The sequence below is a fragment of the Halomonas maura genome (genome assembly GCF_030409305.1).
Classification (GTDB): domain Bacteria; phylum Pseudomonadota; class Gammaproteobacteria; order Pseudomonadales; family Halomonadaceae; genus Halomonas; species Halomonas maura.
This window is the reverse complement of the sequence record NZ_JAUFPQ010000018.1, coordinates 223493-278476: the sequence shown is the minus strand read 5'-3', so window position 1 is coordinate 278476 and position 54984 is coordinate 223493. Positions and strand designations below refer to the sequence as shown.

General features: G+C 68.6%; 59 protein-coding genes and 1 pseudogene (1 of these 60 running past the window's edge). 36 read left to right on the top strand and 24 right to left on the bottom strand.

The window, feature by feature from the left end:
- Positions 1–182 precede the first annotated feature (182 nt).
- Complete coding sequence (locus QWY76_RS13405) at positions 183–662, top strand: phosphate-starvation-inducible PsiE family protein (RefSeq protein WP_290311777.1); 480 nt, start codon at positions 183–185, stop codon at positions 660–662.
- A 24-nt stretch (positions 663–686) separates the two neighbouring features.
- On the opposite strand, the gene QWY76_RS13400 is transcribed toward QWY76_RS13405, so the two are convergent.
- The 9 genes from QWY76_RS13400 to QWY76_RS13360 all read right to left on the bottom strand — a co-directional run bounded on the left by QWY76_RS13400 (position 687) and on the right by QWY76_RS13360 (position 9161).
- Positions 687–1655, bottom strand: a complete 969-nt coding sequence (locus tag QWY76_RS13400; protein WP_290311776.1) for a branched-chain amino acid transaminase — start codon at positions 1653–1655, stop codon at positions 687–689.
- Entirely contained in the window at positions 1652–2776 is a 1125-nt protein-coding gene (locus QWY76_RS13395) for a class II histone deacetylase (RefSeq protein ID WP_290311810.1), read from the bottom strand. The genes QWY76_RS13400 and QWY76_RS13395 overlap by 4 nt, the downstream gene beginning before the upstream one ends.
- Before the next feature lie 83 nt (positions 2777–2859).
- A complete protein-coding gene (lhpI, locus tag QWY76_RS13390) occupies positions 2860–3801 on the bottom strand; it encodes a bifunctional Delta(1)-pyrroline-2-carboxylate/Delta(1)-piperideine-2-carboxylate reductase (protein ID WP_290311775.1) in 942 nt (313 codons plus the stop codon).
- A 1-nt stretch (position 3802) separates the two neighbouring features.
- A complete protein-coding gene (locus QWY76_RS13385; protein WP_290311774.1) occupies positions 3803–4159 on the bottom strand; it encodes a RidA family protein in 357 nt (118 codons plus the stop codon).
- A 27-nt stretch (positions 4160–4186) separates the two neighbouring features.
- The gene (locus QWY76_RS13380; protein WP_290311773.1) at positions 4187–5221 is read right to left on the bottom strand and encodes a histone deacetylase family protein; all 1035 of its coding nucleotides are present in this window, start codon (positions 5219–5221) and stop codon (positions 4187–4189) included.
- Positions 5222–5246: 25 nt separating this feature from the next.
- Positions 5247–6524 carry a TRAP transporter large permease gene (locus QWY76_RS13375; protein ID WP_290311772.1) on the bottom strand — a complete coding sequence of 426 codons (1278 nt, stop codon included), beginning with the start codon at positions 6522–6524 and terminating at the stop codon, positions 5247–5249.
- Entirely contained in the window at positions 6521–7066 is a 546-nt protein-coding gene (locus tag QWY76_RS13370) for a TRAP transporter small permease (protein WP_290311771.1), read from the bottom strand. The genes QWY76_RS13375 and QWY76_RS13370 overlap by 4 nt, the downstream gene beginning before the upstream one ends.
- 92 nt (positions 7067–7158) lie before the next feature.
- The gene (locus QWY76_RS13365) at positions 7159–8235 is read right to left on the bottom strand and encodes a TRAP transporter substrate-binding protein (RefSeq protein ID WP_290311770.1); all 1077 of its coding nucleotides are present in this window, start codon (positions 8233–8235) and stop codon (positions 7159–7161) included.
- Positions 8236–8384: 149 nt separating this feature from the next.
- Entirely contained in the window at positions 8385–9161 is a 777-nt protein-coding gene (locus QWY76_RS13360) for an AraC family transcriptional regulator (RefSeq protein WP_290311769.1), read from the bottom strand.
- 202 nt (positions 9162–9363) lie between these two features.
- On the opposite strand from QWY76_RS13360, the gene QWY76_RS13355 reads away from it, so the two are divergent.
- Positions 9364–10470, top strand: coding sequence for an aminotransferase class I/II-fold pyridoxal phosphate-dependent enzyme (locus QWY76_RS13355; RefSeq protein WP_290311768.1), 1107 nt, complete (start codon positions 9364–9366; stop codon positions 10468–10470).
- A gap of 77 nt (positions 10471–10547) precedes the next feature.
- Here QWY76_RS13355 and QWY76_RS13350 read toward each other — a convergent pair whose 3' ends face one another.
- From QWY76_RS13350 to QWY76_RS13340, 3 genes are read right to left on the bottom strand one after another with little or no spacing between them, the layout of a single operon-like run.
- Entirely contained in the window at positions 10548–10733 is a 186-nt protein-coding gene (locus QWY76_RS13350) for a hypothetical protein (RefSeq protein WP_290311767.1), read from the bottom strand.
- A 37-nt stretch (positions 10734–10770) separates the two neighbouring features.
- Positions 10771–11061: a hypothetical protein gene (locus QWY76_RS13345; RefSeq protein WP_290311766.1), complete on the bottom strand. Its 291-nt coding sequence runs from the start codon at positions 11059–11061 to the stop codon at positions 10771–10773.
- 39 nt (positions 11062–11100) lie between these two features.
- Positions 11101–11295 (bottom strand): hypothetical protein, encoded by a 195-nt coding sequence (locus tag QWY76_RS13340; protein WP_290311765.1) that lies wholly within the window; start codon positions 11293–11295, stop codon positions 11101–11103.
- Positions 11296–11615: 320 nt separating this feature from the next.
- Between QWY76_RS13340 and QWY76_RS13335 the strand changes: the two genes are divergently transcribed.
- Positions 11616–12206, top strand: coding sequence for a VOC family protein (locus QWY76_RS13335; RefSeq protein WP_290311763.1), 591 nt, complete (start codon positions 11616–11618; stop codon positions 12204–12206).
- An 80-nt stretch (positions 12207–12286) separates the two neighbouring features.
- Here the strand turns inward: QWY76_RS13335 and QWY76_RS13330 are convergent, their stop codons facing one another.
- Positions 12287–12916 (bottom strand): hypothetical protein, encoded by a 630-nt coding sequence (locus tag QWY76_RS13330; protein WP_290311762.1) that lies wholly within the window; start codon positions 12914–12916, stop codon positions 12287–12289.
- 270 nt (positions 12917–13186) lie between these two features.
- Between QWY76_RS13330 and QWY76_RS13325 the strand changes: the two genes are divergently transcribed.
- From QWY76_RS13325 to QWY76_RS13265, 14 genes are all read left to right on the top strand, one after another.
- Positions 13187–14167, top strand: a complete 981-nt coding sequence (locus tag QWY76_RS13325) for a 2-hydroxyacid dehydrogenase (protein WP_290311761.1) — start codon at positions 13187–13189, stop codon at positions 14165–14167.
- Between the two features lie 32 nt (positions 14168–14199).
- Complete coding sequence (locus tag QWY76_RS13320; RefSeq protein WP_290311759.1) at positions 14200–14865, top strand: YoaK family protein; 666 nt, start codon at positions 14200–14202, stop codon at positions 14863–14865.
- A 199-nt stretch (positions 14866–15064) separates the two neighbouring features.
- Positions 15065–16240, top strand: a complete 1176-nt coding sequence (locus tag QWY76_RS13315) for a zinc-binding dehydrogenase (protein WP_290311758.1) — start codon at positions 15065–15067, stop codon at positions 16238–16240.
- Positions 16237–17292 carry a proline racemase family protein gene (locus QWY76_RS13310; protein ID WP_290311757.1) on the top strand — a complete coding sequence of 352 codons (1056 nt, stop codon included), beginning with the start codon at positions 16237–16239 and terminating at the stop codon, positions 17290–17292. The genes QWY76_RS13315 and QWY76_RS13310 overlap by 4 nt, the downstream gene beginning before the upstream one ends.
- A 134-nt stretch (positions 17293–17426) precedes the next feature.
- Entirely contained in the window at positions 17427–17915 is a 489-nt protein-coding gene (locus QWY76_RS13305; protein WP_290311756.1) for a LabA-like NYN domain-containing protein, read from the top strand.
- Positions 17916–18012: 97 nt separating this feature from the next.
- Positions 18013–18402, top strand: coding sequence for a VOC family protein (locus QWY76_RS13300; RefSeq protein WP_290311755.1), 390 nt, complete (start codon positions 18013–18015; stop codon positions 18400–18402).
- A gap of 90 nt (positions 18403–18492) precedes the next feature.
- A complete protein-coding gene (locus QWY76_RS13295; protein ID WP_290311754.1) occupies positions 18493–19557 on the top strand; it encodes a patatin-like phospholipase family protein in 1065 nt (354 codons plus the stop codon).
- Between the two features lie 61 nt (positions 19558–19618).
- Positions 19619–20242, top strand: a complete 624-nt coding sequence (locus QWY76_RS13290; protein WP_290311752.1) for a class I SAM-dependent methyltransferase — start codon at positions 19619–19621, stop codon at positions 20240–20242.
- A 529-nt stretch (positions 20243–20771) separates the two neighbouring features.
- Positions 20772–22088, top strand: a complete 1317-nt coding sequence (locus tag QWY76_RS13285; RefSeq protein WP_290311751.1) for a diguanylate cyclase — start codon at positions 20772–20774, stop codon at positions 22086–22088.
- 103 nt (positions 22089–22191) lie between these two features.
- Positions 22192–22305 (top strand): DUF1294 domain-containing protein, encoded by a 114-nt coding sequence (locus QWY76_RS20185; protein ID WP_494337409.1) that lies wholly within the window; start codon positions 22192–22194, stop codon positions 22303–22305.
- 104 nt (positions 22306–22409) lie between these two features.
- Positions 22410–23261 (top strand): GNAT family N-acetyltransferase, encoded by an 852-nt coding sequence (locus tag QWY76_RS13280; RefSeq protein WP_290311750.1) that lies wholly within the window; start codon positions 22410–22412, stop codon positions 23259–23261.
- Between the two features lie 246 nt (positions 23262–23507).
- A complete protein-coding gene (locus tag QWY76_RS13275; RefSeq protein WP_290311749.1) occupies positions 23508–24032 on the top strand; it encodes a (2Fe-2S)-binding protein in 525 nt (174 codons plus the stop codon).
- Positions 24029–25027 carry an FAD binding domain-containing protein gene (locus QWY76_RS13270; protein WP_290311748.1) on the top strand — a complete coding sequence of 333 codons (999 nt, stop codon included), beginning with the start codon at positions 24029–24031 and terminating at the stop codon, positions 25025–25027. The genes QWY76_RS13275 and QWY76_RS13270 overlap by 4 nt, the downstream gene beginning before the upstream one ends.
- Entirely contained in the window at positions 25024–27228 is a 2205-nt protein-coding gene (locus QWY76_RS13265) for a xanthine dehydrogenase family protein molybdopterin-binding subunit (RefSeq protein WP_290311747.1), read from the top strand. Before QWY76_RS13270 ends, QWY76_RS13265 begins: the two co-directional genes overlap by 4 nt.
- A 136-nt stretch (positions 27229–27364) precedes the next feature.
- Here the strand turns inward: QWY76_RS13265 and QWY76_RS13260 are convergent, their stop codons facing one another.
- Positions 27365–28033, bottom strand: coding sequence for a GNAT family N-acetyltransferase (locus QWY76_RS13260; protein ID WP_290311746.1), 669 nt, complete (start codon positions 28031–28033; stop codon positions 27365–27367).
- 358 nt (positions 28034–28391) lie between these two features.
- On the opposite strand from QWY76_RS13260, the gene QWY76_RS13255 reads away from it, so the two are divergent.
- Entirely contained in the window at positions 28392–30200 is a 1809-nt protein-coding gene (locus QWY76_RS13255; RefSeq protein WP_290311745.1) for a tetratricopeptide repeat protein, read from the top strand.
- Positions 30201–30353: 153 nt separating this feature from the next.
- Here the strand turns inward: QWY76_RS13255 and QWY76_RS13250 are convergent, their stop codons facing one another.
- From QWY76_RS13250 to QWY76_RS13240, 3 genes are all read right to left on the bottom strand, one after another.
- Complete coding sequence (locus tag QWY76_RS13250; protein ID WP_290311743.1) at positions 30354–31295, bottom strand: homocysteine S-methyltransferase family protein; 942 nt, start codon at positions 31293–31295, stop codon at positions 30354–30356.
- A 281-nt stretch (positions 31296–31576) separates the two neighbouring features.
- Positions 31577–31897, bottom strand: coding sequence for a TfoX/Sxy family protein (locus QWY76_RS13245; protein ID WP_290311742.1), 321 nt, complete (start codon positions 31895–31897; stop codon positions 31577–31579).
- A gap of 54 nt (positions 31898–31951) precedes the next feature.
- Positions 31952–32332: a hypothetical protein gene (locus QWY76_RS13240; protein ID WP_290311741.1), complete on the bottom strand. Its 381-nt coding sequence runs from the start codon at positions 32330–32332 to the stop codon at positions 31952–31954.
- Between QWY76_RS13240 and QWY76_RS20170 the strand changes: the two genes are divergently transcribed.
- Positions 32331–33272: a hypothetical protein gene (locus tag QWY76_RS20170; RefSeq protein WP_290311740.1), complete on the top strand. Its 942-nt coding sequence runs from the start codon at positions 32331–32333 to the stop codon at positions 33270–33272. The two genes, QWY76_RS13240 and QWY76_RS20170, sit on opposite strands and share 2 nt — an antisense overlap.
- 216 nt (positions 33273–33488) lie before the next feature.
- Here QWY76_RS20170 and QWY76_RS20165 read toward each other — a convergent pair.
- A pseudogene (locus QWY76_RS20165) lies at positions 33489–33602 on the bottom strand (winged helix-turn-helix domain-containing protein); the annotation flags it as partial.
- A gap of 306 nt (positions 33603–33908) precedes the next feature.
- Between QWY76_RS20165 and QWY76_RS13225 the strand changes: the two are divergent.
- Together QWY76_RS13225 and QWY76_RS13220 are read left to right on the top strand one after the other, a co-directional pair.
- Entirely contained in the window at positions 33909–34226 is a 318-nt protein-coding gene (locus QWY76_RS13225; protein WP_290311738.1) for a nickel-binding protein, read from the top strand.
- Positions 34227–34366: 140 nt separating this feature from the next.
- Positions 34367–34648: a hypothetical protein gene (locus tag QWY76_RS13220; RefSeq protein ID WP_290311737.1), complete on the top strand. Its 282-nt coding sequence runs from the start codon at positions 34367–34369 to the stop codon at positions 34646–34648.
- Positions 34649–34727: 79 nt separating this feature from the next.
- Here the strand turns inward: QWY76_RS13220 and QWY76_RS13215 are convergent, their stop codons facing one another.
- Positions 34728–35627 (bottom strand): AraC family transcriptional regulator, encoded by a 900-nt coding sequence (locus QWY76_RS13215; RefSeq protein ID WP_290311736.1) that lies wholly within the window; start codon positions 35625–35627, stop codon positions 34728–34730.
- Positions 35628–35864: 237 nt separating this feature from the next.
- Between QWY76_RS13215 and QWY76_RS13210 the strand changes: the two genes are divergently transcribed.
- The 13 genes from QWY76_RS13210 to QWY76_RS13150 all read left to right on the top strand — a co-directional run bounded on the left by QWY76_RS13210 (position 35865) and on the right by QWY76_RS13150 (position 49500).
- The gene (locus QWY76_RS13210; RefSeq protein WP_290311734.1) at positions 35865–36146 is read left to right on the top strand and encodes a hypothetical protein; all 282 of its coding nucleotides are present in this window, start codon (positions 35865–35867) and stop codon (positions 36144–36146) included.
- 225 nt (positions 36147–36371) lie between these two features.
- On the top strand, positions 36372–37424 hold the full coding sequence (locus QWY76_RS13205) for an NAD(P)-dependent alcohol dehydrogenase (RefSeq protein ID WP_290311732.1): 1053 nt from the start codon (positions 36372–36374) through the stop codon (positions 37422–37424).
- 132 nt (positions 37425–37556) lie between these two features.
- Entirely contained in the window at positions 37557–38555 is a 999-nt protein-coding gene (locus QWY76_RS13200; protein ID WP_290311731.1) for an NADP-dependent oxidoreductase, read from the top strand.
- Positions 38552–39280, top strand: a complete 729-nt coding sequence (locus QWY76_RS13195; RefSeq protein WP_290311730.1) for a nucleotidyltransferase family protein — start codon at positions 38552–38554, stop codon at positions 39278–39280. The genes QWY76_RS13200 and QWY76_RS13195 overlap by 4 nt, the downstream gene beginning before the upstream one ends.
- On the top strand, positions 39277–39747 hold the full coding sequence (locus QWY76_RS13190) for a (2Fe-2S)-binding protein (RefSeq protein WP_290311729.1): 471 nt from the start codon (positions 39277–39279) through the stop codon (positions 39745–39747). The genes QWY76_RS13195 and QWY76_RS13190 overlap by 4 nt, the downstream gene beginning before the upstream one ends.
- Positions 39747–42005 (top strand): xanthine dehydrogenase family protein molybdopterin-binding subunit, encoded by a 2259-nt coding sequence (locus QWY76_RS13185; RefSeq protein WP_290311728.1) that lies wholly within the window; start codon positions 39747–39749, stop codon positions 42003–42005. Before QWY76_RS13190 ends, QWY76_RS13185 begins: the two co-directional genes overlap by 1 nt.
- Positions 42006–42007: 2 nt before the next feature.
- Entirely contained in the window at positions 42008–42970 is a 963-nt protein-coding gene (locus QWY76_RS13180) for an XdhC family protein (protein WP_290311727.1), read from the top strand.
- 136 nt (positions 42971–43106) lie between these two features.
- Positions 43107–44372 (top strand): cystathionine gamma-synthase family protein, encoded by a 1266-nt coding sequence (locus tag QWY76_RS13175; RefSeq protein ID WP_290311726.1) that lies wholly within the window; start codon positions 43107–43109, stop codon positions 44370–44372.
- Between the two features lie 254 nt (positions 44373–44626).
- Positions 44627–45052 (top strand): DUF2784 domain-containing protein, encoded by a 426-nt coding sequence (locus tag QWY76_RS13170; RefSeq protein WP_290311725.1) that lies wholly within the window; start codon positions 44627–44629, stop codon positions 45050–45052.
- A 120-nt stretch (positions 45053–45172) separates the two neighbouring features.
- The gene (locus QWY76_RS13165; RefSeq protein WP_290311724.1) at positions 45173–46009 is read left to right on the top strand and encodes a class I SAM-dependent methyltransferase; all 837 of its coding nucleotides are present in this window, start codon (positions 45173–45175) and stop codon (positions 46007–46009) included.
- A gap of 100 nt (positions 46010–46109) precedes the next feature.
- Positions 46110–46391 (top strand): DUF503 domain-containing protein, encoded by a 282-nt coding sequence (locus tag QWY76_RS13160; RefSeq protein ID WP_290311723.1) that lies wholly within the window; start codon positions 46110–46112, stop codon positions 46389–46391.
- 148 nt (positions 46392–46539) lie between these two features.
- Complete coding sequence (locus QWY76_RS13155) at positions 46540–47841, top strand: glycerophosphodiester phosphodiesterase family protein (RefSeq protein ID WP_435388983.1); 1302 nt, start codon at positions 46540–46542, stop codon at positions 47839–47841.
- Between the two features lie 333 nt (positions 47842–48174).
- A complete protein-coding gene (locus QWY76_RS13150) occupies positions 48175–49500 on the top strand; it encodes an FAD-binding oxidoreductase (protein ID WP_290311722.1) in 1326 nt (441 codons plus the stop codon).
- Between the two features lie 109 nt (positions 49501–49609).
- Here QWY76_RS13150 and QWY76_RS13145 read toward each other — a convergent pair whose 3' ends face one another.
- Complete coding sequence (locus QWY76_RS13145; protein ID WP_290311721.1) at positions 49610–50635, bottom strand: GlxA family transcriptional regulator; 1026 nt, start codon at positions 50633–50635, stop codon at positions 49610–49612.
- A gap of 139 nt (positions 50636–50774) precedes the next feature.
- The gene (locus tag QWY76_RS13140) at positions 50775–51641 is read right to left on the bottom strand and encodes an AraC family transcriptional regulator (protein ID WP_290311720.1); all 867 of its coding nucleotides are present in this window, start codon (positions 51639–51641) and stop codon (positions 50775–50777) included.
- A 294-nt stretch (positions 51642–51935) separates the two neighbouring features.
- Between QWY76_RS13140 and QWY76_RS13135 the strand changes: the two genes are divergently transcribed.
- Positions 51936–52175 carry a DUF3955 domain-containing protein gene (locus QWY76_RS13135; protein ID WP_290311719.1) on the top strand — a complete coding sequence of 80 codons (240 nt, stop codon included), beginning with the start codon at positions 51936–51938 and terminating at the stop codon, positions 52173–52175.
- 238 nt (positions 52176–52413) lie between these two features.
- Entirely contained in the window at positions 52414–52821 is a 408-nt protein-coding gene (locus QWY76_RS13130; protein WP_290311718.1) for a VOC family protein, read from the top strand.
- Positions 52822–52893: 72 nt separating this feature from the next.
- On the opposite strand, the gene QWY76_RS13125 is transcribed toward QWY76_RS13130, so the two are convergent.
- The 3 genes from QWY76_RS13125 to QWY76_RS13115 all read right to left on the bottom strand — a co-directional run.
- Positions 52894–53646, bottom strand: a complete 753-nt coding sequence (locus tag QWY76_RS13125) for an intradiol ring-cleavage dioxygenase (protein ID WP_290311717.1) — start codon at positions 53644–53646, stop codon at positions 52894–52896.
- Positions 53647–53922: 276 nt separating this feature from the next.
- A complete protein-coding gene (locus QWY76_RS13120) occupies positions 53923–54654 on the bottom strand; it encodes a lipoyl protein ligase domain-containing protein (RefSeq protein WP_290311716.1) in 732 nt (243 codons plus the stop codon).
- 12 nt (positions 54655–54666) lie between these two features.
- Positions 54667–54984: the end of a 2-oxo acid dehydrogenase subunit E2 gene (locus QWY76_RS13115; RefSeq protein ID WP_290311715.1), read on the bottom strand. 453 nt of this gene lie beyond the right edge of the window; only the last 318 of its 771 coding nucleotides appear in the window; its start codon lies beyond the right edge, outside the window; its stop codon occupies positions 54667–54669.

Genomic DNA, 54984 nt, shown 5'->3' with positions numbered 1-54984 from the left:
TGCCACTCGCATTGCCAGGGACGCACGGGGGCAGGACGCCCCCCAGGGAGGCCTATCGCGGCATCGGGACGATGCCCAGGGAGGATGGAGATATCGCCACGGCGTCCCGCGTCGTGGCGTTTTTCTTGGCGGGCACGGCCGAGGGTGGCAAAGTGATCCTCGAGGCGACCAGGAGAGACGACATGCCCCCGGAGACCGAGGCACCCAAGCCGAAACGCCTGCAACTGTTCCACGACGAACTCCCCAAGGAACACGAGGACCCGCTGATCGGCGTCCTGCACCGCATCATTCGCGTCGGCGTCAAGGTACTGGCCGTGCTGATGGTCTTCGTGATCCTCTGGGGGATCTTCGACGTCATCTACGTGCTCTACCAGCAGCTCATCTCGCCGCCGTTCCTGCTGCTGGAAGTCGGCGATATCTTCCGCCTGTTCGGGGCCTTCATGGTGGTGCTGATCGCCATCGAGATCTTCATCAACATCCGTCTCTACCTCGGCACCGATGTGCTGCCGATCCAGCTGGTGATCGCCACCGCGCTGATGGCTATCGCCCGGAAAGTCATCGTCCTGGACATCGAGACCGTCTCGGCCGAGTACGTCTTCGCCATCGCCGCCGTGGTCCTGGCACTGGGGGTCACCCACTGGCTGGTCGCCCGCAAGCACTAGTCCGGACAGCGCCCCGGCGGGTCGTCACGCCGGAGTCAGCCAGTCACCGAAGGCCGCCAGGTCGTCGCCCAGCTCGCCGCGGGTCACCCGCCGATAGAGGCCCTGCAGGCGTGCCGTCACCGAGTCCCCGGCGATCGGCCGGTCCGGGGGCGGCGTCCCCGCCCGGGCGCCGATATGGCGTCCGTCCAGCTCGCGAAGGGGCAGGATCTCGGCCGCGGTGCCGGTGACGAAGGCCTCGTCGGCGATGTACAGCTCGTCCCGGGTGATGCGCCGCTCCTGCACCTCGATGCCCATGACCTCCCGGGCCAGGCGAATGACGCTGTCCCGGGTGATGCCCTGCAGGCAGGAGGTGATCTCCGGCGTGTGCAGGACCCCGTCGCGCAGCAGGAAGACATTGGCCGCCGAGGCCTCGGCCACATAGCCTTCCGGGTCGAGCATCAGCGCCTCGTCGAAGCCCGCCTTCACCGCGGTGTTCAGCGCCAGCATGGCGTTCACGTAGTGGCCGTTGGTCTTGGCCCGGCACAGGCTGATATTGACGTGGTGCCGCGCCCAGGACGAGGTCAGCGCCCGCAGGCCGATCGCCGCCGCCTCGGGCGAGATATAGTCGCCCAGGTCCCAGGCGGCGATCATCACGTGGCTGGTCAGCCCCCTGGCCCGCAGGCCGAGGCCCTCGGCGCCCAGGTAGACGGTGGGCTTGAGGTAGGCATTGTCCAGGCCGTTTCGCGTCAGGCACTGGCGCTGGGCCGTGATCAGCGTCTCGGCGTCGTAAGATAACGGTATATCCAGGGCATGCGCACTATCCAGCAGGCGCCGGGTATGCTCGGCGACCCGGAACAGCTGGGGGCCGTGCGGGCCCCGGTAGGCCCGCACCCCCTCGAAGCAGCCCATGCCATAGTGCAGGGTGTGGGTCAGCAGGTGGGTCCTGGCCTCGCGCCAGGGCAGCCAGTCGCCGTCCTGCCACAGCCAGCCGTCACGATCATACAGGGGCGTCATGGGCATCTCTCGTCGGGGGAAGCGTGGTCGAACCAGCGCTCGCGCCAGTCGTCGATCAGCGCACGCTGGTGGGGCTGCAGGGCCTGGTAGCCCCAGGCGGCGATCTCGTCGTTCTGCGGGTCGGGTACGGCGGTCTCGCTGCCGGCGAGGGCCTGGATCACCGCATGGCCACAGAAGGGCACATAGCCTTCCGAATAGCCGCCCTCGTGGACCATCACCAGCCGGCCTGCGCAGACGCGCTCGGCCAGTGCCATGAGCTGGCGGGTCATGTCGCCGAAGGCCCGGCTGTTGAGCAGCATCTTGCCCAGCGGGTCCTTGGCGCAGGCATCATAGCCGCAGGCGACGACGATCATCTCCGGCCGGAAGGCCTCGAGGGCCGGCAGCACCAGGGTCGCCATGGCATGGGCATAGGCCCCGAGGCCGCAGCCCGGCGGCAGCGGCAGGTTCAGGGTGGTGCCCTGCCCCGCCCCCTCGCCCTGCTCGGCGAAGGTGCCGGTGTCCAGCGGATAGTTGCCGGCCTGGTGGACCGACACGGTGAAGACCTCGGGATCGGCGTAGAAGGCCGACTGCTGGCCGTTGCCGTGGTGGACGTCCCAGTCGAGGATGGCCACCCGTCCCACCTGGCCGAGCGCCCGGGCACGCATCACCGCCACGGGGATATTGCCCAGCAGGCAGAAGCCGCGCCCCTGGTCGGCCTCGGCATGGTGGCCGGGCGGCCGGCACAGGGCATAGGCATTGGCGAGCTCGCCGGTGGCCACCGCCTCCACCGCGGCGATGGCCAGGCCGGTCGACTGTCGGGCGGCGGCCAGGCTGCCCGGCTGGAAGGGGGCGCAGTCACCCGCGTCGCCGCCGTGGGCGCGGTCTCCGACGGCGAGGGCCTCGAGGTAGCGCGCGGTATGGAAGCGCGCCAGGTCGGCATCCTCGGCCGGGGGCGCCTTGCGCACGGCGAGCTCGTCGATGAGCCCGGAGACCTCGAGCAGGTTCTTCAGCCGCCGCTTGCTCTCGGCACTCTCCGAGGCGGGCTGGGGCTGGCGGAACGCCCCCGGCGAGGCGAACACGCCGATGGCGCCGGGGTCGTGCCAGAAGCAGCGCTCGTGCCAGAAGAACCCGGTGGCCGGCATTCCGGTGGCCGGCATTCCGGTGGCCGGCACTCCGGTGGCCGGCACTCCGGTGGCCGGCACTCCGGTGGCCGGCGACGCGATACTCATTCGCCTGCCTCCTGGCGCTCCCACACCTCGATCGCCGCCGCCAGGTCCTCCAGCGAGGCGCCCACCGACTTGAACACCGTGATGGCGTCCTCGCCGCTGCGGCCGGGTTGCTGTCCCTGCAACAGCTCGGCCAGCTCGCCGCGGATGTCGTCGAAGGCGAAGCCGCCCTCGTCGATGGCCTGGAGGATGTCGCCGGCCTCCCCCCTGGCCCCGGCATAGGTATCGACGAACACCTCGCCGCGGCGCAGGCACTCGGCGTCGGTCTCGCGCATGCTCGGCCGGAAGGCGCCGATCAGGTCGAGGTGGGTGCCCGGCGCCAGCCAGTCGCCGCGGATCAGCGGCTCGCTGGACAGGGTCACGCAGCTGATCAGGTCGGCGTCGGGCGTTGCCGCCGCCAGGTCGGTCACCGCCGCCGTGTCGAAGCGATCCGCATAGTCCGCGGCCAGCCGCTCGGCCTTCTCGGGGTGCCGGCCCCAGATCCGCACGCGGCGGATGGGCCGCACCGCGGCATGGGCCTCGATGACCATGGGCGCCAGCTTGCCGGTGCCCACCACCAGCAGGGTCTCGGCATCCGCCCGGGCGAGCTCCCGGGCCGCCAGGGCCGAGGCCGCGGCGGTGCGCCGCCGGGTCAGCTCGCTGCCGTCGAGGCAGGCCAGCGGCCGGCCATGGTCGCCCTCGCTGAGCAGGTAGACCCCGGCGATCGCCGGCAGGCCGTGGGCGGCGTTCTGGGGAAAGACGTTGACCATCTTCACCCCGATGTAGCCGTCGCGCTCCCAGGCCGGCATCAGCAGCAGGGTGGCCTCGCCGTCGGGGCGATGCATGGCGTGGTGGTGACGGGGCGGTGACTCCACCCCCTCGCGGAAGGTGGTGGCCAGCCGCTCGACGAGCGCCTGCCAGTCGAGTGCCGCCGCCACCTGCCCGGCGTCGATGATACGCATCTCAGGCCTCCGGCAGCGCGGCCACGACCATGATCTCGACCTTCCACTCGGGCTTGGCCAGCCGAGCCTCGACGGCGGCGCGCACCGGCGGGCGGCCGGGCACCACCCAGGCATCCCAGGCGGCGTTCATCTCGGCGAACTCGCCCATGCTGGTCACCCAGACCTGCGCGGCGATCAGGTGCTCCTTGGAGGTCCCGGCCCTGGCCAGCAATTCGTCGATGCGCGCCAGCACCTGCTCGGTCTGGCCGCGCATGCCGGCGCTGGCGTCGCTGGGCACCTGGCCGGCCAGGTAGACGGTGCCGTTGAGGACGGCGATCTGGCTCATGCGGGCGTTGCTGTCGTGATGGGTCAGGCTCATGGGGTGATCCCTCTCGGTCGGGCGCGCTCAGGCACCGGTGAAGCCCGCCATGAAGGCGGCCAGGTTGTGGCTCAGATGCTCGGTGGGATAGCCGCCTTCCTGGACCAGTACCGTGGGCAGATCCAAGGCGTCCAGCAGCCGTCCCACGGCGGCGAAGTCGGCGGTCTCCAGGGACAGGCCGGCCAGCGGGTCGTCCTTGTGGGCATCCAGGCCGAGGGCCACCACCACCGCCTGGGGGGCGAAGGCCCGCAGCCGCTCGAGCAGGGTCTCGAGGGCGGACAGGAAGGCCACTCCGTCGCTGCCCAGCGGCAGCGGCAGGTTGACATTGGCCCCCGCGCCAGCGCCCTCCCCGGTCTCGTCGGCCCCGCCCCAGAAGAACGGGTAGAAGTCGCCGGGGTCGGCATGCAGCGAGCCGGTCCAGACGTCGCCGCTCTGGTAGAAGATGTCCTGGGTGCCGTTGCCGTGGTGCAGGTCCACGTCGATGATCGCCACCCGGGGAAAGCTCTCGCGCAGCACCGTGGCGGCCAGCGCCGCGTTATTGAGATAGCAGAAGCCGCCGGCGCGGTCCGGCCCCGCATGGTGGCCGGGGGGCCGGCACAGGGCATAGGCGCTGTGCTCGCCACCGGCCACCGCCTCGGCGGCGGCCTGGGCGGTGGCGGCACTGGCCAGGATCCCGGCGAAGCTGTCCGCGGTGATCGGGCAGGCCATGTCGTGGAGGTGCCAGCCGGCCTGGCCCACCGGGTGGCGGGGATAGTGGTGGCCCCCGCCGCAGGGATGGACGTTGGGGGCGACGATCTCGGCGGCCTCCGGCAGCGCCATCCAGCGGGCATGGATGGTCTCCAGGAAGGCCAGATAGCGAGGGGTATGGATGCGCCCCAGCCGCTCGCGCAGGCCGTCGCCGTCGGAGTCCCCGGGCGGGGTCAGCGAGAGTCCCGCCTCGGCGAGCCCCTGGGTCAGCAGTTCGGCGCGCACCGGTCCCTCCGGGGACGGCGCCGGCCGGCCGCGCAGCAGGAAGGTCGGCGGAGCGTGGCGTTCCTGGTCGGGGTGGTAGAAGAGTTTCATGCGGCGTCATCCTTGCAGCGGACCCTCAGTCGAGCAGCGAGGGGATCCAGGTGGAGAGCGTGGGGAACGCCGCCAGCATCACCACCACCGCGATGAAGGCGCAGTAGAACGGCAGCGAGGCGACGATGGCCCGCTCGTAGGGCACCTCGGCGATGCGCGCCGCCGTCATCAGCGTCATGCCCACCGGCGGCGTCACGTTGGCGATGTTCAGGGTCACGATCATCACGATGGCGAAGTGCAGCGGGTCGAAGCCCAGGGAGACCATGGCCGGGACCACCACCGGCCCGATCACCACCAGCGCGGGCAGCACGTCCATCACGGTCCCCAGCACGATCAGCAGCAGGCACACCAGCATGATCTGGATGAAGGGCACGTCGCTGATCGTGGTGATCATCTCGGCCGCCTCCCGGGCGATCCCCGAGCGCGTCACGAACCAGCCCAGCACCGCCGAGGTGGCCAGCAGGAAGAACACCACGCCGGAGAACTTCACGGTGGTGACCAGGGCCAGCCAGATCCGGTGCGGCGTCAGGTTCCGGTAGAACACCATGCCGATGAAGATGGCATAGACCGCGGCGAAGCCGGAGGCCTCGGTGATGGTGGTCATCCCCGAGAGGATGCCGCCGAGGATGATCAGCGGGACCAGCATGGCCGGCAGCGCCGAGAGGAAGGCGAGGATCGCCACGCGGATCGGCGTGCCGCCCTGCTTGGGATAGCCGCGCAGCCAGGCCAGCACGATGCTGGTCAGCAGCAGCGCCAGGGTCATCAGCACCCCGGGGAGGATCCCCCCGGCGAAGAGGTCGATCACCGAGATGTCGCGCAGCAGGGTGGCGTAGACCACCATCACCACGCTCGGCGGGATGATCGGCCCGATGATCGACGAGCAGGCGGTGATGGCCGCCGCGTACTCGGCATCGTAGCCCTGCTTCTTCATCTCGGGGATCATGATCTTGCCGATCGCCACGGTGTCGGTGATGGCCGCGCCGGTCAGCCCGGCGAAGAACAGCGACACCGTCACGTTGACGTGGGACAGGGCCCCGCGGATGCGCCCGAACAGCGCATTGTTGAAGGCGATGAGCTTCTGGGTCAGGCCGCCCTGGTTCATCAGCTCGGCGGTGAAGATGAAGTACGGCACGGCGATCAGCATGTAGCCGGAGACCCCGGAGAACATGCGGTCGGCGATGATGCCGACCAGGCGCTCGCCGCCCAGCGAGTAGACGCCGGCGACCCCGGAGATGGCCATGACCACGGCCACGGGGGCCCCGATCAGCAACACGACGACGAAGGCGACGATGGCGGGGGTCATGAGCGGGATTCCTCCTCGTGGCTGCCCAGCACCTCCTCGATCAACGCCGACTCGTCGGTGAAGTGCTCCAGCAGGCTGAAGCCGTGGACCAGGTGCAGCAGGAAGATCACGCCGGAGAGGGGCACGGCGGCCGCCGTCCACTTGCGCGAGATCTGGATGTTGTCGGACACCATGTAGACCTGGGTGGCGTTCTGGAAGAAGTCCCAGCCGTACCAGATGATCAGCAGGGCGAAGCCGGCCATGACCACCAGGGTGAGGCCGGCGCACAGCTTGACCAGGGACTCGGGCAGCAGCCGCACCAGCAGGGTCATGGCCACGTGCTCGCCGGAATGCAGGGCGATGGTGGAGGACAGCAGCCCGATCCACGGCAGGAAGAGCCGGGCCAGGGAGTAGGTCCAGCTCAGCGCATCGCCGGTGAACAGGGTGTAGAGAAAGCCCGTGAAGGAGATCGCCAGCATGCCGAGGATGCAGGCCACGCAGAACACGATGGCGACCTGGTTGACGACATCACTGAGGCGGCGGGCCGGAGTCAGTAGGCGCATGGGCGGTATCCGGGCAAGGCGTCAGGCGAACGGTGAGGCGCGGCGCCGGAGCCGCCCACGGGCGGCCCCGGCCACCGGGACGGAGCGCGGGCTCACTGGCCGTAGCGCTGGTAGGTTTGCTGGGGCAGCGTCTCGCGCAGCGACTGCACCTCGGCGAGCAGGTCCTCGACCAGCTGGGCGTCGGCCCCGAAGTCCTCGACGATCCAGGTCTTCCAGGCCGGCCGGGCGATCTCGGCCATGCGCTGGCGCTCGTCGGTCGGCATGATGTAGCACTCCTCGAACAGCTCGCAGGACTTCTGCCAGCTGGCGGTGGCCAGCATCGCCGAGGCGCCGTGACTCAGTTGCACCGCCTCGCGGGCCGCCGTGGTGACGATCCGCTGGTAGTCCTCGGGCAGTTCCTGGTACCAGGCCTCGCTCACCATCCAGGAGGCGCTGTTGTAGACGTGCCCGGTCAGGGTGGTGTAGTCGGTCACCTCGTCGAGGCCGTAGGTGGTGTTGATCACCGGGGCGTTGAACTGGCCATCGGCGAGGCCGGTCTCCAGGGCGGTGATCAGCTCGCCCCAGGGCAGCGGCGTGGCCGAGGCCCCCAGGGCCTTCATGGTGGCCACGTGGGCCGGGTTCTCCTCGGTGCGGATGTTCAGGCCCTCGAGGTCATCGACGGTCTTGATCGGGCGCTCGTTGTTGGTGAAGGCCACGAAGCCGCCGCCGTCGTCGAAGGTGCCCAGGTAGCGCATGTCGGCGGCCTCGACGGTGCCGGACATGAAGTCCGCGAACCACTCGCCGTCGAAGAAGGCCCAGGCCTGGCGCCAGTTGTCGAACAGGAAGGGCGCGGTGACGACCTGGTAGTCCGAGTAGAAGGACGACATGGCCCCGGAGGTCAGGATGCTCGACTGCAGCGCCCGACCGCCGGCCTGCACCTGGGAGCCGGTTTCCACCTCGGAGCCCATCTGGCCGCCGCCGAAGATGGTCACGGCGAGGTCGCCCTCGGTGCGGGACTCCACCTGCTCCTTGAAGTGCACCAGGGCGGGATAGATGCTGTTGTTGGTCAGGTTCTCGGGGATCAGGGTGGCGATGGCCATCTCGTAGGACTGGGCCTGCACCTGGGTGCTGGCGATGGCCAGCGGCAGCGCGGCCAATGCCGCCAGGCGGGGAAGCGATGTGGCAGTCATGGGTTCGACCTCGTTGTGGTTATTATCGACCGGCCGCCGGCGCCCGAAGGGCCGCCGGCGACGCAAGGTACTGAACCTCAAGGTAGGATGCCTGGACGGGTGCTGCTTGCCCGGGACTGCGGGGCCCTTGCCCCAGACTCATGGCGGGATCAGTCCCGGCGGCGTTCCCGGGAGGGGGCGATGGCGAACTGGCGCCGGTAGGCCCGGGAGAAGCTGCCCTGGTCGCGGAAGCCGACCAGCGAGGCGATATGCCCTAGGCTCAGGCCACTGTGGTTGACCAGGGTGCGGGCGTGCTCGAGGCGGCGCCGCTGGACATAGGCCAGCGGCGTCATGCCGGTGCGCTCGCGGAAGCGGGCATGGAAGTGGCCGACACTCAGGGCGCACAGCGCGGCCAGGCGGTCGACACGAATCTCGTCGGCCAGGTGGCGGTCGATCCAGGCATCCAGGCGCGACATGTCGAGCCGCCCATCGAGGCCGGTCGGGCCGGCGAGGCCCGTCGCGTCCAACGGACGGGACTGCAGGTGCAGGTAGAGGGCGCGCAGCAACAGGGCAGCGATCTCGTTGTGCAGGGCCGGGCACAGCTCGAGTTGCTGCATCAGGCTGTCGGCCAGGCGATTGAGGCGGGCCGGCACGCCGAAGAACCGCGGACCCTCGAAGAGCCGCTGGATCTCGCCGCCGTCGCGCAAGGTGGGCAGGGTCGCGGCGGGAATATCGAGGACGAAGGTGCGGTTGCGACCGTCGCCCTGGTACTCGTGATGGCGAGCGCAGGGAATCAGGCAGCCACGACTGCCGGTGATGCGTTCGCCGTGGCCCTCGATGGACAGCTCGGTGGCCCCGCTGGTGGCCAGGATCAACTGATGGTGGTCGTGGGCATGGGCCACGTGCTCGCGTGCGAGGGTGGTGGCGCGCAGGTCGAGAGTGGGCATGCAACCCTGCCATGGCAAGCGAAAAAGACGCCTTCACACCATGGGCCGAGCCGGTGAAGAAAGCAAACCGGCGAGGCGAAGGAGCGTTGCACCAGGCGCCTTGCCGGGCCCGGACATCCCGCGCACCCGACTGGCCGACCCGGCGGCTCTACCTGTAGCCTTCGGGTGAGCCCCACCCACCCTCGCCTGGAGAGAGACATTCATGCCGCGTTTTCCGGATCACCTCACCTCGCCCGGCCCCGACAACCCCTTTCCCGGCCTCTGGGTGCTGCAGCGGCGCCTGGGACACGAGATCGCCCACCGCCTGGGCTCCAACGAGGGGCTCGACATGCCTCATGCCGCCCTGCGCGAGCACTTCGGCGACGCCATGACGGAGCACGTCTATTGCTATGGCGACGCCGAGGCCCTGGGCGTGCGCGAGCGCCTGGCCAGCCGCCACGGCTTCGCGGTGGACACCCTGCTGGTGGACGCCGGCTGCGACAGCCTGTTGGCGCTGGCCCTGCGCACCGTCGCCCCGACCGGCACCACCGTGGTCAGCTCCGCCGGCACCTACCCCACCTTCGGCTATTTCGCCAGGGGCCAGGGCTGTCGCCTGGTGGAGGTCGACTACCGGGAGGACGCCGAGCGGCTCGCCCCGGACATCGACGCCCTGGTACGCGCCGCCCACCAGCAGGACGCACGCCTGGTGTACCTGGCCAACCCGGACAACCCCACCGGCCATGTCCACGACGAGGCCAGCGTCGCACGATTGCGCGCGGAACTGCCCGAGGACTGCTGGCTGCTGCTGGACGAGGCCTACCATGACTTCCGCGACGACGCCGCGGCCCCGGGCTTCACCCGGGCCCTGCCCGGGGTGATCCGTTGCCGCACGCTGTCCAAGGCACTGGGACTCGCGGGGCTGCGGGTCGGTTATGCGATCGCCGAGCCCGACACCCTGGCCATGATGATGAAGGTGCGGATCCATTACGCCGTCTCTACCCTCAGCCTCGCGGCCGCCGAGGTGGTGCTGGATCATCCCGAGGAGATCGACGGGCACATCCGCGACGTCATCGCCCGCCGGGAGCGGCTGGCCGGGCATTTCCGCGAGCTCGGCGCCGATGTGCTGCCGAGTGCCACCAACTTCATCGGCATTCGCCTGGCCAGTGCGGACCTGGCCAGGCGCGTGCATGCCGACATGCTGCAGCAAGGCAAGCTGATCGCCCGCCCCGCCCATCCGTCGTTGGGCCACGTGCTGCGCATCACCGCGGTGGAGGACGCCCTGGTGCCGGGCCGGCTGAAGGAACTGGAAGCGGCCCTGCAGGCTCCCTAGGGCCGGGTGGGGTTGGCCGCGGGGCGGAGCATCGGGAAGCGGAGGTGGAATCGGGGCCGTGTCGGGGCAACGCCGGGTCACTGGGCGTTGTCGTTCTCCCCCTGGTCGTTCTGCCCGCGGTGTCGGGAGTGGCCACCCTGATGGCCGTCGATCTCGATCAACGGCTCGGGCCGGACATGCGCCGGCGCGTAGCTGCAACCCGCCAGGACCAGCCCCATGACGACGACCAGTGCCCCCGGCCGCCACTTTCCGGACGCCGTCACCGTGCCGGCGCCTGTCCGCTCATCCCGCTGGGCCCCCTCAGCAACGCCCATGCTTGGCCTGGCCGGGCGGACAGAAGCGGGAACGGTGCCGGTCGCGGTAGTGGTCCCGATCGCGGTAGCGCCGATCGTAGTGACGGTCGTGGTCATGGCCGTAGTGTTCCCAGTAATCGTCATCATGGTGATCATGGCGGCGATGATGCCCACCATGGTAGCCATCGATCTCGATCAACGGCTCGCTCACGACCCGCGCCGGGGTATAGCTGCAGCCCGCCAGGGTCAGGGCGGCCGCCAGCAGCATGGTGGGCCCTACGCCTCTGGAGATGTTCATGACGCCCCTCCTCGTTCATTGACGATCAGGCCTGCCGGATCAGCAACGCCCCTTCTTCGCCTGACCGGGGGGACAGAAGCCACCACCGTGGCGATGACGGTCATGGTCATGGTCGTGACCGTCGCCGAAATCGATCAACGGTTCGGAGCTGATCCTCGCCGGCGTGTAGCTGCAGCCCGCCAGGAAGGTGGCGGCGATCAGCAGAGTCGAGAGCAGCAGGGTTCGACAACTCATAAGAACTCCAGATAGAGGATGGTTGATCGCCATTCTAGCGAACCGATGCCCGTCGCCCCATGTGGCACGGCGGCGACACCGCCGTCTCCACAATACGACACATTCCGACACCCTTGGGTAACAACCTGCGACACCTGTCACATGTCATGTGTAACGACGCCGCCCCGGGCAGTGTCCCTGCAGCGCGTAAGCCGATCGATTCTTCCTTACAGAACAGCTAGTTGTCACCATAAGAAAGCCTCGCGCATGGCTGGCACGGTGATTGCCATCTCCTGGACGGTGACGCGGATCACCCTCGACAACAACACAGGAGACACACCATGGCGCCACTCGCCAAGCGTACCCTCGCCGCCCTGCTGTTCACGGCCACCAGTCCGGCCGCCCTCGCCGAGCTGCCCGGCATGCGCGGCCCCCAGCACTTCGGCTTCACCGTCCCGGACCGTCAGGCCGCCGTGGACTTCTTCGTCGAGGTGATCGGCTGCCGGGCCTTCTTCACGATCGGGCCCTTCGGCCCCTTCGAGGACGACTGGATGGCGGGGAACCTGGACGTCCACCCGGAGGCCTCCATCCCCGCCGCCCACCTGGTGCGCTGCGGGGATGGCACCAACCTGGAGATCTTCGAGTACACCGCGCCGGACCAGCGCACCGAGCAACCCCGCAACAGCGATATCGGCGGCCACCATATCGCCTTCTATGTCGACGACATGGACCGGGCCGTGGCCTATCTGAAGGAGCAGGACGTGAAAGTGCTCGGTGAGCCCAAGACCTTCAGCGAGGGGCCCATGGAAGGCCTGAGCTGGGTCTACTTCATGGCGCCCTGGGGCATGCAGCTCGAACTGGTCAGCGTGCCCTACGGCACCATGGGCTACGAGGAGGAGCATCGCGGGCGTCTGTGGGACCCGCGTCACTGAGTGGCAGGGCCCTTCCCTGCCGGCGGCACCCGACGGTGCCGCCGCCCCGCTCTCCCACCTGGCCGCATCGAACCATGCCCTCACCGCTCGCGCCCCGTCGGGGCGGCATGGGCGCGGGTCACGATCCACACGATCTGCAGCAGCGAGGCGATCACCAGCCCCCCGTCGAGGGCGACCTCGAGGTACAGCGCCCCGAACAGGCCGTAGAACAGGCCCAGCCCGCTCACCCCACCGGACCACAGCCGGGAGCCGAGACCGTCCAGCAGCAGCGTGACGCCGATGACGATCGCCAGGGTCGGACAGGGCACCAGACCGGTGGGCGCCGCATACAGATAGGCCAGGGGCGCGGCCGTCTCCAGGAAATGTGGATAGCCCCAGCCGAAGGCGACGGCCAGCAGGCCGGCCACCCGCGCCCAGGGCGGCCCAGGACTCACCGGGTCCCGCGGCAGACGCCAGGCGCACGCGGCCAGGACCACCGCCCCGACCAGGAAGACCGCGCCATTGAAGGGATTGGCCTCCCGCCAGGCCAGGACGCCGACGCTGAGCAGGGGCACGACCAGCAGGCCGGCAACATGGCGTCGGGCCGGCCACCGGGCGCCACAAAGCGCCAGCAGCAGCAGCGCGAAGTAGCCATGCCAGGCGATCGCCAGCAGGGTCCAGCGATTGGCGATCGCGTGCAGACCCTCGAGGATCAGCTCCGGTGTCGGCATTACCGCCCTCCCCGTGCCTCCCATGCCCGGCCCCTTTCAGGTGCCGCCGTTAGCGCACGTCGTCATTTCCGGCCGTGCTTCACGGCATCCGAGATGTGCAGCGATAGCCGTCCATTTCCGATAGCCTGTCTCCTAGCAGACGACACGCAGGCGGTCCGAGGCCCTGTGTCGGGGGTGGCCGACCGCCCCTCGGCTCGATGAAGCACTCGACTTTGTCATACATCATATGATAATGCAGTGGAGCATCCACCACCACGAGGAACCCGCCACATGAAGAAATGCATCCTGGCCTATGGGCGCCTGAGCGATGACCAACTGGCCCAGCTCGCCAGGGAGTTCGAGGTTCGCGACTTCACCGGCCTGGCCTCCTCCGAGGATCCGGCCTTCCGGGCCGCCCTCCCCGAGGCCCATGGCCTGATCGGCTCGAACCTGACCATCACCCCGGAGCTGCTGGACATGGCGCCAAAGCTGGAGGCCATCGCCACCATCTCGGTGGGCTACGACAACTACCCCGTCGAGGCACTGACCCGCCGCGGCATCCTGCTGTGCAACACGCCGGACGTGCTCACCGAGACCACCGCCGACACCGGCTTCCTGCTGATCATGGCCACCGCCCGCCGTGCCGTGGAGCTGGCGGACTTGGTGCGTCGCGGCGACTGGCAGCAGAGCATCGGCCCGGAGCACTTCGGCAGCGACGTCCACGGCAAGACGCTCGGCATGGTGGGCTTCGGTCGCATCGGCGCGGCGATCGCACGACGCGGTGCCCTGGGCTTCGGCATGAAGGTGCTCTACTCCAATGCCTCACCGAAGCCCGAACTCGAGGCGGAACTCGGCGCCGAACGCCGCGAACTCGACGCCCTGCTGGGCGACGCCGACATCGTCTGCGTCACGGTGCCCCTGACCGCCGAGACCGATCACATGATCGGCGCCCGGGAGTTCGGCCTGATGAAGCCATCGGCCATCCTGGTCAACATCGCCCGCGGCAGGGTGATCCAGGAGGCGGCGCTGATCAACGCCCTGGAGACCGGACAGATCCATGCGGCAGGCCTCGATGTCTTCGAGCATGAGCCGCTGTCCCCCGAATCGCCGCTGCCCCACATGACCAACGTGGTGGCCCTCCCCCACATCGGCTCGGCGACCCACGAGACGCGAAGTGCCATGGCCCAGAGAGCCGTGGACAACCTGCGCCTGGCGCTGAAGGGGCAGCGCCCCGTCAGCCTGGTCAACGAGGCGGCCTGGCGGACCGCCTGAGCGGCGCCCCGTTCCAGGCGTAAGGAATTCCCGTGATCTCCAAGCTGCCAAGATGGGTCGAATATGGCGCCTTCGTGCTGGCCTTCACGGCGGGATGCGTCAATGCCGTCGGCCTGCTGGGCTTCGAGCACCAGGCGATCTCCCACCTCTCCGGCACGGCCACCCTGCTGGGATCGGGACTCTCCCTCGGCCAGCTGGCCACCTCCTTTCACCTGGCGGCGATCCTGGTCAGCTTCCTGCTCGGGGCGGCCCTGTCGGGCCTGCTGCTGCCGGGCAGCTCCCTGAAGCTGGGGCGTCACTACGAGACCCTGCTGGCCATCGAGGGCACCCTGCTGCTCGCCGCGACATACTTCCTGGAGGGGGGCGCCTACCTCGGCCATTACATCGCCTCGATGGCCTGCGGCGTGCAGAATGCCCTGGCCACCACCTACAGCGGCGCGGTGGTCCGCACCACCCACCTCACCGGCATCATCACCGACCTCGGCCTCATCCTGGGCCACGCCCTGCGGGGGCGCCCCTTCGATCGGCGCCGGGCCGCGCTGTTCCTGACCATCGTCGCGGGCTTCCTGGGCGGCGGGGCCTTCGGGGCCCTCCTGTTCGCCTGGCTCCACTTCCTGGCGCTGACGATTCCCGCCGGTATCTGCTTCAGCCTGGCCCTCGGCTATCGTCTCTACAGCCGGCGCCGCACCCGCGACTGACGGGCCCGGGGAGCCCGTGTCTCACCGGCCCGGTCTGCCTGCGGATAAGCCCCGACACGATGCCACGGGCAGCGGGAGTCGAATGCCGAAAAAACCCCCAGCCAGCCGCGGCCAAATCGGAAAAAAACACCGATGGTGTGCCTCCGCGAGTTTGGTATCGTCAGCGCTCGAACCCACCGCCAATGCCAGGAGGTAGCCAATGGGCGCCGAGTCCCTGCCGGAAACAATTCCCGCCACCATGTCCGCCATGCTGCTGACCGGCCATGGCGACGTGGACAAGCTGGTCCATGACACCCATGTCCCCACCCCGCGCCCCGCCGCCGGCGAGGTGCTGGTCAGGGTCACGGCCACGGCGAAGAACAACACCGACCGCAAGGCGCGCGAGGGCCTCTACCCGACCAAGGACAAGGGCGAGATGACCTCCTTCGCCATGGGCGGGTCGCCGACGCTGACCTTCCCGCGCATCCAGGGCGCCGACGTGGTCGGCCGCGTGGTGGCCGTGGGCGAGGGTGTCGCGAGCTCGCGGATCGGCGACCGCGGCCTGCTCGACTTCAACCTCTACGCGGATGAGCGCCGCGACATCAACCTGACGCCGGACTACTACGGCCATGGCGCCGATGGCGGCTATGCCGAGTACATCGCCGTGCCGTCGGACCAGTTCCACAGCGTGGCCAATCCCGACCTGGCCGATGCCGAGCTGGCGGCCATGGGCATGTGCTCCTACCAGACCGCCTATCATATGATGACGGCTGCTGGCGTGAAGTCGGGAGAACGTATCCTCGTCACCGGCGCCAGCGGCGGCGTGGGGACGGCGCTGATCCAGCTATGCCGCATCGTCGGGGCGGTGCCCTATGCGCTCAGCCAGCCGGACAAGGCCGACGCCCTGCTCGCGCTGGGCGCCGAGGCGGTACTCGACCGCAACGACATGACGGACTTCACCGAGCAGGTCAAGGCCGTTACCGGTGGCGCGCCCATCGACGCGGTGATGGACCTGGTCGGCGGCGAGATGACCGACCGCTTCATCGACACCATGATCTTCGACATGAACAGCCGCCACAGCTACCCGCGGCTGTCGATCGCCGGCGCCAGCGGCGGCAACCTCAGCGAGATCATGTGGACCCGCATCTACCTCTACCAGGTGCAGATCTTTGGCGTCTCCCACGGCACCCGGGAAGAGGCCGAGCAGCTGGTCCACTGGATTCGCGACGGCCGGCTCAAGCCGGTGCTGCACGCGGCCTTCAAGCTCTCCGAGCTGCACGAGGCCGAGCGTTACTTCGTCAATCGCGGCAGCAACTACCTGGGCAAGATCGTGCTTGTCCCGGATGCCCAGTGGCAGGAACACGGCGCACCCTTTGCGCTCGAGGGGACGAAATGAGCAAGGAAGAACTGACGATCCGGCTGATGGACACCCATGCCGGCGGCGACGTCAGCCGCATCGTGCTCGGCGGCATCGACCCGCTGCCCGGCGCCACGGTACGCGACCAGATGCACTACCTGCGCGACGACGCCGACGGCCTGCGCCGGCTGCTGCTCGACGAGCCCTACGGCATTCCCGAGATGTCGGTGGACCTGATCGTGCCGGCCACCAACCCCGAGGCCGAAGTCGGCTACATCATCATGGAGGTGATGGGCTACCCCATCTATTCCGGCTCCAACACCATCTGCACCGCCACGGCGGTGCTGGAGGCCGGCCTGGTGCCCAAGCAGGAGGGACGGCAGCGCTTCATCCTGGAATCACCGGCGGGCCAGGTGCACATCGAGGCCAAGGTGGTCGACGGCGTGGTCGAGGCCATCACCTGCGAGGGGCTGCCCAGCTACATCGACACCTACCGGGCCAGCATCCATGTGCCCACCATCGGCGACGTCACCTACAGCGTCGCCTACAGCGGCGGCTTCTATGCCCTGGTGGACGCCGCCCAGCTGGGCTTCACCCTGATTCGCGAGGAGGAGCGGGCGCTTTCCGACTGCGCGCACAAGATCGTCGAGGCGCTGCAGGCCGAGCGCGGCTTCTCCCACTACGCCCTGGGCGACGTGGGCCCCTTGCCCTTCCTGCACTTCATGGGCCCGGTGGAACAGGTGGCCGACGACTTCTACCGCTCACGCTCGACCACCTACGTGCATCCCGGGGTGATCTGCCGCAGCACCACCGGCACCGGCACCTCGGCACGCCTGGCACTGATGAACCACGAGGGCAGCATCAAGCCCGGCGACAAGCTCGAGACCGTCTCGCTGCGCGAGACCGGCTTCATCGGCGAGTTCACCGGCACCCGCCAGGAAGGCCCCCACCAAGTGGTGGAGAACACCATCACCGGCAAGGCCTATGTGCTGGCCCACTCCGATATCGTCATCAACCCCGAGGACCCGCTGGTGGAAGACGGCGGCCTGCACCATATCCTCAGCGACGGCCATCGCGGCCCCGGCGACTGACCCTCGCCGCCTCGATGGCCCGGCCGGCCCGGGCCATCGTGCGACGCCGCCGGGCGGCGCCGATTCGCCTCGGGCCCCCGCCTCCGGCAAGATGGGGTATCGCAGACTGCTCCATGTCTCGTCAGGACCCCGCCATGCCCAACGTCCTCATCCTGCTGGATGTCCAGAACCTCTACTACACCAGTCGCCAGGCCTATCGGCGCAACGTCGACTATAACGCCCTGTGGGCGCGGGCGAGCGCCGGCCGGCGGGTGGTCAAGGCCATCGCCTACGCCATCGACCGCGGCGACGAGAAGCAGCGCCAGTTCCAGAACATCCTCCGGGCCATCGGCTTCGAGGTGAAGCTCAAGCCGTTCATCCAGCGTGCCGACGGCTCGGCCAAGGGCGACTGGGACGTGGGCATCACCCTGGATGCCATGGAGTACGCGGGCGACGTGGACGTGGTGGTGCTGGCCTCGGGGGACGGCGACTTCGCTTTGCTGGCCGATCGCCTGCGCGAGAAGTTCGGCGTGGCGGTGGAAGTCTACGGGGTGCCGACCCTCACCGCCGGCGCCCTGATGCAGTCGGCCAGCCGCTTCGTACCCATCGAGGGCAACCTGCTGCTGGGCCGGCCGGAGCACTAGAGTCAGCGGTTGCGACCATGCCAGGACGATGGCGCCACTTCCCGGGAGGCAGGCGGTCAAAGGGTATGCGGGGACTCAGGGGCACGGGAGAACGAAGATGCGTGTACAGCCATTGATCGCCGTGGAGGACATCGCCCGCAGCCGCCACTGGTACGAGGCGCTGCTCGGCTGCGTGGGCGTCCATGACGGCGACGACTACGAGCAGCTGATGATGCCGGGAGACGACACCTTCTTCCTGCAACTGCATCTCTGGGAGGTGCATGGCCACCCCAACCTCGAGCCCTCCTTCGTGCGCCCGGGACACGGCGTGCTGCTCTGGTTCGAGGTCAAGGACTTCCATGACGCCGTGGACCGGGCCCGCGAGATGGAGGCCTGGATCCTCCGCGAGCCCCATGTGAACCCCCAGGCCAACCATCGCGAATGCTGGCTGCACGACCCCGACGGCTATACCGTGGTGCTGGCCAGCCCCTATGGCGAAGTGGATTGACCCTTCGCCCCAGGCATGCGTCCACCGCGCCATCTACACTGCACTGCAACAGGGGCCGGCAAGGGAACCCACCTGGCAAGAGGGACAGGCATGACGGAAAGGAAGCGCATCGACCTGGCGCTGCAAGGCGGCGGCTCCCACGGGGCCCTGACCTGGGGCGTCCTGGATCGCCTGCTGGAGGACGACCGGCTGGAGATCGACGCCATCAGCGGTACCAGCGCCGGCGCCATGAACGCCGTGATCCTGGCCGACGGGCTCTACAAGGGCGGCCGCGACGGCGCGCGGGAGGCGTTGCTCGCCTTCTGGCGTTCGGTGAGCGAGATGGCCCGCTTCTCGCCCCTGCAGCGCACCTTCTGGGACCGGCTGATGGGCGACGACAGCCTGGATCACTCCCCGGGCTACCTGTTCTTCGAGGGCCTCACCCGGCTGGTCACCCCGGCCCAGCTCAACCCCCTGGGCATCAACCCGCTGCGCGACCTCATCGAGAAGCGCATCGATTTCGACTGCGTCAACGCCTGCGACAAGATCAAGGTCTTCGTCACCGCCACCAACGTGCGCACCGGCCGCGCGACGATCTTCCGCCAGCCCGCGCTGACCGTCGACACCCTCATGGCCTCGGCCTGCCTGCCCAATCTCTATCCCGCCGTGGAGATCGATGGCGAGGCCTACTGGGACGGCGGCTACAGCGGCAACCCGGCGCTCTTCCCGCTGGTCGACGAGCGCGGCTGCAGCGACCTGGTGGTCGTCCAGGTCAACCCCCTGGTGCGCCGCAAGCTGCCCGACTCCGCCCGGGAGATCCTCAACCGCATCAACGAGATCACCTTCAACTCGAGCCTGATCAAGGAGCTGCGCAGCATCCAGCTGCTGCAACGGCTGATCGAGGCCGAGGACCTGGAACTCGAACGCTTCCGGGCCATGCGCCTGCACCTGATCCACGCCGAGCACGACATCGAGGAGCTCAGCGCCTCCAGCAAGATGAACGCCGAATGGTCCTTCGTCTCGCGGCTGCACGACCTCGGCCGCGCCTGGGCCGACCGCTGGCTCGCCGACCACTTCGAGGCCATCGGCCGGCACTCCACATTAGACCTGGACAGGGTGTTCGACGACACCTTCCAGCCACTTGCCAGCAGCGAGGGTGTCACGCCCGGTCCATGAGTTCACGCCGAGGGGCCAGGTGCTCGCCCTCGGCAAGTCCAGCGATTCGGGGAGCATAGCGGTGACGAGTCAGACCCACTGGGACGCGATCTACCGGAACAAGGCCCCGGACCGGCTCAGCTGGTACCAGCCTCACCTGACGACCTCGCTATGGCTGATCGAGGCGGCGGCACCGTCGCGGGAGACGGCCATCATCGACATCGGCGGCGGGCAAGCCACCCTGGTCGACGACCTGCTCGCCCGGGGCTATCGCGACCTCACCGTGCTGGACCTCTCGCCCGAGGCGCTCAAGGTGGCCAAGTGCCGCCTCGGCGACGCGGCCGAGCGGGTCACCTGGCGGGTGGCCGACATCACCCGGGGCGCCCTGCCGGCGGGACGCTACGGTCTCTGGCATGACCGGGCAGTGTTCCACTTCCTGGTCACCCCCGAGCAACGCACCGCCTATGTCCGACAGTTGCGGCACAGCCTGGTCCCCGGCGGGCACCTGGTGATCGCCACCTTCGGCCCGGAAGGCCCCACCCGCTGCAGCGGCCTCGATGTGGTCCGCTACGACGCCGACACGCTGGCCGCTCGGTTCGACCCCGATTTCGAGCGGATGAGCCACCAATTCGAGACCCACCACACCCCGGACGGCAAGCCCCAATCCTTCCTGTTCGCCCACTTCCGGCGTCGCGTCGACAGCTGAGTCCGCGCCCATCCGCGCCGGCTCTTCAATCCCGACCATGCTGTCGAGGCCAGACGCGATCACGCCCTGCCTTCCCCTGCGTTGAAGGCCGTTCCCTCATCGACACCGAACACCCACTATAGTGGGGCCAAGGGTAATTCGGGACTCCGCCAGGATGCCCCGCATGGACAAGCAGGTCTCTTGCGACATGGAAGGATGGCTCCGACCCGAAGGGAACCTCCCGGCAAGGGCGGCAGGCTCGTTCATTCGGATCAGGTAGCCGGCACGGCTATCGGCGCCAGGCTGCCGAGCCGTGCTTCACCTCTCAGGATGGTAGTGGATCGGGCCGTGAACGGCGTGCGGTTTGACCCGAATAAGGGGCGGGCACGTCAACCCAATGACAAGACAGGCGACCTATCCCCCGTTAGGCGAATCAACCTGACTGCCACCGACGACTCGAGGCACCGAAGAGCTTCCACTTCATGCTCCAGGATCGAAACCGACCTCACCAAAGAATCTCGATAGCCCATGCAAGCGTTGCGGAGGGTGCATGAGCAGGATAAACAAGATACCGGCATTCTGGCGGCGTCGCTCGCTGAAGTTCTGGCTAGCGACCGGCATGCTGATGAGCCTTGCCCCGATCTTCATTTCCGCAATGGCAGGTTACGTTCTCTATCATGGCGCGATCATCCAGCCGCTGGTCGAGGTCGCCTCGAAACAGCGACAAATCCTGCAACCGTTGCAGAGTGTGCAGCTGTCTCTCTGGGACATATCGGAATCGGTCATCGACTTCGCGATTGACGGCGAGGAACGACGCAAGATCGCATACCAGAACAAGGCCGATCAGATCGACAGGGACCTGGAAAAGCTTACCGCCGCCATGCAGGAGCAAGGGTTCGATATATCCACCATCAACCAGACTCAGGACGAATGGCGTGAGCTATCGACCCTGTCAGGCACCATCCTGTCGGGCGAGTCACTGCGTGCCAATGCCATCGTTGGCGAGGAGATCGAGGAATTCGAAGCGCTTATCAATCGCCTTGCCCATCACCTTGAAACCGTTCATGACGCGGTGCGCATCAGAAACGAGAATACGCACCAGCAGGCATTGGCCAGCCTGACACTCTCGGAGTACTTGGCCGCGACTGGATTGGCCCTCTCGATCCTGGGCGCGCTCCTGGGCGTCGTTGTGATCAACCGCTCACTCGTTAGCAGCATGGATCAGTTGGCGGCCGGCTCGATGCGATTTTCTGGCGGGGACCGCGACCATCGGATCGAGGTGCAGATTCCCCGTGAACTTGCCAATGTAGCCGATGCCTTCAACCAGATGACGAAGCAGATTCGTGAACAGGAAGACACCCTGGAGCGCATGGCGAGCACCGATGGCTTGACCGGCCTGTACAATCGGCGAGAGTTCGATCGGCTGCTTGCCGAGGAAATTCGGCGAGCGGAGAGATACGGAAAGCCTGTCAGCCTGATACTCGGCGACATCGATCATTTCAAGAGCTACAACGATACCCATGGCCACCAGGCGGGGGACGAAGCCTTGCGAACGGTCGGCCAGACACTGGCGGAAAACCTGCGCGAAACGGACAAGGCGTGTCGGTTTGGTGGCGAAGAATTTGTCATCGTACTGCCGGAATGTGACGCGCAAGCCGCGCGGCAGGCGGCGGAACGCGTGAGGGGCGCTGTTCAGGCCAGGGTCTTCCACATCGATGGAGAGCGGACGGCGCAGGTGACGATCAGCCTGGGGGTTGCCACCTCGACAGGCAATGGCGACACGCCCGACACCTTGCTGAAAAGCGCCGACCTGGCCTTGTATCGCGCGAAGGATCATGGCCGCAACCGGGTGATAGCATCCGTGTGAGTGGTGGACGAGAGATTCTACTCCGCAAGAGGGTATGAGCGTCGAGCGACACCTCCTTTCAGTCGTCGCGTTGGTAGGCTTTCCGGAACTTTGGTGAGTAACAATGAGCAAGTTCGTGTTGCAGCTCCATGCATTGCCAGGCGGCTTGCCTCGTGCATTTCAGGTGCAACAGATGTTTCGCCACAAGACCAGCAAGGGCGCTTTCCAAACCCACTGATGGTGTAGGGTGGTGATTCACTGCGGTGTGCATGGGTTCGTGGGAGCAACCACAGGCGTAGCCGTTTATCCACCAAGGGGTTGTCAACGACTGGAGAGGAGACCATGAAACACAACCGCTACAGTGTCGAGGTGATGAGTCGAGAAGAAGTAGATCTCGCGATTGAATGGGCCGAAAAGGAAGGATGGAATCCAGGCCTCCACGATGCTGATTGCTATTATGCAGCCGACCCGAATGGTTTTCTCATCGGTTTGCTTGACGACGAACCCATAGCCACCATCTCCGTGATCAAATACGATGATGCTTTTGGCTTTCTCGGCTTCTACATTGTCAAGCCTGAATACCGTGGAAAGGGGTATGGCATCCAGATATGGAACGAAGGGCTTCAATATCTTCAAGGACTGAACATAGGCCTTGACGGCGTCATTGACCAGCAGGAAAACTACAAGAAATCCGGTTTCAAGCTGGCCTATCGCAACATCCGCTACGAGGGGCTGGGTGGTGGAGTACCACCCCACGGCCCGGAGATTACAGCACTCTCCACTTTGCCTTTCGAAACGATTGAGACCTATGACCAACCCTTTTTCCCTGCCAGCAGGCCGCAGTTCACCAGGGCCTGGATCAGCCAGCCCGATTGTCATGCGCTAGGCATCATGCAGAATGGCAACCTGGCCGGTTATGGTGTCATGCGAAAATGCCGAAACGGTTACAAGATAGCCCCCCTCCTGGCGGACACTCCGGACCTGGCAGAATCCCTGTTTCTGGCCTTAGCATCCAACGCCAGTGCGTCAGAACCGATTTTCCTGGATGTGCCGGACATCAATGCATCGGCTGTTGCATTGGCGGAGAAGCATGAGATGAAGGTGTCATTTGAAACCGCCAGGATGTATACGGGGGATGCTCCCGATATCCCGTTACATCGCCTTTTCGGTGTGGCGTCGTTTGAAATCGGCTGACCGAGGCACAGCCGTGATCGATCAGACCATGCACGAGGAGCACGATGTCTCACTGACGCCGGTGACACGCCGTGCCCAGCCTTCCTCCCCCGGGCCAGCCTGCCCAAGGGTCAGCCAGGAGGCGCCCTGTCGCCTTGTCGCTCCCGAGGACCTCACCTAGCTTGAAAGACATTCGCCTTGCCCGGCGGCAAGGTGTGCCGGTGTCGTCACGGAGTCCGACGTGCCGATACCCGACAAGGAGCCGGCATGCAGGAGACTACCGCGCATCCCCCAGAGGCGGCCGTGACCGTCCGCCTGACCCTGAACGGCGACCCGATCACCATCGAGGTCTCCCCCAGCGCCATCCTGCTCGACGTGCTGCGCGAGCAGCTCGGGCTGACCGGGACCAAGAAGGGCTGCGATCACGGCCAGTGCGGCGCCTGCACGGTGCATGTCGATGGCCGGGCGATGAACGCCTGCCTGCGCCTGGCCGTGATGTGCGAGGGCCAGGCCGTCACCACCATCGAGGGGCTGGCCGAGGCGGGTCACCTGCACCCGATCCAGCAGGCCTTCCTCGACCACGACGCCTTCCAGTGCGGCTACTGCAGCCCGGGGCAGATCATGTCCGCCGTGGCGCTGCTCGAGGATCACCGGATCGCCGGCGATGTCGCCACGGTCCGTGAGGCGATGAGCGGCAACCTCTGTCGCTGCGGCGCCTACCAGAACATCCTTGCGGCGATCCAGGACGTCCGCCTGCGCCGGCACGCGCAGGAAGGAGGGGGCGACGCATGAGGACCTTCGCCTTCGCCCGGGCCGACAGCGTCGCCCGCGCGGTGGAGCACCGGCAGGCCGAGCCGGGAAGCGCCTTCGTGGCCGGCGGCACCACCCTGCTCGACCTGGTCAAGCTCGACGTCATGCAGCCCTCCCGGGTCATCGACATCAATGCCCTGCCGCTGACCACGGTCGAACGCCTGCCCGATGACCGCCTGCGCATCGGCGCCCTGGTGACCAATACCGACCTCGCCTACCACCCGGACGTGCTCGCGGATCACCCCCTGCTGTCCCAGGCGATCCTGGCCGGTGCCTCGACCCAGGTGCGCAACATGGCCACCACCGGTGGCAACCTCATGCAGCGCACCCGCTGTCCCTACTTCCGCGACGCCGCGGCGGCGTGCAACAAGCGCGAGCCGGGCAGTGGCTGCGACGCCCGGCACGGCGTCAACCGCATGCATGCCGTGCTCGGCGGCAGCCGCGAGTGCGTGGCGGTGCATCCCTCCGACATGTGCGTGGCCCTGGCCGCCATCGGCGCCACCCTCACCCTGCACGGCCCCCACGGCGAGCGCGAGATCGATTTCGCCCACTTCCACCGCCTGCCCGGCACGACACCCCATCTCGAGCACGACCTCGACGACGAGCTGATCGTCGCCGTCACCCTCGCGCCGCCGCTCATGCCGCTGGGCACGGCCTACGTCAAGCTGCGCGATCGCGCTTCCTTCGAGTTCGCCCTGGCCTCTGCCGGGGCCATGCTGTCGCTGGACGAGGACCTGATCGGCGAGGCGCGCCTGGCACTGGGCGGCGTGGCCACCAAGCCCTGGCGCTGCCGCGAGGCCGAGGCGCTGCTGGCGGGCAAGCGGGCCGACACCGCCGCCTTCGCGGCGGCGGCGGACGTCGCCCTGGCCGATGCCCAGCCGCTCGCCCACAACGCCTTCAAGATTCCGCTGGCGCGCCAGGCCATCGTGCGGGCTCTGCGCGAGGCCGCCCGGCGCGCCGGGGAGGACGCCACATGAGCGACATCACCGAGCCCCATGTCGTCGGCCGGCGCACGCCGCGCGTCGACGGCGTCGACAAGCTGACCGGCCGCGCCGACTATACCGTCGACCATCGCCTCGAGGGCATGCTCTACGGCTATCCGGTACCGGCGAGCATCGCCCATGGCACGCTCGAGTCACTGACACTCGACGCCGCCCGCGCCATGCCCGGTGTGGTGGACATCCTCCACCACGGGCACTTTCCGGACCTGCATCGCTCGCCCAACAGCATTCGCCAGGGCGATGCGGTCAGCGAGGTACGCCTGCCCTTCGAGGACGACCGGATTCATTATCACGGCCAGTACATCGCCCTGGTGGTCGCGGAGACCTTCGCGCAGGCGCGGGCCGCGGCCTTCCGGGTGGAGGCGCGCTACCACCAGGAAGCGGGAGTCATGACCGGGCTGGCGGCCAGCGACGACGAGGGCGAAGAGGTTCGCCACTATACGCGCGGCGAGCCCGAACTCGCCTTCGGCATCGCCCCGGTGATCCTCGACGAGACCTACACCATGGCGGCCGAGAGCCACCTGCCGCTGGAACCCCACGCCACCCTGGCCGAGTGGCGCGAGGCCAACCAACGCCTGGTCGTCCACGAATCGACCCAGGGCGTCTTCTACCAGCGCAACGCCCTGGCGCGCATCTTCGACCTGCCGCCGGAGCGGGTCGAGGTGATCTCGCACTACATCGGCTCGGGCTTCGGCAACAAGCTGTTCATGTGGCCGCACGCCGTCGCCACCGTCGCGGCCGCGCGGATGCTGGGCCGCCCGGTCAAGACGGTGCTGCCCCGCCAGCAGGACATGATGACCACCGGCCACCGCCCCGCCTCGCGCCAGCGCATCCGCCTCGGTGCCGAGCTCGACGGCACCCTGGCCTCGATCCAGCACGACAGCCTCACCGAGACCTCCTCCGTCGACCGCTATGTCGATGCCTGCGGGGGCGCCACGCCCAGCGCCTATGCCTGCGACAGTGTCGCGACCCGCCAGCGCATCCTGTCGGTCCATCACGGCACCCCCTGCCCGATGCGCGCCCCGGGCGAGGCGTCCGGCGTGTTCGCGCTGGAGAGTGCCATCGACGAGCTGGCCGTGGCCCTCGACATGGACCCGCTGGCCCTGCGCCTGAAGAACTACGCGCACCGGGACCCGCAGCGCGGCCTGCAGTGGTCGAGCAAGCACCTCGACCGCTGCCTGGAAAGCGCGGCCGAGCGGTTCGGCTGGGCCTCGCGGGACCCGGCGATCGGCAGCATGGGCGACGGCGACGAGATCATCGGCCAGGGCATGGCCTCGGCCACCTGGTTCGCCGGGCGCCAACCCTGTGCGGCCGAGGTGACGCTGCGCGCCGATGGCTCGGTAGTCGCGGCCTGCGGCACCCAGGACATCGGCACCGGTACCTACACCATCGTCGCCCAGACCGTGGCCGAACTCACCGGCGTGCCGGTCGAACGCGTCGAGGTCCGGCTGGGCGAGACCCGCCTCCCTGCCGGCCCGCTCTCCGGCGGATCGATGACCACCGCCTCCGCGCTGCCGGCCGTCGCCGCCGCCACGCGTGAGGCCCTGGCAGCCCTCAAGGAGGTCGCCACCGGGCCGGGGGGCCACTTCGCGGGGCTCGCTCCCGCGGCGCTGGACGTCGAGGCCGGCACCCTCCAGGCCGACGGCCGGCAGGCCGACTTCGCCGAGATCCTCGCGCGCCACCGCCTCTCCGGCGTCACCGGCGAGGGCAGCGCCGCGCCGGGGGACGAGCGCCGGGAGTTCAGCTTCCGCTCCTTCGGCGCCCACTTCGTCGAGGTACGCTGGGACCCGGGCATCTCCCGGCTGCGGGTAGCCCGCGTGGTCAGCAGCATCGATATTGGCCGGGCCATCAACCCCGTCGCGGCGCGCAACCAGGTGGAAGGCGCAATCGTGATGGGCATCGGCATGGGGCTGCTCGAGGGGCTCGACTACGACCCGCGGGACGCCCGGCTGATCAACGCCAACGCCTCCGACTACCGGATCCCGGTGCATGCCGACATGCCCGAGATCGACGTCGAGCTGCTCGACTATCCCGACTACCGCTTCAACGAGTTCGGCGCCCGCGGCATCGGCGAGATCGGCCTGACCGGGATCGCGGCGGCCATCGCCAACGCCGTCCACCACGCCACCGGCAAGCGCGTCCGCGACCTCCCGATCACCCTGGAGACCCTGCTCTAGCCCGCAGCCATGGCCAGCTCGGCGCGAGGTCGCGCTTCCGGCACCCCCCTTCCCAGGGGGGGACGAGGTCCCGGGTGGTGGCCATGCTGTCGCTTGCGTCGGTTGTCGGGATGGCCCGGAGCCGGATTCCCCATGGTCAGGATCGAAGCCCTCCGTAGTGTGCATCCCCATCGGGCCGGGCCGTGCGGGACGCGGCCGCCCGGGCGCCTGCTGGGCAGACCATGAGCAGCGCGTCGCCGTCTCGGCAGTGCAGCGCAGGATGCGGAACGATCCGGCGCCGGTCGACGACCCGAAAGCCACGACGGGCATAGAAGGCCCGGGCGGTGGCGTTCCGCTCGAAGCAGATGAGCGAAAGGCGGGGCAGCGCCCGGCGGAGTGCCAGCGCATGCGCGCCTTCCAGAAGCCCCTCGCCGACGCCATGCCGCCGGTAAGGGGCATGGACGGCAAGGCTCGAGATATACAGCGACCCCGGATCCTCGAGTTCGGCGTAGGGCCGCAACACCGGATCGGTCTCGACGTCGCCCGGCGCTCGTTCGGGCATCGGAAAGGCATGGATCATGCCCAGAATCTCCTGGTCACGGGTGGCGAGCAGGCAGTTCTGGTAGGAGAAGGCCACGCCCTGGCGGGCGTAGCGCCCGGCGCCGATCTCCTCGAGCGACTGACCGGCGTCCGCCTGGTCCCCCCAGATGTAGGCGGCGAGACCATCGGACGAGATCAGAAACAGCCGCGCGATCTCGATCGCATCTCCGCGCTCCGCCCGGCGGATGCCGACGCCGGGGACGAGCGATTTGCTCAGGTACGCCATTGCCGACCTCCTCCGGTGCCGTTGCAGTCGTCCCGACCCACGCCCCGGCCGGCCGCGATTCGCCACAGGCCGCCGTGGAGCCGCGGCAGCGGGTATCGGTATCTTGCCATGACATCGTCCTCTTGCAGGGCTTGCGAAGCCGACTGGAGGCGCCGGGCGCGCTAGACTCTGGGTACCCGACGCTTGCCGCCGTCTTTCATCCTGGAAGGCGTGAGCCGGGGCCTCACGATGTGAGGCAGAGGAATCGCTTTCGCAACCCCGAGGCTCGTGGGCGACGCCAGTGATCGCCGTCCTGACGTTCGCCATCGGCTCTGAGGTGATACGGGTGGTCGGGTAGCCCGGCCGGGAAGCAGCGCGCATGACAACCACAGTCGACAAGGGCGGCATCCCGGAGGCGGATCGTGCTCCAGCTCGAGACAAGGGCGGTCCCACGATCGTGGTTCTCCCCTTTGCCACCGACCGTCCCGAACATGCCTCGGTCGCGGAGGGTATCGCCGAGACATTGAGCGGTGCCCTCGGTCGCACCGGCGAACTCACCGTGCTGGCCCACGCCACCGCCCGAGCGATGGCCGCCCGAGGCGCCGAGCCCGGTGTCGTGGCCGAGGCGACTGGCGCCGATTACCTGCTGACGGGCCGCATCCGCGATGCCGGATCACGGCTTCGTGTTACCGCGGAGCTGTCCGAACTCGCCACGGGACGCGCACTCTGGTCCGCATGCCATGAAGGGGCATCGGATGACCCCTTTGCCCTCGAGGACTCGGTGACCGAAGCGGTGATCGGCAGGCTCTTGCCGCGGATCCGCAAAGAGGAGATTGCCCGCGCTCACGCCCGGCCCACGGAAAGCCTGGCCGCTCGTGACCTGGTGCTCCAGGCCTACCCCCACCTCTGGACCCACCGCGCCGAGGACAATGCCGAGGCGCTGGCACTCCTCAACCAGGCACTCGCCCTCGATCCCGGGTTCGGCCGCGCTGCCGCGCTGGCGGCCTGGGCCCATGCGCAGCGCGTGGTCTACCTCTGGGGGGGCAGTGAGGACGACCGGGCCGCGGCCCAGAGGCTGGTTGCCGCGGCGGCCGTGCACGGACGCGACGATCCGACAACGCTCGCCGCGATGGCCGCCGCTCGCACGCTTCTCGAAGGGGCGTTCACCGAGGCGCGACTCCTGGCCGAGCGCGCCCTGGCGATCGATCCGACGCATGCCTGGGCCCTGTCGCGCCTCGGCTACACCCACCTCTACGCAGGCGAGGTCGAACCTGCCATCGCGGCATTCGAGAAGTCGATCCGGTTAAGCCCGGTCGATCCGATGGTCTTCAACAACCTGATGGGGATCGCGGACGCGCATTTCTACGCCGGGCGCTCCGCCGAGGCGGTGGCGTGGGCCGAACGCGCGCTGGCCGAGAACCCGGCAATGACCTGGGCGTACCGCGAACTTGCCGTGTACCTCGCGGATGCCGGAGAGCTGGAAGGGGCGCGTGCCGCACTATCCCGCTTCGTGGAAACGCGCCCGGGCGTCTCCCTCCACGATGTCGAGCGGAACCTTGCACCATTGCGACCGTGGTTCGGTGACCGCTACCGCGCTGCGCTCAGGCAGGTCTGGCCTGGTGCGCGCAACGCGCCTGCCGTTGCCCGGCCCCTCGAAGCGTCGATGCGCCGCGAGGACGAGGAGAATGCCTGGCACCTGGTCTTCGATGGCGTGGCCGTGACGCTCCCCGACCTGAAGGGGCTGCATGATCTGGCGCGACTGCTGGCGCGGCCGGGCAAGGAGTTTCACTGCCTCGACCTCGCCGGGCGCAGCGACGCCGACAGGGGCGCCGCCGTTCTCGACGAACGCGGCCGCCTGGAGGTCAGCCAGCGGATCCGCGAGCTCCAGGAGGAATTGGCCGAGGCGGAGGACATGCACGATATCGGTCGAGCGGAGTCACTGCGCGGAGACCTCGACCATCTCGTCGACGCACTGTCCAGGGCGCTGGGGATCGGCGGGCGCTTGCGCAGGGTGGGCGATCTCGCCGAGCGGGCACGCTCTACGGTCACGTGGCGGATCCGCCATGCGATCCGTCGCATCGGCAAGGCCCATCCAGGCCTCCAACGGCATCTGGAGAATTCGATCCGGACGGGGAGCTTCTGCAGCTACCAGCCCGAGCGGCCGTGCCGATGGGAGATAGTGACCTGAGGCCAGGGCACCCTCCGGTTCGCCGGCTCGACGTCCCTGCCCGCGTGTGCCCTGCGCTTCAGGGTGACGGGTGACGCGTGACCCGAGTCGAAGCGGCGCACACGCCGAGCGGCGGCGCGATCAGGGCGGCGCCGTGGCTGCCGCCCTGCTCCCTCACGCCGCCTGGCAGGCGACACAGATCTGCTGGATATGGCGATGATCGGTGCCACAGCAGCCGCCGAGCACGTTGATCTGCGGGAAACGCTGCAAGAGGTGGCCGTAATCGGCGCCCAGTTCCACCGGATCGCCGCTGTCGAGCTCCTCGGCCTCGTCGAGTTCGGCATGGCTCTTCCTCGAGGCATTGCAGCGCAGCCCGCGCAGCCGCCGAATCCAGGCCTCGTCACCCAACACGCCCGCGAAATGGCTCGGATGCGCGCAGTTGATCATGTAGTAGGCCGGGCCGTTGCCGGTCGCCTCGTCGACCCGCCCGATCGCCTCGGCCAGGCTCTGCCCGGTGGGCAGCCGACCGTCGGTCTCGACCGTGAAGGAGATGACCACGGGCATGCCTGCGGCCTGCGCGGCACGCACGATGCCAATCGCCTCGGGCACGTTGGTCGCGGTGATCGCGGTGATCATGTCGGCGCCCGCCTCGGCGAAGACCCACACCTGACGCGCGTGATAGTCCTGCGCCACCTCGGCCGTCATCAGCTGGCCAGGATCGTAGCCGTCGCCTCGTGGCCCGATGCAACCGCTGATCACGCAGGGTGTCTCGGCGGTTTCGAATTCGGCGCGAAGCTCGACCAGCATGGCGATCGCCGCGCGATTCGCCGCATCGAGTTGCTCGGCCGAATAGCCGAGCGAGTCGCCCCAGTCCGGGCTCGACCGCCAGGTGGCGCTCTCGAGGAGAAAGCCGGTGCCATGCTCGCGGGCGATCTGCGCATGTCGCCGGAAGTAGTCACGCAGTACCTCGGTGCCGGCCTCGTCCTTGAGCAGATGAAAGGCCGCGAAATGCGGCAGATCCTGCCCCTGATGAAAGATGAGGGTCGTCTCGATGCCCGCATCGGTCAGGAACAGACCGCCGTCGAGCTGGGGCAGGTGGTGTCGGTATTTCGCCATGACATCGTCCTCTCGCTGGGGTGGTGAAGCCGGCTGGCGGCGCCAGGCGTACTCGACGATGAGTCCGTCCGACACTTCAGCCGTCTTGCATCCCGTAAGACGTGAGGTGGGGCCTCACGATGTGAGGTGCATGGAGAGGAATCGGGAGGGGCGAGGCGCAAGGGCGGGACCGGTGATCGGCGTCTGCCGTACCCTGCCGATGGGTCGCCGAAGCGACACTCGCCCGGCTGGACGGCGTGGCCCTGATCGGAGCGCTGATGCGCTCAACAGGCCGCCTCCACTCACTTGGCACGTCGCGCCGCCGCCAGCGCGCGGCGCGCCCAGTCCCGGGCCGGCTCGGGATCCTCGAGGATCGCTTCCGGCGCCCGGTGGTAGGAGAGCTGCACCACCCTGCCCCGGCGACGGTACGCGAAGGGCTCGAGTCCCTCGCGCTGGAAGTCCTCGAGGTTCTGCGCATCCGCCTTGAGGTAGAGCGTCTCGTCGGACACCAGGGCGAACATCACCCCGTCATGGTAGACGCCATGGCCGCCGAACATCCGCCGCACGCTGATCGGCCCCAGCAGCGCGAAGACATCCGAGAGGTAATCCGTGAACTCGCTCATGGGCGCTCCTTGTCACGACACCGGGAACCTGCCTGCGCATGCGGGAACCGGGCCTCATCCGACCGAGGCGCGCAGGCGACTGCAACGCTCCAGCATCCAGGAGGCCTGGGCGCGACGAAACACCTTCTCCGCGCCGCCAAGCTCCAGTCCGGCCCCTTCCGTATCGCCCGCGAGGATCAACAGCTCGGCCAGGCGCAGCCGGGCGGTTGCAGCCTCGAGGGGGACATGCATTTCCTGGAAACAGTGCACCGCCTGGCGCAGCAGGCGAAGCGCCTCCTCGGCCTGCCCCTCGTCCAGCAGGATCTCGGCGCGGGCGGACATCACCTGACCGGTCACGGCGCCCAGCTCCCACTGCTCGGGATGGGCCTCCAGTTGCGCCAGGATCTCCCTGGCCTGGGGCAGCCTGCCCGAGAGTCCCGCCAGCAGGGCTGGCATGGGCCAGATAGCAGGCCCGGCGCTCGGCGACCGCCCAGCCCGTCTTCTCGGCACTGCGCAACAGACCTCGAATCGCCTCCTCGGTCCGCCCCCGGTAGTGCTGCAGCATGGCGTAGCCGGGATAGGGATCCCAGCCATCCGTATAGGCACCGTGGTAGGCCCTCTCCGCCGCGTCGAAGTCGCCCCGCATCAGGTGCAGGTCGCCCAGCAGCCGCTGGACATCACCCATCGCCCAGGGCGCACTGATCCGCAGCAACTCGTCGGCTTCGTGGATCGCGCGGCGCGCCCGATCCAGTTCGCCACAGGCGGCGAAGACCTCCGCGCGATGCAGCAGGCAGGCACCGGCGAAGGTATCGATGCCGCAGCGCTGGCACCATTGCGTGAAGCTCTCGGTCCATTGTTCCGCCCGCCGCCAGTCGCCGCGATTGCAGCATCCGGCGATCAGCCCACAGTAGACGATGCCCCCGATCAGCGGCGAGACATTCCCCGAGACCACGGCGGCGGCGGACTCATCCTGCAGTTCCGCTCCCAGGCGCGTCTGTCCCTGGGCCTGGAGGCCGATCCCCTCGTACAGCAGCGCCATGGTCTCGATGTCGGTATCGTGCAGCGCCCGGCCAATTGCCTGGGCCTCTCGTGCCCTCTCGAGGGCCTTGTCGAGGTCCCCCTCGAACAGGTGAAAGCGCGCCTGCATGCAGCGCAGGTAGCCATGCTGCGCGGACCGGGGCAACCCGCTCAGCAGCCGTTCGGCACGCTTCAGGCAGCCATGGGCAACGGCCGGCTCCATCGACTCGATCCTCAGGCGTGCCAGGCCAATCGTCGCCCGGGCGGCGGCCTCGGCATGGCCGGAGGCCGAGTAGGCCACGGCAGCGCGTTCCAGCGGGACGATCGCCTGCGGCAGGTTACCGGTGCACTGGGCGCTGATCGCCCAGCGCTCGAGTGACATGGCATCGAGGGGGTGCTGCGCATCGGCGAGCGCGTAGTGTTGCATCGCCTGTGCCCAGGCCTGTTGCCGGAAGGCGCGTTCGGCGTCCTCCCAGGAGGGAGCAGGAGGAGCGTCCATCCCAGGCGCGTCACTTCCGGCCGGCTGGGGCAGGCAGAAGCGGTATCCCCGCCGCGCATGGGTGCGGATCGCCTCACGGAGCCCCCCTTCCTCAAGGGCGACGCGCGCCAGGCTGACGGCGCGCTGCAGAGAGGCGTCGGTGACGACGACATCGGGCCAGAGCGCTTCCAGCAACTCGTCCTTGCCGACCACCCGCCCTTCATGGCTCACGAGGTAGTCGAGCAGATCGAACACCCGGGGCTGCAGGGGAATCTCGCGCCCCTTCAGGCGCAGCTCACGACGCGCGTCATCCAGCTCGAAGTCGGCAAAACGTCGGATCACCGGCAGCACCCCGCCATCTCGGTGGCCATCCTAGGATCATGAAAGCATCAGGAATTGATCAGCTGACGAACAGGACTCGGGGGGCACCAGCGACGCACGATGAAGGTGTTCAAACAGCGAGGGGCATCCGGCGATTCCGGGCGCGCTGAGCAACCTGAACGAGATCACCCGACCACAACATGAGGAGTATAACCCATGAACACCTATCTCATCCGTCGTCGCAGCAACTGGGCCGATGCCGCTGCCCTCGAGAAGACCGCCGGTGTCTCCACGCGTGTCGGCAATGAGGAAATGCCCCACCAGGTGCGCTGGATCCGTTCCTACGTGGTGGCCGAGGACGATGGCCGCCTGGGCACCGCCTGCATCTACCAGGCGGTCGACGAAGCCGCGATCCGCAAGCATGCCAGGCGTGTCGGGATGTCGGCCGACGAGATCACCCGCATCGACGCCACGTTGGTGGTGCGCGATGACCCGGTAGCGGACGCACAAGACACTGCCAGCCACGTCGCCTAGGCACCGCGACGGCCGTGGTGGCAGGACGCTCACCCCGGCCGCCTCTCCTCGCGGGGCACCACGCGTGCCGCCGACGGGAGGATGACAGTCGCCGATACCCTCACGCATGCCAAAAGATCCACGACATCAGGAAGCCGACCATGAACACCAAGCTGACCCTTTCCGCCCTGCTCATCGCCGCCCTGCCCCTGGCGGCCCAGGCCGACAACGCCGCCGAACGCGCCCTGCAGCTCAACCAGGCGCCGTTGGCGCCACTGAGCCAGAACGCCCGGCCGGTGCACCAGAAGATCGAGACCGTCGAGTTCGATGGCGACAGCGCGGCGATGCAGCAGGCTCGCGCCAACCTCAAGGCACGCCCCATCGAGACCCGCTTCGCGGCCACCGCCGACGGGCTTGCCCCGGCACGGGACGCCACCAGCTGAGCCCATCAGGCCACCTTGCCTTCGCTGCCCCGCCATGGCGAGGCAGCGTCGTTTCCCGCCACCCGAGGTCTCCCCGGCCTCACGACGCCTGCAGCGCGCGCTCCTCCTTGCGATGCTGCAGCGGTGACACCCCGAAGCAGCGCTTATAGTCGCGGCTGAACTGCGAGACACTGCGATAGCCCACCGCTTCGGCGGCCTGGTTCACGTTGCTCTCCTCCTGGACGAGCAGCTGCTGGGCCTTGATCAGGCGCAGCCGCTTGAGGTACTGCAGCGGCGAGGCCTGGGCGACCTGCTTGAAGTGCTGGTGGAAGGTCGACGGGCTCATGTTGGCCTGGCGGGCCAGCGCCTCCACCGAGACCTCCTCCGCGTAATGGGCATGCAGCCACGACAGCACCTGGACGATTCGCGAGTAGTGCCCCTGGTGCAGCACCAGGGCGCGCAGCGCCGGCCCCTGCTGGCCCTTCAGCGCCTCGAACACCACGTCCCGTACCCGCAGCTCACCCATGGCGGCGGTCTCGGCGGGATCGTGCAGCGTCTGCAGCAACCGCACCACGGCGCCGTGCATGCCATCGGTCATCGACACCGAGGCCATGGGCACGGGACTCGCTTCCGCTTCCCCGTCCTGCTCGCCCATGGCCGTCACCAGCTCACCGAGCAGCGCCGGGTCCAGGCGTATCGACATACCCAGCACCGGCGCCTCGGCCGAGGCATGGGTCTCGCACTCGAAGGGCAACGGCAGCGTCTGCACCAGGTACTGGCCGGGGCCGTAATGGATCTCGCGGTCGCCGAGATAGCCGATCTTGTAGCCCTGGGCGACGATGATCAGACTCGGTTCATACATCAGCGGCGTGCGCGCGCAGGGCCGGTGCGACGCCACCAGCGACACCACCGGCAACGCCGTCGGCATGAAGCCATCGCGCTCGATCAGCGGCGCCAACAGCTCGACCAGTGGACATGAGAGGGCTTGTGAGACGTGCATCCCGGGTTCCTTTTCCTGAGGCTGATGCCAAACGATCGTGATAGTTTTAGCAGAAATTTTATCGGATTTACGGCAACATTCATAGGAATGAGCAAGATCGCCGGACAAACCACGGTCCCCGACGGCACCCTGCCCCGCCATAATGTCGCCAACCTCATCACGAGGCCACAGCGCTCCAGAGGACAGCTCCTCACCCTCGAGCGCCGTGTGATTCCCCACGACATCAGGAAGCCGATCATGAAGACCCGACTGACCCTTTCCGCCCTGCTCATCGCCGCCCTGCCGCTGGCCGCCCAGGCCGACAACGCCGCCGAGCGTGCCCTGCATCTCCACCAGGCGCCACTGGCGCCCCAGGGCCGGCACGTCGAGCCGGCTAGTCAGGCGACCGAAACCGTCGGGTCCGGAGGCGACAGCGCGGCCATGCAGCAGGCCCGCACGGCCTTGAAGGCCAACACCATCGATACTCGCTTCGCGGCCTCCGCCGATCGGCTCGCCCCGGCCCGGGATGCCACCAGCTGAGCATCGGAACCATCCCCATGCTCGCGATGTCCCCGCCACGGCGGGGCATCGCCCCCGTCGCACACCGATCATGACGATTTTTTCGCCCCGGGAGGGAAGGAGCACGCCGCCTCTCGGAGAAACGTGCAAAAAACCCGGAGGAACGTTGGTCCCAGGCGGCCGCCCGCCTTCCCATAATGACAGCGTCCCCTATCTGGACACCTCACAGCGAGAGGAGAACCTTCCATGAGCCAGACCCGCGCCTATGCGGCCCACGCCGCCGACCAGCCCCTGGCCCCCTTCAGCTTCGAGCGCCGCCAGCCACGCCCGGACGATGTCGCCATCGAGATCCTCTACTGCGGCGTCTGCCACAGCGACCTGCACTTCGCCCGCGACGACTGGGGCATGACCCGCTTCCCCATTGTGCCCGGCCACGAGATCGTCGGCCGTGTCACCGCGGTGGGTGACGAGGTGAGCCAGTTCCGGGTCGGCGACCTGGTCGGCGTCGGCTGCATGGTCGACTCCTGCCGCCACTGCCAGCCCTGCCAGGACGGCGTCGAGCAGTTCTGCCTCGAGGGCTTCACCATGACCTACGGCAGCGACGACCGCCAGGACGGCAGCTTCACCCAGGGCGGCTACTCGGACCAGATCGTGGTCAGCGAGCATTTCGTGCTGCGCATGCCCGAGGGCATCGACCTCGCCTCCGCCGCACCGATCCTGTGCGCCGGCATCACCACCTACTCGCCGCTCAGGCACTACGGCGTCCAGGCCGGCCACAAGGTCGGGGTGATCGGCATGGGTGGCCTCGGCCACATGGGCGTCAAGCTGGCCAAGTCACTGGGCGCCGAGGTGACCGTCTTCACCCGCTCCGAGGCCAAGGTCGAGGAAGCCCGCCGCCACGGCGCCGACCACGTGGTGGTCTCCAGCGACGCCACACAGATGGAAGCGGTGGCCGAGACCTTTGATTTCATGCTCGACACCGTGCCGGTCCAGCACGACCTGAACCCCTATCTGGCGGCCCTGAAGTACGACGGCACCCATATCCTGGTGGGCCTGCTCGACCCCATCGAACCGGCCATCGAGGGCTTCAACCTGGTGTTCAAGCGCCGCGTGCTGGCCGGTTCGCTGATCGGCGGCATCGAGGAGACTCAGGAGCTGCTCGACTTCTGTGCCGAACATGATATCCGCTGCGATATCGAGACCATCGACATCCAGGACATCAATACCGCCTTCGAACGCATGCAGAAGGGTGACGTGCGCTACCGCTTCGTCATCGACATGGCCTCGCTCAAGGCCTGAGGCCCGACCGCCGGCCGCCCCTGGGCGGCCGGCCTCATCGAGGTCACGCCAGCCAGCACCGATTGGCGTGACATGACGACGATGCCCTAGGTATTCCCGATCATCACGGCATCCATTCAGAGGACGAGACCGATGCAAGCACGCTACTTCACCATCAACGACCACCCCCAGGGCACCCCGGCACGGTCGCTGTTCGAGCTCCACGAGAGCGAGCTGCCGGCACTGGCCGACGGCGAGGTGCGGGTGCGCAATACCTGGCTCTCGGTGGACCCCTACATGCGCGGCCGCATGAGCGGCGTGACCACCTACATCGAGCCCTTCGCGCTGAACGCGCCGCTGGAGGGCGCCGCCATCGGCGAGGTGATCGAGTCCCGCGATGCGGCCTTCCCGGTGGGCACCAGGGTGCGCCACATGGCCGGCTGGCGCGATGTCGCCCAGCTGCCCGGCGCCGAACTCGAGCCACTGCCCGGCTTCAAGGTGCCCGAGCAGGCCTACCTGGGCGTGCTGGGCATGCCGGGCATGACCGCCTGGACCGGGCTGAACCGCATCGCCGAGATGCAGGAAGGCGACAACGTGCTGGTCAGCGGGGCCGCCGGCGCGGTGGGCTCGCTGGCCGTGCAGCTGGCCAAGGCCAGGGGCGCCAGCGTGGTCGGCATCGCCGGCTCCCGGGACAAGCTGGACTGGCTCGAGTCCCGGGGGGTCAAGGCGGTCGGCTACCAGGGCAAGGATGCCGCCCAGCTCACCGAGGCGCTGCAAGCGGCCTGCCCCGAGGGATTCGACGTCTACTACGAGAACGTCGGAGGGACCTGCCTGGAGGCGGCCCTGAACACCCTCAGGGTCGGCGCGCGCATCGCCGTCTGCGGCATGATCGCCCGCTACAACGAGGCCACCCCCAGCGCCGGCCCCGGCAACCTGGCGATGATCCTGATCCGCCGCGCCCGCATGGAAGGCTTCATCGTCTTCGACCACTGGGCCCACTACCCCGAGTTCCTCGAGGCGGTCGGCCCGCAGGTCGAAAGCGGCCGGCTCGACTACGAGGAAACCGTGGAGGACGGCCTGGAGAACACCCCGGATGCCTTCCTCAAGCTCTTCGAGGGCGCCAACCGCGGCAAGATGCTGGTCCGGCTATGAGCGACCCCGCCGGGGGCGCCCCCCGGGACGTGGTGGCGGTGATCCTGGCTGCCGGGGCATCCCGGCGCTTCGGCGCCGACGACAAGCGCCGGGCCCGACTGCCAGATGGCCAGCCCCTGCTGGCCGCTGCGGTGGCCAACGCCGCGGCGGCCTTTCCCCGGCTGCGCGTGGTGCTCCGCGACGACGACGAGCCCGAGGCACTCGGGCTCACGCCCGATACGCCCGTCATTCGGGCGCCCCATGCCCGCGACGGGCTCGGGGCGAGCCTCGCCGACGCCTTCGCCGGCCTGGCGGGCGACCCGGCCCTGGCGGATACCGTGGCCGCGGCGGTGCTGCTCGGCGATATGCCCTGCCTGTCGCCCGAGACGCTCGGGGAGCTGCGGGACCGCGCCACGGGGGCGCGCATCGTCCGCCCCCGCCATGCCGGCCGACCGGGCCATCCGGTGCTGTTCGGCCGCGAGTTCTGGGCCGAGCTGAGCGCCCTGGCGGGCGACGAGGGCGCCCGCGGCATCGTTGCCCGCCACCGCTCGCGATGCCTCGAACTCGCGGTGGACGACCCCGGCATCCATGTCGATATCGACCTGGCCGCAGACCTGGCCGCCCTGCCGTCGCAGCGCCCCGGCCCCCCGGCGCCGGAGCAGGGCATGGCGCCCGCCACGCGCCCCGGCGGCGACGACGACGCTGACCCGAATGATCGCCGAGAACCACAAGGAGAACGACCGTGACCACCCTGACCATCAATGGGCAGACCCACGAGCTGGATGCTCCGGACGACATGCCCCTGCTGTGGGCGATCCGTGATCTCGTCGGCCACACCGGCACCAAGTACGGCTGTGGCAAGGGGCTCTGTGGCGCCTGCACCGTGCACCTGGACGGCCAGCCGACCCGCAGCTGCATCATCCCCCTCTCCGCCGTCGGTGATCGCCGGGTCGCCACCATCGAGGCGATGGCCGAGGACGCGACCGGCGCCAGCGTGCAGCAGGCCTGGCGCGAGCTCGACGTGGTCCAGTGCGGCTACTGCCAGTCGGGCCAGATCATGGCGGCCACGGCGCTGCTGCGCGACAACCCGGCGCCCGATGATGCAGCGATCGACGGCGCCATGAACGGCAATCTCTGCCGCTGCGCCACCTATGTACGGATACGCGCCGCCATTCACACGGCGGCGGCATCGCTCGGCCAGGAGGTGTCCTGATGCACGTATTGGCGAATCGACAGCATGACAAGGCCCCCGCGGCAGCGGACCGGCTGGTGAACATCAGTCGGCGCGGCTTCATGACGGGCACCGCCGGGCTCGCCCTGGGCCTCTACATGGTGCCCCTGCTGGGCCGCGGCGGTGGGGCCCGGGCCGCCGACGAAAACGGCGAATTCGCCCCCAACGCCTTCGTGCGCGTGTCGCCGGACGGCGAGGTGGTGGTGATCGCCAAGCACATCGAGATGGGTCAGGGCAGCTACACCGGACTGGCGACCCTGGTCGCCGAGGAGCTTGACGCCGACTGGGAGTCGGTGCGCGTCGAGGGCGCCCCGGCCGACACCAGGCGCTACAAGAACCTGGCGTTCGGCATCCAGGGCACCGGCGGCAGCACCGCCATCGCCAACGCCTTCGAGCAGATGCGCCGCGCCGGTGCCACCGCGCGGGCCATGCTGGTGGCGGCCGCCGCCGAGCGGCTCGAGGTCGCCCCTGCCAGCCTGAGCGTGCGCCAGGGCAAGGTGCTCCACGAGGCCTCCGGTCGCGAGCTCGGTTTCGGCGAGCTGGCCGAGGCCGCCGCCGGCCAGGCGGTGCCCGAGGAGGTCACGCTGAAATCCCCCGAGCGGTTCACGCTGATCGGCAAGCAGCGCCTGATGCGCCAGGACAGCCCCGCCAAGACCGACGGCAGCGCCCGCTTCACCCAGGACGTGCAGCTGGACGGCATGCTGGTCGCCGTGCCGGCGCATCCGCCGCGCTTCGGCAGCCGGCTGGCCAGCGTCGACGACGGCGAGGCACTGAAGGTGCCGGGCGTGGTGGCCAGCGTGCGCTTCCCCTCCCCGACCCGCGACGGCGACCTGGTCGCGGTGCTGGCCAGCAACACCTGGGCCGCCATTCGGGGCCGAGACGCCCTGACGCTCGAATGGGACGACGGACGGGCCTTCACCCTGGGCAGCGAGGAGATCGAGGCCGCCTACCGCGAGCGGGCCGGGGAACCCGGCAAGCCGGTCACCCGGCGCGGCGACGCCGACACCGCGCTGAACGAGGCGGCCCGGGTCATCGAGGCCGACTATGTGGTGCCCTACCTGGCCCACGCAGCCATGGAGCCGCTCGACTGTGTGGTGGACCTGCAGGACGATCACTGCACCATCCACAACGGCGAGCAGTGGCAGACCCTCGACCAGCAGGCAGTGGCGCAGCTGCTCGGCCTGTCGCCGGAGCGGGTGACCATCCACCAGCTCTATGCCGGGGGCAGCTTCGGCCGTCGCGCCAACCCGGTCAGCGACTATGTGCTGGAGGCGGTGGCGATCGCCAGGGCCGCCCGCGACCAGGACCGCAAGGCACCGATCAAGATGGTCTGGACCCGCGAGGACGACACCCGCGGCGGCCACTACCGCCCCCTCAATGTCCACCGCGCCCGCCTGGGCCTGGACGACAACGGCAAGCCCGTAGCCTGGCACCAGCGCATCGTCGGCCAGTCGATCCTCACCGGCACCTCGATGGAGTCGATGATGGTCAAGGGCGGCATCGACCCCACCTCCGTGGAGGGCGCCTCCGACCTGCCCTACACCGTGCCGGCGCTCCACGTCGAGCTGCACTCGCCGAGCGATATCGGCGTCCCGGTGCAGTGGTGGCGCTCGGTGGGCCATAGCCACACCGCCTTCTCCACCGAGGGGCTGATCGACGAGGCCGCGGTGGCCGCGGGCCAGGACCCCTACCGCTATCGCCGCGAGCTGCTGGCGGATCATCCCCGCTGGCGCGGCGTGCTGGACCTGGCCGCCGACAAGGCCGGCTGGACGTCACCGCTCGAACCGGGCGCCGAGGACGTGAAGCGCGGCCGCGGCATCGCCGTCCACCAGTCGTTCGGCAGTTATGTGGCCCAGGTCGCCGAGGTCTCGGTCGATGCGGAGAACACCCTCAGGGTCGACCGGGTGGTGTGTGCGGTCGACTGCGGGATGGCCGTCAACCCGGACGTGATCCGCGCCCAGATGGAAGGCGGCATCGGCTTCGCCCTGGCGGCCACCCTGCACAGCGAGATCACCCTCGATGGGGGCCAGGTGGTACAGTCCAACTTCAACGACTTCCAGGTGCTGCGCCACAACGAGATGCCCGAGATCGAGGTGCATATCGTGGCATCCGGCGAGGCGCCGACCGGCGTCGGCGAGCCGGGGGTGCCGCCGCTCGCCCCGGCGGTGACCAACGCCATCCACGCCGCCACCGGCCGGCGCCTCCGCCGCCTGCCGATCGCCGATCAGCTCGAGGCCTGACCATGCAGGCCCTGGATCTGGAGGTGGTCGAGGCCGCGCGACGCTGGCTGGCCGAGGGACACGAGCTCTGGTGGTGCACGGTGCTGTCGACCTTCGGCTCCGCGCCCCGCGCGCCGGGCGCGCTGCTGGTCGCCCGGGCCGATGGCCGACATGTCGGCTCCCTGTCGGGCGGCTGCGTGGAGGAGGACTTCCTGGCGCGCCTGACCACCGGGGCCTTCCGGGCCCCGGTTCAGGTCATCGCCTACGGGGCTGGCAGCGATGCGATCGACGCCAGCCGAGTGGGCCTGCCCTGCGGTGGGCGTCTCGAGGTGCTGGTGGAACACTGGCCCGCCGACCGGCGGGCGTTCCGCGAGCTGGAGGTCTACGCCGAGGCCCTGCGGGGCGGCCCCCTGCAGGAGCGCCATGTGACGCTGGACACCGGTGTCAGCCAGTGGACGACGGCCACTGCTCCGGGCCCGCGCGTGGAGCTCTTCGCCCGGGAGGCGAGGATTCGCGTCGGCCCGGCAGCGCGGCTGGTGATCGCCGGGATCTCGCCGGTCAGCCAGTACTGCGCACAGTTCGCGCAGTCGCTGGGCTTCGAGGTGGTGGTCTGTGATCCCCGTCCCGAGGCCTGGGCCGACTTCATCCCCGGCGACGCCCGCTGCCGGCGCGAGCTGCCCAGCGAGTACCTCAGGCGTCACCCCGCCCACTCGATGACCGCGGTGGTGGCCCTGACCCATGACCCTCGCCTGGACGACCTGACCATGATCGAGGCCGTCCGCGGCTCGGCCTTCTATGTGGGCGTCATGGGCTCGCAGCGCACCTCGGCGAACCGCGCCGAGCGGCTGCGGCGCAGCGGCGGCCTGGACGACGAGGCCCTCGCCCGCATCCGCATGCCGATCGGCCTGGACCTGGGCAGCAAGACGCCGGCCGAGATCGCCCTGGCGACCATGGCCGATGTGGTGCGGGTGATGCGCGGGCGGTAAGCTCGTCAGGGTAACGCACCTCGTCGTGTTGCGCCGGAGGAGCCTGATGACCTCATGAACCGGATCATCCGCCCCGAGCGCCTTTGCGCTGATTCGAGACCTGGTCGAGCAGTATCACGTCTGGGGAAATTTGCTGTTGCGTTTGACGTTTGTGGATCAGGTAGGCATCGCAATGAAAAACAAGGGTTTTACCACAAAGATTGTCCACGGCGATCGAGCATCGCCGATCGAGCACGGCTCCGTGCACAAGCCGGTGCATCACGTCGTTCTCTACGGTTACAACACCGCGGAAGAGCTCGCCGCGGTGTTCCAGAACAAGCAGCCCGGCTATTCCTACGGTCGGCAGAACAATCCGACCACCACTGCGCTGCAAACCAAGATCAGTGCGCTGGAAGCGGGTAGCGATACCATCTGTTTTGCCACCGGCATGGCGGCGATTACCGCCACCTGCTTGACGCTGCTCAAAGCCGGGGATCATCTGGTCTCCAGCCAGTTTCTGTTCGGTAACACCAACAGCCTGTTTCAGACGCTGACCCACTTCGGCATCGAGGTCACCTTCGTCGACGCCACCGATGTCGCCAATGTGGAAGCCGCGGTGCGACCCAATACCCGCATGGTCTTCGTCGAAACCATCGCCAACCCCTGCACTCAGGTGGCGGACCTGAAGGCGATCGGCGAATTCTGCCGCCGGCAGCACCTGGTCTACGTGGTCGATAACACCATGACCTCACCGGCACTGTTCTTGCCGAAGGCGGTCGGCGCCGGCTTGAGCATCAACTCGTTGAGCAAGTGCATCGCCGGCCACGGTGAAGTCCTGGGCGGCGCGGTCACGGATCTTGGCGAATTCGACTGGCGTCGCTACCCCAATATCAACCCCGCCTATCGGACAGGCGATCCACAGAAATGGGGCCTGCAACAGATTCGCAAGAAGGGGTTGCGTGATATGGGCGCGACCCTGGCACCGGACTCGGCCCACCGCATCGCCATCGGCTCGGAAACCCTGGCCCTGCGCATGGAAAAGGCCTGCAGCAATGCACAGGCGCTGGCAGAGTATTTCTCCCGGCACGAGGCGATCAAGCAGGTCTACTACCCGGGCCTCACGGCACATCCGCAACATCAGCGCGCACAGGAACTGTTCAACGGCTTCGGGGCCTTGATGAGCATCGATCTGGTCGACAACGATGCCTGCTTTGACGTGTTGAACAAGCTGCGAGGCGTGGTGCTCTCCAGCCACCTCGGCGACAATCGCACCCTGGCCATTCCGGTGGCGCACACCATCTTCTTCGAGATGGGGCCGGAACGGCGGGCGTCGATGGGCATCTCCGACGGCACCATTCGCCTCTCCGTGGGCATCGAGGATCGGGATGATCTGCTGGAGGACTTCGAGCGGGCGCTGGGGTAGCCGATATCGAGCGCTGCCGATAGCGCTGGTCGCCGATGAGGCCGGTGCCCTACTCGGGCATGTGGCCTTCTCCGCCGTGTCCCTCTCGGATGGCAGACCCGGCGGGTACGGCATGGGGCCGCTGGCGGCGGCGCTGGCCCGATGGCGCAAGCTCGAGGCGAGGGTGAGCTTCCCTGCGGCCTTCGATGTCCAATCCTGATATAGCCCTGCGGGCCGGAGATGGCGGTCGCATCACCGTTCCTCGAGGAGGCCTTATGGATCCTCGCCTGCTCTACTCCCTGGCGGCGGATGCCATCCTGGTGGTCCACGCGGCCTTCGTGCTGTTCGTGATCCTGGGACTCGCACTGACGCTGGTCGGCAAGCCTCTCGGCTGGCGCTGGGTGCGCAACCCGTGGTTCCGCCTCGCGCACCTGGGGGCGATCGGTTTCGTGGTGCTGGAGGCCTGGCTGGGCACCCTCTGCCCGCTCACCGTGTGGGAGATGGCGCTGCGGGAAAGGGCGGGGGACGTCGTGTATTCGGGCTCCTTCATTGCCCACTGGCTGCACCGGCTGCTGTTCTATCAGGCGCCCGCCTGGGTGTTCATCGCCGTCTACACGCTGTTCGGCGGCCTCGTCGGCCTCAGCTGGCTCTGGGTTCGCCCGCGTCCCCTGGGCCGCAAGGGACGCCCTGACCCCCGCTGAGTCACCCCGCGGGCTCGCGAGAGGGTTAGGCCGCATGGTGAGCCCTCTACACTTACAGGAGACAAGCCGCAGCGCAGTTGGATGTGGGTGTCACCTCGGCCGCCGCTCAGGGGGAAAGTCATGCCCATTCTCGACTTCGACCCGATACGCGATGTCTGGAGCAGCCTCGCGGCGGGCTATGATCGGCTCGTCACCCCCACGCACCTGTGGCTGGGCAACGAGGCCCTGCGCCGGGCGGGCCTCGTCCCCGGCATGTCGTTTCTCGACGTGGCCTGCGGCAGTGGTGCCTTGAGCCTGCCGGCGGCTCGCCTGGGGGCGCGGGTCACCGCCATCGACCTCTCCCCCGCCATGATCGAACGGCTCGAGGCCAGGGCCCGGCAGGCGGGGATCGACAACCTCGAGGCCCGGGCCATGCGCGGCGACGCCCTGCAGCTGGACGACGACACCTTCGACATGACGGCATCGCAGTATGGCGTCATGCTCTTCCCCGACTTCATGGCCGGCCTGGCCGAGATGGTCCGGGTCACCCGGCCGGGCGGCACGGTCATGGTGATCGCCCTCGGCCTTCCCGAGGAGGTCGATTTCATGTGCTTCCTGATGGACGCCATCCAGGCCGCGGTACCCGAGTTCCCTGATCTCTGCCCCGAGTCGCCCCCCCTGCCGTTCCAGCTCGGCAGGCCCAACAAGCTGCGTCATCGGCTGATCACCACCGGCCTGCGGGACGTCCGGGTGGAGCGGGTCACCGAATCCCTGCGCTTCAGATCGGGCCAGGCATTGTGGGACTGGCTGATGTACAGCAACCCCATCCCCGGCCAGCTGGTCGCCGACCTCTCGCAGCAGCAGCAGGCTCGGGTCCTCGAGGAGCTAGCGGCCAGGCTTCGGCAGCGCGCCGGAGATAACGCCTCCGCGGTGCTGACCAGCCGGGTCAATATCGGCATCGGCACGAAGCGTGACTGAGTGGCACGCGACACCCCGGGCCGTCTTGCGCTCGGCAGGGGCGGCAGGATGCGGATCCAGACACGCCAAGATCCTGCACCCCCAGCAACCAGGAGTGGCCATGAATCTCGGCATTCTTACCCTGCGGATCTCCCTTCCTGGCTGCGCCTCCCTCAAGGAGAAGCGTCAGCGCATGCGCGGCATGCACCAGCGCTACGGCCGCAACCCGGCGGTGGCGGTCTGCGAAAGCGCCGAGCGTGAACGCCTGGAGACCAGCGAATGGACCTTCGCGGTGGTCGGGCAGACGGTGCCGGAGGTCGAGTCGCTATGCAGCGAGATCGAGGACAGGGTGCAGCGCACGGTCGATGGCCGAGTGATGGACGCCAGCCGGGAGATGCTCTGACCACGCAGGTGGCAGCCAATGGATTTCGCCCATACTAGCAGGAGGCCGATGCCCGCCCGTCGCCGGGCACACACGCCCCTGTAACAGTCCGGCGGCAGGCTGGGGTCGCCCCACCCGGGAACCACCACCAAGGATAGCGAGGCCCACGATGAAACGGATGACCCTGACGCTCACTCTCTGCTGGCTGCCGTGGCTGCTGGCCTCGGCCCCAGTGTCGGCGGCGCCGAACGATGCCGTCGCGGCCGCGGCCGGCCGCGTCACCCTCGGCCCCCGCCCCCTGGCCCTGGTGCAGGCCATGGACGAGGACAGCCCGCGGGAACGTGAGCTCAAGGCGGACCTGCTGCGCTGCGCCGCCGGCGACCGGCCCTGGCGCCGCAGCGACTTCACCATCGGCCATCGCGGGGCCCCCCTGCAGTTTCCCGAGCACACCCGCGAGTCCTACCTCACCGCGGCCCAGATGGGGGCCGGAGCCATCGAGTGCGACGTGACCTTCACCGCCGACCAGGAACTCGTCTGTCGGCACTCCCAGTGCGACCTCCATGCCACCACCAACATCCTCGAGACCGACCTGGCCCGGAAGTGCAGCGTGCCGCCGGCCTTCGACCCGGACAGCGGCGAGCTGACCAACGCGGCCGAGGTCCAGTGCTGCACCAGCGACATCAGCCTGGCCGAGTTCAAGACCCTGCAGGGCAAGATGGATGGCGCCGACACCGAGGCGCGCAGTGTCGCGGCCTACCTCGACGGCACGCCCGGCTGGCGCACCGACCTCTACGCCGATCGCGGCACCCTGATGACCCACGCCGAGAGCATCGAGCTGTTCACGGCGCTGGGCGTGCGGATGGCGCCGGAGCTCAAGGCCCCGAGCGTCGCCATGCCCTTCGAGGGCATGAGCCAGGCCGACTACGCCCAGAAGATGATCGACGAGTATGAAGACGCCGGCGTGCCGGCAAGCGAGGTCTTCCCGCAGTCGTTCAACCTGGAGGACGTGCGCTACTGGATCGAACATGAGCCGACCTTCGGCGACCAGGCCGTCTACCTGGACGACCGCTACGACCTCGAGGACTTCGATCACCGCGACCCGGCCAGCTGGACGCCGAGCATGGAAGAACTCGCCGAGCAGGGCGTGAAGATCCTGGCGCCGCCCATGTGGATGCTGCTGGCGGCCAACCCCGGGGCCGACGACGGCGAGAGCCGCATCGTGCCCTCGGTCTACGCCGAGCGCGCCAGCGATGCCGGGCTGGACCTGATCGCCTGGAGCTTCGAGCGCTCCGGCCCGCTGAGCCGGGACGGCGAGTGGTACCACCAGACCACCGATGCGGTCATCGACGGCAACGGCGACAAGCTGCTGACCCTGGACGTGCTGGCCCGGGACGTGGGAGTCCGTGCCCTGTTCTCCGACTGGCCCGCCACCGTCACCTTCTACGACAACTGCATGGCCCCCGAGGCCTGAGCCCTCTCCCCAGGCCGCGCCCGGCGCGGCCTGTCCCTGCCCGCCTGCCCTGCCTTGCCCAATGGCGTTCGTCCCGGTGCCCCCCGGGACGGCGCAATGCCCGTCCCGATCGCGCCAAAGTGGCCGATATGAACCGGATCTGCCCTGTCTGCCTCTCACCTTCCGGCACGGTAAGCGCGATGCTGGCCCCATGGGGACAGGCCCCAGGCGAGGGCCATCCCGGACGCGGGATGCCAGGTCGGTCTGGCATCCGACAGCACATCCATCAGGGGGGCAGAACCCATGTTGGCGACAGCCGTTATCGAAACCCTGCAAGACGCCTTGCGTGGTCGCGTGATCCAACCGACCGATGCCGACTACGAGGAGGCGAGAACGCTCTTCAACGCGATGATCGACAAGCGCCCACGCCTGATCGCCCGGTGCGTCGACGTGGCGGACGTGATGGCCGCGGTCAGGTTCGGACGAGAACAGGAGCTGCCGATCGCCATTCGCGGCGGCGGGCACAATGGTCCCGGCCTGGCCTCGGTCGACGACGGCCTGGTCATCGATCTCTCGTCGATGAAGGGGCTGCGCGTGGATCCCGACGCCAGGACGGTTCGCGTCGAGCCCGGCTGTCGCTGGGGCGACGTCGACCATGCCACCCATGCCTTCGGCCTGGCGGCCGTCAGCGGCATCCACTCCAATACCGGCGTGCCCGGCCTGACCCTCGGTGGCGGCCATGGCTACCTGACCCGTCGCCACGGCCTCGCCATCGACAACCTGCTGGGCGCCGACGTGGTCCTCGCCGATGGCCGGCTGGTGCATGCCAGCGAGGACGCGCATCCCGACCTGTTCTGGGCATTGCGCGGCGGGGGCGGCAACTTCGGTGTGGTGACCTCGTTCGAGTTCCGTCTGCACCCGGTGGACACGGTCATCGCCGGGCCACTGTTCTGGCCGATCGAGGCCCTCGAGACCACGCTGCGCTGGTATCGCGACTGGCTGCCCCAGGCGCCGGAGGAGGTCTATGCCTTCTACCTCACCGCCGAGGTGCCCTCGGCACCGCCCTTCCCGCCGGCACTGCATGGCCGCAAGGTGTGCGGGCTGCAATGGTGCTTCACGGGGCCCGAGGCGGACGCCGAGGCGGCGCTGCAGCCGGCTCGCGAGGTGGCCGAGCCGCTGTTCGAGGGCATCGGCCCCATGCCCTACCCCGCCCTGCAGAGCATGTTCGATGCCCTCTACCCCGAGGGCCTGCAGTGGTACTGGAAGGGCGATGTCGTCCGCGCGCTCTCCGACGCGGCCATCGCCGAGCACCGGCGCTTTGCCGAGGTACCCACCAGCCTGTCGACGATGCACCTCTATCCCATCGACGGCGCCGTGCACCGCGTCGAGGAACAGGCCACCGCCTGGCGGTTCCGCGATGCCACCTGGTCGATGGTCATCGCCGGCATCGATCCCGACCCGGCCAACCACGCGCGCATGCAGCGCTGGGCGCGTGACTACTGGGAGGCCCTGCATGGCCACTCGGCGGGGGGCGCCTACGTGAACTTCATGATGGAGGAGGGCCAGGAGCGCATTCGGGGAACCTATGGCGACAACCTGCCACGCCTGCAGCGCATCAAGGCCCAGTACGACCCGGAGAACCTCTTCCGGGTGAACCAGAACATCGCGCCCGCCAGCTGATGGGCGGGCACGACAGCGCACGCCGTGACAACGCCGGCGTGCGGACCGACCACCGGGGAGCGGCGGCTGCCGACCCCCTCGGTGGCCCGGCCGGCCGTGTTGCGCCCGCCTACGGCGGGCAGGTGGCGCCCGGCACATGGAACTTGCGCCGATGGCCCCCGGGCGTGATCCCCGTCTGCCGCTTGAACAGTCGCCGGAAGAAGGCCGGATCCTCGTAGCCCACGGCCCAGGCGATCGCGTCGATGGGCCGGGAGGTGCGCTCCAGCAGGCGCTTCGCCTCCTCGAGCCGCAGCGCCTGCACGTACTGGATCGGCGAGTAGCCGGTGGCCTTCAGGAAGCGCCGCTGGAAGCTGCGCTCCGAGGCACCGCTGCCCGCGGCCATCCGCTCCACCGGTGAGTGGCAGTCCAGGTGATGGGCGATCCATCGCTGGGCGCGCTCGACCGCCGCATCGCCGTGATCGAAGCGGGGCGAGAAGACGCGATAGGCCGCCATGCCGTCGCTATGCAGGTCGAAGGCGTAGAACTTGGCCATGGCCTGGGCCACGGCCGAGCCCAGTTGCCGGGCCACCAGGTAGAGCGCGAGATCCTGCCAGGACGAGGCCGCCCCGGACATCACCAGCTCCTGGTGCTCGCCCTCGATGATCAGCGTCTTCTCCAGGGCAAGGGTGACCTGCGGGAAGTGGCGACGGAAGGTGTCGGCATAGGCCCAGTGCATGGTGGCCTCGCGCCCGTCGAGCAGGCCCGTCTCGGCCAGCAGCAGGGTCCCCGAGCACGCCGAACACAGTGTGGCGCCCCCGGCGTGCATGGCCAGGAGCCAGTCCACCAGCTCGGGATAGCGGCCGGTCTGCCATTCGCCGTCCACCACCATGAAGGATGGCACGATGACCAGGTCGGTGTGGGAAACCTCCTCGACGGAGCGCGTCTGCAGCAGGGACAGGCCGGCATCCAGCGTCAGCGGCCCCTCGCCCGTGGCAACGATGTCCACGGTGAACGGCGGATGCCGGGATAGCGCCTCGTCGAACCAGCCCAGGGCACCGAAGCAAGTGAAGACATCATGCAATCCCGTGAGGGTGCCGATGATCACCTCCCGGGTCGCCACCAGGCTGACGTGCTGGGCAGGCTGCCTCGTCTTCATACCCAGCAACGTGGCAGAGACGGCACCGTTCTGCCAACGCCAGCCTCCCTGACGACGGCAAGGCGCCGACGCCGGATCGCCCTGCTGCCCTGGTATCACCGCCCCCAGCAAGCGATCGGAAGCGGCATTGTGACGTCGGCTACACCAGCGGCAGGCAGACGTCCGTCACCAGCTCGTGCTCCGGCGTCTCCGGCATCAGGTTCCGGTAATGGAAGAACAGCGGGAAGTCGCGCAATTCCTCGCCGCTCTCCGGCAGCCATTCCCGGTACAGGTAGTAGGCGGCATCGGCGATGCGGTCATGGGAGCCGTGGTGGCGCACCATGGCACAGCGGCCCCCCGGGATGACCTTGTTGACCACACCATGGTCGTTGTCCGGCACCGGGGTCGTGACCGAGCCGCAGAGGTCGAAGCGGAATCGCTCCGCCGGCGTGGTCGCGGGGTCGTCGTAGGCGATACCGAGGTTTTCCGCGTAGGCGATGGGCGAGAATCCCGTGGACTTGCGCCACTCGATGAACCGCTGCGCCGAGGCGTTGATCAGTGCAGGGTCGCCGCGGTGTTCCAGCACCGCCACTCGGGTATCCGGAAAGTCGATGACGGTGACGTCCATGTGATGTCTCCGTTCTCTTCTGGGTAGTCGATAGGTCTCGGTCCAGGGCCGCCAGTCCGCGGCCCGGCGGAATCGAGAGGGAGTCTGGCCGAAGGCCTTCTTGAAGGCCCGGGAGAACGACTCGGGATTCTCGAACCCCGCTTCCAGCGCGATGTCCAGGATCGACGTCTCGCTCTCGAAGGCCAGCCGATAGGACGCCCGCCGCAACCGCATCAACTGGATGTAGCGCGCCACGCTGATGCCCGCGAACTGCGAGAACTGGCGATGGAAGTGGTACTTCGAGAAATGGGCGACCCTGCTCAGGCGCTCCACCGAGAGCTCCTCGGACAGATGCTCGTCGATATGGGCGAATACCCGGTCGAAGCGCTCCGCATAGACCGCCGCCGTGTTCCCCTTCATGCGTCTTCCTCCCTCGATTCCCCGCCACTATGCCCCAGGGAGGCCACGCTCTCCTGACCGATCTTGCGCAATGTACGAAGGCGGGCAAGCGTCTGCCGCGCACGGCGCGGCGGTGAGGAGTGTCACGCCCGCGCCCTTCCGGCGGACAGGTCCGCTCGGCGGCGCCGCTCCCTCCCCCAAGCGGTCCTCGGTCGAACCGCAGCGCCCGAGCACGGTCTACTACCGCGAATGCAGCGACGACGGGGCCGGTCGCCTCGTCGTGCGGGGCCCACGGCCGCACCAATGCGCCAGGGGATGCCATCCAGGATGACCATCTACGGGACCACGGGGTTTCTCTCCGTCTTCTTCCTCACGACCGCCGCGCTAAGCGGCGTCGTCTACCGCCTCTTCGAGACGCACGTCGACGCGCGGGGCGTACTCCACGAGCCCTTCGTGCTGATTCCGCTCGGTTGGCTCTCGCTGTTCCTGGGCCTGGTGCTGCTGCTGGCCTGCGTAGGCCACTGGCTGGCAAGACGCAACCGACGACGGGACTAGGTCGGCCACGCCCCCTGTTGACCTGGCGGGATGCCGACACCGCTGCTCAGGAGGCGGCAGCGGCGGCGTCCAAACTCGATGTTGGCGCCGGAATCGGCCGGATCCTGCCACATGCGTAACACCCGCACGCTGTGCTGGGTGGGTCAGGCCGGGACCCGCGCTGACGCCCCCTGGAGGAATGCATCGGCCTGCGCCATAGTCTCCTTGACGACCAACCGGAGCCCGGCGAGTTCTCGTGATGCTGCCCATCCGCGGGATCGACCACCTGGTGCTGCGCGTCCGCGACGAGCGCCGCATGCTCGCCTTCTACTGCGAGGTGCTGGGCTGCACCCTGGAAAAGCGCCAGGACGAGCTCGGCCTGATCCAGCTGCGGGCGGGCGACGCCCTGATCGACCTGGTCCCCGTGGAGGGCCCCCTGGGCCGTCGCGGCGGACCGCCACCCGGCCGGGACGGCCATAACCTGGATCATTTCTGCCTGCGCCTCGCCCGCTTCGACGAGGCGGCGATCCGCCGCCACCTGGCCGCCCACGGCGTCGAGGTCGGCGAGACGAAGCCGCGCCATGGGGCCGACGGCACGGGCGTCTCGCTCTACCTCCAGGACCCCGAGGGCAACACCCTCGAGCTCAAGGGCCCGCCCGACGCATAATGGCGCCATGGCCCGGGCGCGGCTCACGTGCCCAGGCGGCCCCAATGACATCCCCGCCGACCGCCTGCGCATTCAACGCATCTCCAGGGCGATGCGGAAGGCCCCCGCGTAGCCCGCCCCGCTTTCGGTCAGAGCCAGCACCAGCTCGTCTCCGCCACTGCGCCGGTAGATCCCATCCGCGTCATTGCGCACATTGCGCGACCCCCTTTCGGCATACGGGGCCCGTTGGTGCACCCGGTCGGTCAGGGCGTCGTCGAAGTACAGCTGCGAGGTGAATTCCACACCAGAGTCGGCCTCGGGGGCGGTGCGAATCTTGAAGTGGATATGCACGGCTCGCCCCGAATACCAGCCGGGGTAGAGGGTGGTGAACCGGGCCATGCCACGGCTATCCGTCACCTGATAGCCGCGCAGGAAGCGCTGTTCACGGGTATCGAAGCGTCCCGCCAGGTCCTGCACGCCCGAATAGACGCCCAGGGCATCGCACTGCCAGAGATCGACCACGGCACCGGCCAGCGGTGTGCAGGCGTCATCGTCGAACCGGGAGACATGAAACGCCAGCGCCACCGGCACGCCCGGCTTGCGCGTCCCATCGGTGGGGTCCGAGCGAAGGTCGCTGCGCTCGAGCCGGGCATCCACGAAGTAGGGGCCCTCGGTCTGGCGTGGCCTGGCGACGCATAAGGATGCCGCCCCACCGGTATCGCCGACTGACGCCGCGACACCGCCCGTCCGGCCCCAGAGTGACGCGGCGGCGGCCACGCCGGCGCAACGCAGCATCTGGCGTCGACTTAGCCCTTGCAGGCTCGGCAGGGTGTCCCGCTTGGCCATCTCGTCCCCCTCGAAGCATGCTTCCCATCAGCGTAGCCCGCCCTTGCCCATGCCTGACGCTTCAATCAAAGGGTGCCCATCGCCGGGAGTCTCGCCGGCTCGCGACGGCCACTTTCATGGTTGGCCCACAGCACGACGCTGCCGGGAAGTCCGGCCACACCATCCTTGTCGACCACGGCGCGTCACCCCGCCTCGTGGCCCCATGCCGCCATCAGGCGATGTGGAAGGGGTCGCCCGGCGTGAACCAGGCGTGCCCGAGTCGTGCACGCCAGCGTCTCATGCCGGCGCGATGTCTTCCTCCGCCACCAGTCGCTTCAGCAGCCCGGGAATCGCGGTCTCGAGGTCCAGGTCGGGCAGGACGTCGCGCAGGGCGATATGGCTCGCTCCCTGGAAGCGCTGGGGATCGTCGATGGCGACCTGGAAGGCGTTGACCACGGCGACCAGCGCCGCGGGGGTGTCGTCGACCTGCATGGCGCCATGGACCAGCAGTGCCATGTCACGACACCCGCGCACCCGCCGCCAGCGCTGGGCGGTGCCGACCAGCTTGCGGCCTGTGACGCGCACGTTGAAGCGCCCGTCGCAATAGGCACCGGGCGCCGGGCCCAGGTCGGCCGAGGTCACGCCGAGGTCGGCGAGCCAGTCACACCAGGGGGCTCCGAGGCGGTGATAGCCCCATTCCAGGTGCGCCGCCGAACCGCCGACCCGGCAACGCACGGCCAGCGCCAGGTTGACCACCGCCGGGCTCTGGGGCACCGGGGTGCCCCCGGTGGAGCGGAACTGGATCGGCCAGCCCCCCTCTTCGAGCCGGGCGCGGGCGTCGGGGAAGCCCGCCAGCCGCTCGTGGCGGCGGGGCATCACCAGGGCGCGGTCGCTGGGCGACCAGGCCAGCCAGCCGATCTCGCCCTCGCCCTGGCAGATCATGTCGAGCAGGGCCTCCTCGGCCATGAGCCCCTCCTCCACCGTGGGATGCTGCAGGGTCATGCTGGAAACGTCGAGTAGGCCTGCCATGGTCGCTCCCGGTCACTGGCGCAGTTCGTGGTCGAAGGCATCGGGCTCAAGGGTCTCGATGCGCTCCCCCAGTCTATCGAGAAAGGCCGCCGCCGGCGCGCCGTTCACCGCTCGGTGGTCGAAGGTCAGCGACAGCCCGATCACCTCGCTGAGGCGCGCGCCGCCCTCGTCGTCCGGCACAGCGCGCCACTGGGTGCCGCCGATGCCGAGGATGGCCACCTGGGGCAGGTTGAGGATGGGCGTGAAGTGGTGCACCCGGGAGCGCCCCAGGTTGGAAACGGTGAAGGTGGCGCCGGTCAGCTCGCGCACGCCGAGCCTGCCGGCGCGGGC

What these genes read in the sequence shown, in the direction of transcription:
- QWY76_RS13405 (WP_290311777.1), top strand. Translation starts at nt 183, where the DNA reads ATGCCCCCGGAGACCGAGGCACCCAAGCCGAAACGCCTGCAACTGTTC.
- QWY76_RS13400 (WP_290311776.1), bottom strand. Translation starts at nt 1,655, where the DNA reads ATGACGCCCCTGTATGATCGTGACGGCTGGCTGTGGCAGGACGGCGAC.
- QWY76_RS13395 (WP_290311810.1), bottom strand. Translation starts at nt 2,776, where the DNA reads ATGCCGGCCACCGGGTTCTTCTGGCACGAGCGCTGCTTCTGGCACGAC.
- lhpI (WP_290311775.1), bottom strand. Translation starts at nt 3,801, where the DNA reads ATGCGTATCATCGACGCCGGGCAGGTGGCGGCGGCACTCGACTGGCAG.
- QWY76_RS13385 (WP_290311774.1), bottom strand. Translation starts at nt 4,159, where the DNA reads ATGAGCCTGACCCATCACGACAGCAACGCCCGCATGAGCCAGATCGCC.
- QWY76_RS13380 (WP_290311773.1), bottom strand. Translation starts at nt 5,221, where the DNA reads ATGAAACTCTTCTACCACCCCGACCAGGAACGCCACGCTCCGCCGACC.
- QWY76_RS13375 (WP_290311772.1), bottom strand. Translation starts at nt 6,524, where the DNA reads ATGACCCCCGCCATCGTCGCCTTCGTCGTCGTGTTGCTGATCGGGGCC.
- QWY76_RS13370 (WP_290311771.1), bottom strand. Translation starts at nt 7,066, where the DNA reads ATGCGCCTACTGACTCCGGCCCGCCGCCTCAGTGATGTCGTCAACCAG.
- QWY76_RS13365 (WP_290311770.1), bottom strand. Translation starts at nt 8,235, where the DNA reads ATGACTGCCACATCGCTTCCCCGCCTGGCGGCATTGGCCGCGCTGCCG.
- QWY76_RS13360 (WP_290311769.1), bottom strand. Translation starts at nt 9,161, where the DNA reads ATGCCCACTCTCGACCTGCGCGCCACCACCCTCGCACGCGAGCACGTG.
- QWY76_RS13355 (WP_290311768.1), top strand. Translation starts at nt 9,364, where the DNA reads ATGCCGCGTTTTCCGGATCACCTCACCTCGCCCGGCCCCGACAACCCC.
- QWY76_RS13345 (WP_290311766.1), bottom strand. Translation starts at nt 11,061, where the DNA reads ATGAACATCTCCAGAGGCGTAGGGCCCACCATGCTGCTGGCGGCCGCC.
- QWY76_RS13340 (WP_290311765.1), bottom strand. Translation starts at nt 11,295, where the DNA reads ATGAGTTGTCGAACCCTGCTGCTCTCGACTCTGCTGATCGCCGCCACC.
- QWY76_RS13335 (WP_290311763.1), top strand. Translation starts at nt 11,616, where the DNA reads ATGGCGCCACTCGCCAAGCGTACCCTCGCCGCCCTGCTGTTCACGGCC.
- QWY76_RS13330 (WP_290311762.1), bottom strand. Translation starts at nt 12,916, where the DNA reads ATGCCGACACCGGAGCTGATCCTCGAGGGTCTGCACGCGATCGCCAAT.
- QWY76_RS13325 (WP_290311761.1), top strand. Translation starts at nt 13,187, where the DNA reads ATGAAGAAATGCATCCTGGCCTATGGGCGCCTGAGCGATGACCAACTG.
- QWY76_RS13315 (WP_290311758.1), top strand. Translation starts at nt 15,065, where the DNA reads ATGGGCGCCGAGTCCCTGCCGGAAACAATTCCCGCCACCATGTCCGCC.
- QWY76_RS13310 (WP_290311757.1), top strand. Translation starts at nt 16,237, where the DNA reads ATGAGCAAGGAAGAACTGACGATCCGGCTGATGGACACCCATGCCGGC.
- QWY76_RS13305 (WP_290311756.1), top strand. Translation starts at nt 17,427, where the DNA reads ATGCCCAACGTCCTCATCCTGCTGGATGTCCAGAACCTCTACTACACC.
- QWY76_RS13300 (WP_290311755.1), top strand. Translation starts at nt 18,013, where the DNA reads ATGCGTGTACAGCCATTGATCGCCGTGGAGGACATCGCCCGCAGCCGC.
- QWY76_RS13295 (WP_290311754.1), top strand. Translation starts at nt 18,493, where the DNA reads ATGACGGAAAGGAAGCGCATCGACCTGGCGCTGCAAGGCGGCGGCTCC.
- QWY76_RS13285 (WP_290311751.1), top strand. Translation starts at nt 20,772, where the DNA reads ATGAGCAGGATAAACAAGATACCGGCATTCTGGCGGCGTCGCTCGCTG.
- QWY76_RS20185 (WP_494337409.1), top strand. Translation starts at nt 22,192, where the DNA reads ATGAGCAAGTTCGTGTTGCAGCTCCATGCATTGCCAGGCGGCTTGCCT.
- QWY76_RS13280 (WP_290311750.1), top strand. Translation starts at nt 22,410, where the DNA reads ATGAAACACAACCGCTACAGTGTCGAGGTGATGAGTCGAGAAGAAGTA.
- QWY76_RS13275 (WP_290311749.1), top strand. Translation starts at nt 23,508, where the DNA reads ATGCAGGAGACTACCGCGCATCCCCCAGAGGCGGCCGTGACCGTCCGC.
- QWY76_RS13270 (WP_290311748.1), top strand. Translation starts at nt 24,029, where the DNA reads ATGAGGACCTTCGCCTTCGCCCGGGCCGACAGCGTCGCCCGCGCGGTG.
- QWY76_RS13265 (WP_290311747.1), top strand. Translation starts at nt 25,024, where the DNA reads ATGAGCGACATCACCGAGCCCCATGTCGTCGGCCGGCGCACGCCGCGC.
- QWY76_RS13260 (WP_290311746.1), bottom strand. Translation starts at nt 28,033, where the DNA reads ATGGCGTACCTGAGCAAATCGCTCGTCCCCGGCGTCGGCATCCGCCGG.
- QWY76_RS13255 (WP_290311745.1), top strand. Translation starts at nt 28,392, where the DNA reads ATGACAACCACAGTCGACAAGGGCGGCATCCCGGAGGCGGATCGTGCT.
- QWY76_RS13250 (WP_290311743.1), bottom strand. Translation starts at nt 31,295, where the DNA reads ATGGCGAAATACCGACACCACCTGCCCCAGCTCGACGGCGGTCTGTTC.
- QWY76_RS13245 (WP_290311742.1), bottom strand. Translation starts at nt 31,897, where the DNA reads ATGAGCGAGTTCACGGATTACCTCTCGGATGTCTTCGCGCTGCTGGGG.
- QWY76_RS20170 (WP_290311740.1), top strand. Translation starts at nt 32,331, where the DNA reads ATGGGCCAGATAGCAGGCCCGGCGCTCGGCGACCGCCCAGCCCGTCTT.
- QWY76_RS13240 (WP_290311741.1), bottom strand. Translation starts at nt 32,332, where the DNA reads ATGCCAGCCCTGCTGGCGGGACTCTCGGGCAGGCTGCCCCAGGCCAGG.
- QWY76_RS13225 (WP_290311738.1), top strand. Translation starts at nt 33,909, where the DNA reads ATGAACACCTATCTCATCCGTCGTCGCAGCAACTGGGCCGATGCCGCT.
- QWY76_RS13220 (WP_290311737.1), top strand. Translation starts at nt 34,367, where the DNA reads ATGAACACCAAGCTGACCCTTTCCGCCCTGCTCATCGCCGCCCTGCCC.
- QWY76_RS13215 (WP_290311736.1), bottom strand. Translation starts at nt 35,627, where the DNA reads ATGCACGTCTCACAAGCCCTCTCATGTCCACTGGTCGAGCTGTTGGCG.
- QWY76_RS13210 (WP_290311734.1), top strand. Translation starts at nt 35,865, where the DNA reads ATGAAGACCCGACTGACCCTTTCCGCCCTGCTCATCGCCGCCCTGCCG.
- QWY76_RS13205 (WP_290311732.1), top strand. Translation starts at nt 36,372, where the DNA reads ATGAGCCAGACCCGCGCCTATGCGGCCCACGCCGCCGACCAGCCCCTG.
- QWY76_RS13200 (WP_290311731.1), top strand. Translation starts at nt 37,557, where the DNA reads ATGCAAGCACGCTACTTCACCATCAACGACCACCCCCAGGGCACCCCG.
- QWY76_RS13195 (WP_290311730.1), top strand. Translation starts at nt 38,552, where the DNA reads ATGAGCGACCCCGCCGGGGGCGCCCCCCGGGACGTGGTGGCGGTGATC.
- QWY76_RS13185 (WP_290311728.1), top strand. Translation starts at nt 39,747, where the DNA reads ATGCACGTATTGGCGAATCGACAGCATGACAAGGCCCCCGCGGCAGCG.
- QWY76_RS13180 (WP_290311727.1), top strand. Translation starts at nt 42,008, where the DNA reads ATGCAGGCCCTGGATCTGGAGGTGGTCGAGGCCGCGCGACGCTGGCTG.
- QWY76_RS13170 (WP_290311725.1), top strand. Translation starts at nt 44,627, where the DNA reads ATGGATCCTCGCCTGCTCTACTCCCTGGCGGCGGATGCCATCCTGGTG.
- QWY76_RS13165 (WP_290311724.1), top strand. Translation starts at nt 45,173, where the DNA reads ATGCCCATTCTCGACTTCGACCCGATACGCGATGTCTGGAGCAGCCTC.
- QWY76_RS13160 (WP_290311723.1), top strand. Translation starts at nt 46,110, where the DNA reads ATGAATCTCGGCATTCTTACCCTGCGGATCTCCCTTCCTGGCTGCGCC.
- QWY76_RS13155 (WP_435388983.1), top strand. Translation starts at nt 46,540, where the DNA reads ATGAAACGGATGACCCTGACGCTCACTCTCTGCTGGCTGCCGTGGCTG.
- QWY76_RS13145 (WP_290311721.1), bottom strand. Translation starts at nt 50,635, where the DNA reads ATGAAGACGAGGCAGCCTGCCCAGCACGTCAGCCTGGTGGCGACCCGG.
- QWY76_RS13140 (WP_290311720.1), bottom strand. Translation starts at nt 51,641, where the DNA reads ATGAAGGGGAACACGGCGGCGGTCTATGCGGAGCGCTTCGACCGGGTA.
- QWY76_RS13135 (WP_290311719.1), top strand. Translation starts at nt 51,936, where the DNA reads ATGCCATCCAGGATGACCATCTACGGGACCACGGGGTTTCTCTCCGTC.
- QWY76_RS13130 (WP_290311718.1), top strand. Translation starts at nt 52,414, where the DNA reads ATGCTGCCCATCCGCGGGATCGACCACCTGGTGCTGCGCGTCCGCGAC.
- QWY76_RS13125 (WP_290311717.1), bottom strand. Translation starts at nt 53,646, where the DNA reads ATGGCCAAGCGGGACACCCTGCCGAGCCTGCAAGGGCTAAGTCGACGC.
- QWY76_RS13120 (WP_290311716.1), bottom strand. Translation starts at nt 54,654, where the DNA reads ATGGCAGGCCTACTCGACGTTTCCAGCATGACCCTGCAGCATCCCACG.